Source organism: Massilicoli timonensis, assembly GCF_900199515.1.
Classification (GTDB): domain Bacteria; phylum Bacillota_I; class Bacilli_A; order Erysipelotrichales; family Erysipelotrichaceae; genus Massilicoli; species Massilicoli timonensis.
The window spans coordinates 1-57,671 of record NZ_LT963433.1 but is presented as its reverse complement, the minus strand read 5'-3'; the positions used below and the strand labels follow the sequence as shown (position 1 = coordinate 57,671).

The 57,671-nt window shown below is 37.7% G+C and carries 46 protein-coding genes, 17 tRNA genes and 1 other annotated feature; of the genes, 54 read left to right on the top strand and 9 right to left on the bottom strand.

Translation table 11 applies throughout. The features are described 5' to 3' along the window. Nucleotides 1-256: 256 nt before the first annotated feature. The 14 genes from C1712_RS00835 to pepT all read left to right on the top strand — a co-directional run bounded on the left by C1712_RS00835 (nt 257) and on the right by pepT (nt 5,266). Nucleotides 257-332, top strand: a tRNA-Val gene (locus C1712_RS00835). 7 nt (nt 333-339) lie between these two features. Next, a tRNA-Thr gene (locus C1712_RS00830) sits at nt 340-415 on the top strand. A gap of 16 nt (nt 416-431) precedes the next feature. Then, nucleotides 432-515: transfer RNA gene (locus C1712_RS00825), tRNA-Tyr, on the top strand. A 27-nt stretch (nt 516-542) separates the two neighbouring features. Continuing rightward, a tRNA-Gln gene (locus C1712_RS00820) sits at nt 543-618 on the top strand. 5 nt (nt 619-623) lie between these two features. Then, a tRNA-Gly gene (locus C1712_RS00815) sits at nt 624-697 on the top strand. A gap of 4 nt (nt 698-701) precedes the next feature. After that, a tRNA-Lys gene (locus tag C1712_RS00810) sits at nt 702-777 on the top strand. An 8-nt stretch (nt 778-785) separates the two neighbouring features. Next, a tRNA-Gly gene (locus C1712_RS00805) sits at nt 786-859 on the top strand. 19 nt (nt 860-878) lie between these two features. Further along, nucleotides 879-954, top strand: a tRNA-Val gene (locus C1712_RS00800). A gap of 7 nt (nt 955-961) precedes the next feature. Further along, nucleotides 962-1,037: transfer RNA gene (locus C1712_RS00795), tRNA-Thr, on the top strand. Nucleotides 1,038-1,049: 12 nt separating this feature from the next. Then, nucleotides 1,050-1,125 (top strand) — tRNA-Lys (locus C1712_RS00790). 214 nt (nt 1,126-1,339) lie between these two features. Beyond that, a complete protein-coding gene (locus C1712_RS12595; RefSeq protein ID WP_178200731.1) occupies nt 1,340-1,504 on the top strand; it encodes a hypothetical protein in 165 nt (54 codons plus the stop codon). A 370-nt stretch (nt 1,505-1,874) separates the two neighbouring features. Then, a complete protein-coding gene (locus C1712_RS00785; RefSeq protein ID WP_425435986.1) occupies nt 1,875-3,047 on the top strand; it encodes a M20 family metallopeptidase in 1,173 nt (390 codons plus the stop codon). A 489-nt stretch (nt 3,048-3,536) separates the two neighbouring features. After that, entirely contained in the window at nt 3,537-3,977 is a 441-nt protein-coding gene (locus tag C1712_RS00780) for a DUF2383 domain-containing protein (RefSeq protein WP_180963032.1), read from the top strand. 71 nt (nt 3,978-4,048) lie between these two features. Next, nucleotides 4,049-5,266: a peptidase T gene (pepT, locus tag C1712_RS00775; protein ID WP_102265936.1), complete on the top strand. Its 1,218-nt coding sequence runs from the start codon at nt 4,049-4,051 to the stop codon at nt 5,264-5,266. Between the two features lie 512 nt (nt 5,267-5,778). Here the strand turns inward: pepT and C1712_RS00770 are convergent. Beyond that, on the bottom strand, nt 5,779-6,414 hold the full coding sequence (locus C1712_RS00770) for a pentapeptide repeat-containing protein (protein WP_102265934.1): 636 nt from the start codon (nt 6,412-6,414) through the stop codon (nt 5,779-5,781). 226 nt (nt 6,415-6,640) lie between these two features. Between C1712_RS00770 and C1712_RS00765 the strand changes: the two genes are divergently transcribed. From C1712_RS00765 to C1712_RS00735, 7 genes are all read left to right on the top strand, one after another. After that, nucleotides 6,641-6,717: transfer RNA gene (locus C1712_RS00765), tRNA-Arg, on the top strand. A 5-nt stretch (nt 6,718-6,722) separates the two neighbouring features. Then, nucleotides 6,723-6,799 (top strand) — tRNA-Pro (locus tag C1712_RS00760). Nucleotides 6,800-6,806: 7 nt separating this feature from the next. Further along, nucleotides 6,807-6,883, top strand: a tRNA-Met gene (locus tag C1712_RS00755). A gap of 14 nt (nt 6,884-6,897) precedes the next feature. Further along, a tRNA-Ile gene (locus tag C1712_RS00750) sits at nt 6,898-6,974 on the top strand. A 13-nt stretch (nt 6,975-6,987) separates the two neighbouring features. Continuing rightward, nucleotides 6,988-7,078, top strand: a tRNA-Ser gene (locus C1712_RS00745). Between the two features lie 21 nt (nt 7,079-7,099). Further along, nucleotides 7,100-7,176: transfer RNA gene (locus tag C1712_RS00740), tRNA-Met, on the top strand. A gap of 3 nt (nt 7,177-7,179) precedes the next feature. Beyond that, a tRNA-Phe gene (locus C1712_RS00735) sits at nt 7,180-7,255 on the top strand. A gap of 340 nt (nt 7,256-7,595) precedes the next feature. Here C1712_RS00735 and C1712_RS00730 read toward each other — a convergent pair. Next, the gene (locus C1712_RS00730; RefSeq protein ID WP_245858021.1) at nt 7,596-7,880 is read right to left on the bottom strand and encodes a peptidoglycan-binding domain-containing protein; all 285 of its coding nucleotides are present in this window, start codon (nt 7,878-7,880) and stop codon (nt 7,596-7,598) included. 217 nt (nt 7,881-8,097) lie between these two features. On the opposite strand from C1712_RS00730, the gene C1712_RS00725 reads away from it, so the two are divergent. The 4 genes from C1712_RS00725 to C1712_RS00710 all read left to right on the top strand — a co-directional run bounded on the left by C1712_RS00725 (nt 8,098) and on the right by C1712_RS00710 (nt 14,421). After that, on the top strand, nt 8,098-9,897 hold the full coding sequence (locus C1712_RS00725; RefSeq protein ID WP_102265932.1) for a DUF4365 domain-containing protein: 1,800 nt from the start codon (nt 8,098-8,100) through the stop codon (nt 9,895-9,897). A 478-nt stretch (nt 9,898-10,375) separates the two neighbouring features. Continuing rightward, a complete protein-coding gene (locus C1712_RS00720; RefSeq protein WP_281254593.1) occupies nt 10,376-10,528 on the top strand; it encodes a helix-turn-helix domain-containing protein in 153 nt (50 codons plus the stop codon). Nucleotides 10,529-10,574: 46 nt separating this feature from the next. Next, entirely contained in the window at nt 10,575-12,491 is a 1,917-nt protein-coding gene (locus tag C1712_RS00715; protein WP_102265930.1) for an ATP-dependent nuclease, read from the top strand. Further along, nucleotides 12,481-14,421 carry a UvrD-helicase domain-containing protein gene (locus tag C1712_RS00710; RefSeq protein WP_180963031.1) on the top strand — a complete coding sequence of 647 codons (1,941 nt, stop codon included), beginning with the start codon at nt 12,481-12,483 and terminating at the stop codon, nt 14,419-14,421. The genes C1712_RS00715 and C1712_RS00710 overlap by 11 nt, the downstream gene beginning before the upstream one ends. Nucleotides 14,422-14,578: 157 nt before the next feature. On the opposite strand, the gene C1712_RS00705 is transcribed toward C1712_RS00710, so the two are convergent. Next, nucleotides 14,579-15,898, bottom strand: a complete 1,320-nt coding sequence (locus tag C1712_RS00705; protein WP_180963030.1) for an ISL3 family transposase — start codon at nt 15,896-15,898, stop codon at nt 14,579-14,581. Nucleotides 15,899-16,452: 554 nt separating this feature from the next. On the opposite strand from C1712_RS00705, the gene C1712_RS12590 reads away from it, so the two are divergent. The 4 genes from C1712_RS12590 to C1712_RS00695 all read left to right on the top strand — a co-directional run bounded on the left by C1712_RS12590 (nt 16,453) and on the right by C1712_RS00695 (nt 21,082). Next, on the top strand, nt 16,453-16,824 hold the full coding sequence (locus C1712_RS12590; protein ID WP_180963029.1) for a hypothetical protein: 372 nt from the start codon (nt 16,453-16,455) through the stop codon (nt 16,822-16,824). Between the two features lie 425 nt (nt 16,825-17,249). Further along, entirely contained in the window at nt 17,250-17,498 is a 249-nt protein-coding gene (locus C1712_RS12515) for a hypothetical protein (RefSeq protein ID WP_146003290.1), read from the top strand. 62 nt (nt 17,499-17,560) lie between these two features. Beyond that, the gene (locus C1712_RS00700; protein WP_102265924.1) at nt 17,561-19,402 is read left to right on the top strand and encodes a recombinase family protein; all 1,842 of its coding nucleotides are present in this window, start codon (nt 17,561-17,563) and stop codon (nt 19,400-19,402) included. A gap of 294 nt (nt 19,403-19,696) precedes the next feature. Next, nucleotides 19,697-21,082: an ATP-binding protein gene (locus tag C1712_RS00695; RefSeq protein WP_102265922.1), complete on the top strand. Its 1,386-nt coding sequence runs from the start codon at nt 19,697-19,699 to the stop codon at nt 21,080-21,082. Nucleotides 21,083-21,499: 417 nt separating this feature from the next. Here C1712_RS00695 and C1712_RS00690 read toward each other — a convergent pair whose 3' ends face one another. Continuing rightward, nucleotides 21,500-22,783 carry an IS30 family transposase gene (locus C1712_RS00690; protein WP_102265920.1) on the bottom strand — a complete coding sequence of 428 codons (1,284 nt, stop codon included), beginning with the start codon at nt 22,781-22,783 and terminating at the stop codon, nt 21,500-21,502. 327 nt (nt 22,784-23,110) lie between these two features. Between C1712_RS00690 and C1712_RS00685 the strand changes: the two genes are divergently transcribed. The 4 genes from C1712_RS00685 to C1712_RS00670 are packed head-to-tail and all read left to right on the top strand — an operon-like array spanning nt 23,111 to nt 30,184. After that, nucleotides 23,111-24,268, top strand: coding sequence for a hypothetical protein (locus tag C1712_RS00685; RefSeq protein WP_102265918.1), 1,158 nt, complete (start codon nt 23,111-23,113; stop codon nt 24,266-24,268). Continuing rightward, nucleotides 24,265-27,363 carry a DEAD/DEAH box helicase family protein gene (locus C1712_RS00680; protein WP_102265916.1) on the top strand — a complete coding sequence of 1,033 codons (3,099 nt, stop codon included), beginning with the start codon at nt 24,265-24,267 and terminating at the stop codon, nt 27,361-27,363. The genes C1712_RS00685 and C1712_RS00680 overlap by 4 nt, the downstream gene beginning before the upstream one ends. Next, entirely contained in the window at nt 27,364-29,985 is a 2,622-nt protein-coding gene (locus C1712_RS00675; RefSeq protein ID WP_102265914.1) for a pPIWI_RE module domain-containing protein, read from the top strand. It abuts the gene before it with no gap. Nucleotides 29,986-29,995: 10 nt separating this feature from the next. Beyond that, on the top strand, nt 29,996-30,184 hold the full coding sequence (locus C1712_RS00670) for a hypothetical protein (protein WP_102265912.1): 189 nt from the start codon (nt 29,996-29,998) through the stop codon (nt 30,182-30,184). 114 nt (nt 30,185-30,298) lie between these two features. On the opposite strand, the gene C1712_RS00665 is transcribed toward C1712_RS00670, so the two are convergent. Next, nucleotides 30,299-31,195: an IS3 family transposase gene (locus C1712_RS00665; protein WP_245858030.1), complete on the bottom strand. Its 897-nt coding sequence runs from the start codon at nt 31,193-31,195 to the stop codon at nt 30,299-30,301. Nucleotides 31,196-31,197: 2 nt separating this feature from the next. Beyond that, on the bottom strand, nt 31,198-31,914 hold the full coding sequence (locus C1712_RS00660) for a helix-turn-helix domain-containing protein (protein ID WP_102265908.1): 717 nt from the start codon (nt 31,912-31,914) through the stop codon (nt 31,198-31,200). A 69-nt stretch (nt 31,915-31,983) separates the two neighbouring features. On the opposite strand from C1712_RS00660, the gene C1712_RS12845 reads away from it, so the two are divergent. The 7 genes from C1712_RS12845 (at nt 31,984) to C1712_RS00640 (ending at nt 36,392) form a co-directional block, all read left to right on the top strand. Continuing rightward, on the top strand, nt 31,984-32,334 hold the full coding sequence (locus tag C1712_RS12845; RefSeq protein ID WP_219718819.1) for a hypothetical protein: 351 nt from the start codon (nt 31,984-31,986) through the stop codon (nt 32,332-32,334). Nucleotides 32,335-32,409: 75 nt separating this feature from the next. Further along, on the top strand, nt 32,410-33,150 hold the full coding sequence (locus C1712_RS12840; protein WP_219718818.1) for a DEAD/DEAH box helicase: 741 nt from the start codon (nt 32,410-32,412) through the stop codon (nt 33,148-33,150). Between the two features lie 12 nt (nt 33,151-33,162). Then, nucleotides 33,163-33,492, top strand: coding sequence for a phospholipase D-like domain-containing protein (locus C1712_RS12835; RefSeq protein ID WP_219718817.1), 330 nt, complete (start codon nt 33,163-33,165; stop codon nt 33,490-33,492). Between the two features lie 139 nt (nt 33,493-33,631). Then, complete coding sequence (locus C1712_RS12830; protein ID WP_219718816.1) at nt 33,632-33,805, top strand: phospholipase D-like domain-containing protein; 174 nt, start codon at nt 33,632-33,634, stop codon at nt 33,803-33,805. Nucleotides 33,806-33,949: 144 nt separating this feature from the next. Then, entirely contained in the window at nt 33,950-35,110 is a 1,161-nt protein-coding gene (locus C1712_RS00650) for a HipA domain-containing protein (protein WP_102265906.1), read from the top strand. Nucleotides 35,111-35,168: 58 nt separating this feature from the next. Beyond that, a complete protein-coding gene (locus tag C1712_RS00645) occupies nt 35,169-36,032 on the top strand; it encodes a metallophosphoesterase family protein (protein WP_102265904.1) in 864 nt (287 codons plus the stop codon). A 111-nt stretch (nt 36,033-36,143) separates the two neighbouring features. Beyond that, nucleotides 36,144-36,392, top strand: coding sequence for a multidrug transporter (locus tag C1712_RS00640; RefSeq protein ID WP_219718815.1), 249 nt, complete (start codon nt 36,144-36,146; stop codon nt 36,390-36,392). 151 nt (nt 36,393-36,543) lie between these two features. On the opposite strand, the gene C1712_RS00635 is transcribed toward C1712_RS00640, so the two are convergent. Continuing rightward, a complete protein-coding gene (locus tag C1712_RS00635) occupies nt 36,544-36,969 on the bottom strand; it encodes a hypothetical protein (protein WP_245858019.1) in 426 nt (141 codons plus the stop codon). Nucleotides 36,970-37,085: 116 nt separating this feature from the next. Here C1712_RS00635 and C1712_RS00630 point away from each other — a divergent pair, with 116 nt between their 5' ends. From C1712_RS00630 to C1712_RS00575, 12 genes are all read left to right on the top strand, one after another. Further along, entirely contained in the window at nt 37,086-37,289 is a 204-nt protein-coding gene (locus C1712_RS00630; RefSeq protein ID WP_102265902.1) for a DUF378 domain-containing protein, read from the top strand. 304 nt (nt 37,290-37,593) lie between these two features. Next, nucleotides 37,594-38,580, top strand: a complete 987-nt coding sequence (locus C1712_RS00625; protein WP_102265900.1) for a nucleoid-associated protein — start codon at nt 37,594-37,596, stop codon at nt 38,578-38,580. 177 nt (nt 38,581-38,757) lie between these two features. Further along, nucleotides 38,758-43,086 (top strand): PolC-type DNA polymerase III, encoded by a 4,329-nt coding sequence (locus C1712_RS00620; protein WP_102265898.1) that lies wholly within the window; start codon nt 38,758-38,760, stop codon nt 43,084-43,086. A gap of 196 nt (nt 43,087-43,282) precedes the next feature. Beyond that, nucleotides 43,283-43,711: a division/cell wall cluster transcriptional repressor MraZ gene (gene mraZ / locus C1712_RS00615; protein ID WP_102265896.1), complete on the top strand. Its 429-nt coding sequence runs from the start codon at nt 43,283-43,285 to the stop codon at nt 43,709-43,711. After that, nucleotides 43,708-44,643: a 16S rRNA (cytosine(1402)-N(4))-methyltransferase RsmH gene (rsmH, locus tag C1712_RS00610; protein ID WP_102265894.1), complete on the top strand. Its 936-nt coding sequence runs from the start codon at nt 43,708-43,710 to the stop codon at nt 44,641-44,643. The genes mraZ and rsmH overlap by 4 nt, the downstream gene beginning before the upstream one ends. A 1-nt stretch (nt 44,644) precedes the next feature. Continuing rightward, nucleotides 44,645-44,953 (top strand): cell division protein FtsL, encoded by a 309-nt coding sequence (locus tag C1712_RS00605; RefSeq protein ID WP_102265892.1) that lies wholly within the window; start codon nt 44,645-44,647, stop codon nt 44,951-44,953. A 126-nt stretch (nt 44,954-45,079) separates the two neighbouring features. After that, nucleotides 45,080-47,251 carry a penicillin-binding protein gene (locus C1712_RS00600; RefSeq protein ID WP_180963028.1) on the top strand — a complete coding sequence of 724 codons (2,172 nt, stop codon included), beginning with the start codon at nt 45,080-45,082 and terminating at the stop codon, nt 47,249-47,251. 181 nt (nt 47,252-47,432) lie between these two features. Next, on the top strand, nt 47,433-49,349 hold the full coding sequence (locus C1712_RS00595; RefSeq protein WP_102265888.1) for a penicillin-binding transpeptidase domain-containing protein: 1,917 nt from the start codon (nt 47,433-47,435) through the stop codon (nt 49,347-49,349). After that, nucleotides 49,327-50,811: a Mur ligase family protein gene (locus C1712_RS00590; protein ID WP_180963027.1), complete on the top strand. Its 1,485-nt coding sequence runs from the start codon at nt 49,327-49,329 to the stop codon at nt 50,809-50,811. Before C1712_RS00595 ends, C1712_RS00590 begins: the two co-directional genes overlap by 23 nt. Next, nucleotides 50,772-51,734 carry a phospho-N-acetylmuramoyl-pentapeptide-transferase gene (gene mraY, locus C1712_RS00585; protein ID WP_102265884.1) on the top strand — a complete coding sequence of 321 codons (963 nt, stop codon included), beginning with the start codon at nt 50,772-50,774 and terminating at the stop codon, nt 51,732-51,734. The genes C1712_RS00590 and mraY overlap by 40 nt, the downstream gene beginning before the upstream one ends. A gap of 1 nt (nt 51,735) precedes the next feature. Next, the gene (gene murD / locus C1712_RS00580; RefSeq protein ID WP_102265882.1) at nt 51,736-53,070 is read left to right on the top strand and encodes a UDP-N-acetylmuramoyl-L-alanine--D-glutamate ligase; all 1,335 of its coding nucleotides are present in this window, start codon (nt 51,736-51,738) and stop codon (nt 53,068-53,070) included. 94 nt (nt 53,071-53,164) lie between these two features. Continuing rightward, nucleotides 53,165-54,034, top strand: coding sequence for an undecaprenyl-diphosphate phosphatase (locus tag C1712_RS00575; RefSeq protein WP_102265880.1), 870 nt, complete (start codon nt 53,165-53,167; stop codon nt 54,032-54,034). 103 nt (nt 54,035-54,137) lie between these two features. Here C1712_RS00575 and trpS read toward each other — a convergent pair whose 3' ends face one another. Together trpS and C1712_RS00560 are read right to left on the bottom strand one after the other, a co-directional pair. Continuing rightward, nucleotides 54,138-55,124: a tryptophan--tRNA ligase gene (trpS, locus tag C1712_RS00570; RefSeq protein WP_102265878.1), complete on the bottom strand. Its 987-nt coding sequence runs from the start codon at nt 55,122-55,124 to the stop codon at nt 54,138-54,140. A 62-nt stretch (nt 55,125-55,186) separates the two neighbouring features. After that, nucleotides 55,187-55,380: a binding site (T-box leader), on the bottom strand. Between the two features lie 34 nt (nt 55,381-55,414). Further along, nucleotides 55,415-55,771 carry a DUF6483 family protein gene (locus C1712_RS00560; protein ID WP_102265874.1) on the bottom strand — a complete coding sequence of 119 codons (357 nt, stop codon included), beginning with the start codon at nt 55,769-55,771 and terminating at the stop codon, nt 55,415-55,417. A gap of 164 nt (nt 55,772-55,935) precedes the next feature. Here C1712_RS00560 and spx point away from each other — a divergent pair, with 164 nt between their 5' ends. Together spx and C1712_RS00550 are read left to right on the top strand one after the other, a co-directional pair. Next, on the top strand, nt 55,936-56,400 hold the full coding sequence (gene spx, locus C1712_RS00555) for a transcriptional regulator Spx (protein ID WP_102265872.1): 465 nt from the start codon (nt 55,936-55,938) through the stop codon (nt 56,398-56,400). A gap of 118 nt (nt 56,401-56,518) precedes the next feature. Beyond that, nucleotides 56,519-57,262 (top strand): metallophosphoesterase, encoded by a 744-nt coding sequence (locus C1712_RS00550; RefSeq protein ID WP_180963026.1) that lies wholly within the window; start codon nt 56,519-56,521, stop codon nt 57,260-57,262. The last annotated feature ends 409 nt before the right edge of the window (nt 57,263-57,671 follow it).

Below are 57,671 nucleotides of genomic sequence, written 5' to 3'. Positions count from 1 at the left end.
GGCATTAGGTGCACTGCTGATCTTGTTTTCTCTTTACACTTATTTCTGCCTGTTTTGCATATGAAATCGCTTGTTTACAGCACTTGGAAGCGAATGCGGATCGACAGGAAAAACATGAGTAAAAATGGGTAAAAACACACTAAAAATACGCTAAAATACAGTGGTTCAAAAAGTGGAAAAAAATAAAAAAAGTTATTGACACCATATAGGTGCCATGATATTATATATGAGCACCAAGCAAGGATGTTAAAAAGATGGAGGTTTAGCTCAGTTGGGAGAGCGTCTGCCTTACAAGCAGAGGGTCAGCGGTTCGAGCCCGTTAACCTCCACCATTTATTTGCCGACTTAGCTCAATTGGTAGAGCAACTGACTTGTAATCAGTAGGTTGTGGGTTCAATTCCTATAGTCGGCACCATTTATAAATCATACATGGGAGAGTAGCGAAGTGGCTAAACGCGGCTGACTGTAACTCAGTTCCTTTTGGTTCGGCAGTTCGAATCTGTCCTCTCCCACCATGATTTTATTTTATATTGGTAAGTAATTGGGGTATAGCCAAGCGGTAAGGCACAGGACTTTGACTCCTGCATTCCACTGGTTCGAATCCAGTTACCCCAGCCATGTATGCGGATGTAGTTCAATGGTAGAACTTCAGCCTTCCAAGCTGACTACGTGGGTTCGATTCCCATCATCCGCTCCATTATGACCCCTTAGCTCAGTTGGTAGAGCATTTGACTTTTAATCAAAGGGTCGGGCGTTCGAATCGCCCAGGGGTCACCATTTTTTATGCGGATGTAGTTCAATGGTAGAACTTCAGCCTTCCAAGCTGACTACGTGGGTTCGATTCCCATCATCCGCTCCATCAAGATCACTTTATATTTGGAGGTTTAGCTCAGTTGGGAGAGCGTCTGCCTTACAAGCAGAGGGTCAGCGGTTCGAGCCCGTTAACCTCCACCATTTATTTGCCGACTTAGCTCAATTGGTAGAGCAACTGACTTGTAATCAGTAGGTTGTGGGTTCAATTCCTATAGTCGGCACCATTTTTTTATTATGACCCCTTAGCTCAGTTGGTAGAGCATTTGACTTTTAATCAAAGGGTCGGGCGTTCGAATCGCCCAGGGGTCACCATCTGCTTATCGTGGAAGTCTTGCAAGTAGGAGATTTCCTTTTTTTTATCGGAAAGGGAAAGGGCAGATGGAAGGATACATTTGAATAAGAAATGTGAGGCATGTGAAGAAGGCAGTGGCAGGATCCTGTTTTTTACATATAGATAAATACATGGCAGTATGCATGAGCAAAGGAAGCATGCACCATCAAACAGGGAAAAAGGGGAGAGGTCAATATGCTGGAAGCACTGAAAAATCTGTTAAAGATCAAATCGATTATGACGTTAATTGCCGGATTTGTATTTGGATATATGGCAATCAGCGGGAAATTGCAGGCGGAAACTGCTGCCGGAATCATCACAATGGTGTTCACGTTCTATTTTACCAAAGAGACAAAATGAAACAAATATGGCATTGTGATGAAATGAGCGAATCGCATCTTAAAAATAAAGCGTAAATGAGATGAAAAAGGAAGCATGAAGAACGGTGGCGCGACTATCGTTCTTTTTTGTTTTCTGTCCTGTTTCTTTTTGGATATGAGGGACACGAATAGGGAAGCGGTTAGGATATTGAAAGCATAGAAAGATGCACAAAAGTTTCTATACGCTTTTTTTTGATCCAAATAAGAATGAAGGATTACGACTGTTTCAAAAAGAGGGGGAATTGCATCTTACATTATTTTCATCTTTTTCAGGATTTTTTGCTCAGCTGAGATGAAAGCAGAAGAAAAGCATGATACAATAGAACTATAAATCAAGTATAGGAGGGATCGTGTTGAGAGAGCAGATCATAAAAGAAATTGAGAGTCATTTAGAAACGTATATGTCTTATGTAAAACAGATGTATGCGCACCCGGAAGTGGGCAATGAGGAATTTGAATCTATGAAAATGCTGGCGCAGGGATTAAGAGAACAAGGATTTCAAACACAGGAAGGCTATATTGTTCCGACCGGCTTTATCGGCATTTATAAAGGGAAAAAGAAAGGACCGGTCATTGCCTATTTATGCGAGTATGATGCGCTTCCGGAAGTCGGGCATGGATGCGGACATAATTTGATCGGACCGATGTCATTGGCGGCCGGTGCGGCACTGAAAGATGCTGTCGATCAATTCGGCGGGGAAATTCGTGTCATCGGCACGCCTGCAGAAGAAAATTTCGGTGGAAAAGTATCCATGGCGCATGCACATGTTTTTGATGATGTGGATGTAGCGATGATGATTCACCCGGATACAGATGATCGATTGGGCGGCAGAACCCTGGCTTTGAATCCTTTGAAATTTGAATTTCATGGTGTGAATACGCATGGCTGTTCCCCGGAGAACGGCAAGAGTGCCTTGGATGCGGCGGTTTTGAGTTATTTGAACATCAACCTGCTAAGACAGTACGTATTGCCGCACACTTATATTCACGGTATTATCAGAGAAGGGGGAGAAGTGGCGAATGTAATTCCTGCCTATGCGTCATTGGAGTATTATTTCAGAGGCACGACAATGGCTTATGTGAAGGAATTATCGCAGCGGGCGATTGATTGTGTGGAAGGAGCCTGCAAGGCAAGCGGATGTACTTATGAGGTTTCCACTTATGAGTGTCCTTATGAGGATTGTCGGATCAATTATACATTATGCCGGTTATTAGAGGAAGAATATCATCAGGTTGGCAGAATGAATGTGGAGCCGGTGGAAGAAGAACCGTTTGGATCAAGTGATATTGGAATCGTAAGCTATATCTGTCCGGCTTTGCATGGCTATGTAAAGATCGCGGAACACGGTGTAAACGGTCATTCTAAGGAAATGGCAAGCGCAACGATCAGTGAAGCAGGAAAAAAGGGACTGCGGGATGGTGCGATCGCTTTGGCGATGATCGGTTATCGACTGCTTTCGGAGCAGGGTCTGTTAGAGGAAGTCAAGGCTGAATTTCAGCAGCAAAAAGAAGCGGGGTGCTAAAAGATTTGCGAAATAGGAAAAGGGATCGCTGCAAATGACTAGATGTTAAATAAAATAGATGATAATCAAATAGCACAGATAATCAAGATAACATGGATAATCAAATAGCATAGGTGATCCATGAGATAAAATAATAAATAAAGGGAAAGCAGATAGAGACAAAAGGGGTCATAGCAAGGACGCCCTTTTGTTTTTTATGCTTAGCTGATAAATGGATTGATGTAGTAGTGATGAACAGGGTAGAAAGAACAATGTATGAATCAATAGGAGAGAAAGCGGTGTGAAATCGAAAAGGCTGGGGGGGGATAAAAGCGCATGCTATAAAAAAGAGATCATACGAACAAGAATATAACTGATTAAGAGCGCATCATCGAGTGGTTGATTTGGAAAGGTATAAGGGAAGTGGGAAAAACCATCAAAACGTATTTTGGAACTTTGCGGATTGACTTGTCGCTTATGACGCATACTACAAGCAAAGGAGTGAAAATGATGGATAAGAAAATGAAAGATGAGCTGGAAAAACTGCTGAAAGGAACACATATGGGGATTTTTACGTTCGATGACCTTCTGGAAAAAGCGGATTGCAAAGAACTGCGGGATCTGATGCGTGAAGCAATCGCATTGTTTCATAGACATGAGGAACATCTGATCCGCTATTTGCATGATCTAGGAGAGGAAACACCGAATGAAAAAGGTATGGACGAACGATTTGCGGATCTTATGACGATGGTAAAACATCTGGTTGTGAACAATGACCGCGAAATTGCCGATGAGGCATTAAAAGCGATCGACATGGGAAAAAAGGCACTTCATGATTTCAAGGAACGCTATCAAGTACCGATGGCATTGCAAAAGCTACTGCAAGTAATGGGTGATGATTATGAAACGATCTATCATAGGCTGCATCGCATCGTTTTGACAAATGAATAGGATCTGCATCTGCTTTCTTTTTGTGCAATCACATCGGAAATGATATAATAGCAGCAAATGGAGGTAGAAATATGACGGTAACGGAACGATTTTTAGATTATGTCGCATATGACACACAGTCTGATGGAAAATCAAATACTGTGCCCAGCAGCGAAAAGCAGTTGGCATTAGGCAAACATCTAGTGGAAGAACTGCATGCGCTCGGCATTGAAAATGCGCATTTAGATGAATACGGCATCGTGTATGCCTGGCTTAAGGGAAATGTAGAAGGTGTGGAAACGATCGGTTGGATCGCACATATGGATACAGCTTCGGAGATGTCTGGCAAGAACGTAAAGGCAAGAGTTGTGCGAGATTATGACGGCAAAGATATCCTATTGAATGAAAAGGAACAGATCGTTATGAAAACAAGCGAATTTCCTTTTCTGAAGGAATATGTCAATGAGGATTTGATCGTAACCGATGGTACGACGCTGTTGGGCGGTGATGATAAGGCCGGCATCGCGATCATTATGGAAGCGCTGGATTATCTGGTGCATCATCCTAGTGTTTTGCATGGACGCATTGCGATCGCTTTTACACCGGATGAAGAGATCGGACGCGGCACCGATCATTTTGATATTCAGAAATTCGGGGCTAAATTTGCTTATACAGTGGATGGAGGACCAATCCAAACGATCAGCTATGAGACTTTTCACGCAGCATCGGCATTGGTGGAAATTCACGGCAGCAGCATTCATCCCGGCAGTGCAAAGGGAAAGATGATCAATGCGGCTTTGGTAGCGATGGAGCTGCATCAACTGCTTCCGGCTTTGGAAACGCCGGCTGCCACCGATGGTTATGAGGGCTTTTTCCATCTTTGTGAACTGCATGGAGCAGTGGAAGAAGCACGGATGGAGTACATTATCCGCGATCATGACAGAGAGAAGTTTGAGCGAAAAAAAGCGCTGATGGCAGCGGCAGTTGGCTTTATCAATACTAAATACGGTACGGATTGTGCGGTGCTGACAATGGAAGACTCTTATTACAATATGCGTGAAAAAATAGAAGAGGATATGAGCTGTGTGGATTTGTTGGAAAAGGCATATGCGTCGCTTGGTATTGCCTTTGAAGTGGAAGCGATTCGCGGAGGAACGGATGGCGCACGTTTGACATATGAAGGCCTACCATGTCCCAATATTGGAACAGGCGATCATAATTGCCATGGAAAGTATGAATTTGTAGTAGTTTCGCAGATGGAAACCGGTGTGAAGTTATTAGTTGAAATGGCTAAATTGCAGACTGAATAAAATGGGCAGTAAGGAAGGATGAATGCTAATTAACACTTATAGTATGAATAATTGCCGGATGGCGGTGATCGTGTGAAATGAAATGATGTTATATTTTTATGATAGGATGCAACAGATTTGATGAGTGAACAGTAGGAAGCGCCTAAAAGGGCGTCGCTTTGATTGCTTGACTATGTGGGAATAAACACTTATTTTGTGAAAAAAGAGCATCCTGTGGCATAGAAAGCAGGATAAAAGCAAAAACAGAAGAGCCGATCTGAGTTAGGAGATGCGTATAGGGGCATTGAGATGGTGGCGCATTGATCGATCAGATCGGTTTATTGATGGTTCTTGATAAGACGATTGATGTCGGGAAATGAAATAAGTGATGAGCGATATGGATACTTTTCATTTATGACTGGCTGTATATTAGGGAAAGGGGATTTTTGGTGATGCGGTTGATGGCGCAAATTGATCGCGCTGCTCATACTGATGATCAATGCCGATATAGCAGGATAGTGGGGCGCATGATGTTAAACAATTTCGATGCCGAGCAAAGCGACCAATGAGATCGCCTGTTCCTGATTGACTTTCATTCCTTTGATGGTATCCAGTGAAAGGAGAATTCCTTCGATGGTACTGGTAGAAAGATCGACACAATTCATTTTTGTATGATGAAATTCACACTGATTCAAATTGCATTCCTGAAAGATGAGATGCTGCTGCTCACAATCGTTAAAAGAGCTGTTGGATAAATCGCATTGAATAAAAGCACATTGCTTGAAGGATGAGCAGGCGCCGTTGAAGTAGGCTGCGCTGCAATTTTGAAAGGTCGTATTGCGAAAAGTGGTATTGGTGAAATCGGCGCCAGTCAAGCGACAGTCGATGAAGATGCAGCGATGAAAAACAGCGTGGGATAAATCGAGATTGGAAAGATCGCAGTGGTCAAATAGGAGATCCATACCGTCAAAGCGTTCTAAATTGCACTTGGAAAAGATGCAGTGATCAAATTTGCATGATGAAAGATGCAGGCGTTCTCCACATTGTTCGATGTGCAGATGATCAAAGCATGTTTGTTCGTAGTAGCTGTCTGTCAATCGGTTCTTTTGGTATGGAATCAGCTGATCGTTTGAGAGCTTCGGCATTTCAATGACAGTTGTTTTTTTCATGGCAGTCCTCTTTTCTTTAGGGAGATGTGCACTGTTATTATAAAAGGAGAATGTGGAAAAGGAAAGAGGGGATGATGGGAAAAGCGACGGAAAGTGATGAGCAAGAGTGGCTTAAGGAGCGGAGAAAGGAAATCGATTGGAAAATATAAAAAAGTTGAAAAAAAGGGTTGCGTTAGCGAAAGATATTTGGTATTATATACAAGCCTGATAACTGGCTGATAAATGTGCGCCCATAGCTCAACTGGATAGAGCGTTTGACTACGGATCAAAAGGTTGCGGGTTCGATTCCTACTGGGCGCGCCATACTGCGGGATGTAGCACAGCTTGGTAGTGCACTTGATTTGGGATCAAGGGGTCGCAGGTTCGAATCCTGTCATCCCGACCATTTAGATGGCTAGGTAGCTTAGTTGGCTAGAGCATCCGGTTCATACCCGGAAGGCCGTGGGTTCGAGTCCCACCCTAGCCACCATTTTGATAAAAAATGGACCCTTAGCTCAGTTGGTCAGAGCATCCGGCTCATAACCGGTGGGTCGTAGGTTCGAGTCCTACAGGGTCCACCAGTAGAAAACATCTGGAGGAATACCCAAGTGGCTGAAGGGTCCGGTCTTGAAAACCGGTAGGTCGGGAAACTGGCGCCTGGGTTCGAATCCCAGTTCCTCCGCCATTTTTGAAAATCTTTATACATCGCGGGATGGAGCAGTCTGGTAGCTCGTCGGGCTCATAACCCGAAGGTCGTTGGTTCAAATCCTTCTCCCGCAACCAAATGGTCTCGTAGCTCAGTCGGTAGAGCAAAGGACTGAAAATCCTTGTGTCGTTGGTTCGATTCCGACCGGGACCACCATTTTGTAGATGAATGAGTTTGGCAGTGAAATGTCAAGCTCATTTTTCGTTTTTATGAAAATTGTTTGTTGGGAAGTGTAATAAAACACGGTCTATTTCCTGAGTGTTTCAGGGGATGTTCCGTGTTTTTATTGGTTATATCACACTTATTGTGTGTTATGCTGTTAAGTGAATGTGCTAATGTTTATTTATTGTTGCAGATCCGATAAAGCTTTTCAGCATGTGCATTCTTTGCGTTGGAAAAGCAAATGGTATCATTTGTTTTATCGCATAGATCACAATGATAACACTTATAGTATTCAAATATAGCATTCAAAAAGATAAAGATAAGAATAAGATTTTTATGGATCAATAACGGTGTCTGTTCTTCCGATACCGACTGCTTCTGCTACTAGTCTGGTCCATGTTGCACAACCGCATATGCCATCTGCACTTAAGTTGTTATTGCGCTGGAATGCCATCAAAGCATTGCGGGTGTTGGCACCAAAAGCACCGTCTAAAGTTCTCGTCGAATAGCCTAAGGCGTTTAATGCATCTTGTAAGACTAATACGTAGACACCGCGGCTGCCGCTTTTAAGCAATGGATAGCCGGCTCGACAGGCAGGCGTGCCATAGCGTTTGTCCATGTGAACCCATATTGGATTGAAGTTAAGGGAATGGATTTCTATATAAAATTCAGAAAAATATGCTGTTTTTAAGGAAAATCTTTGTGCATTTACAGAAAATCTCTGTTCATTAGTTTACATTACTTGTATAATGGATATAGTTGAGAAAAAAGAGGGTTTTAAAGAGTTCTTTGAATTAATACAGAAAATAGAAAGTAAAAAAAGGAGTTGATGAAATATGGCAAAGTTTAATAGCAAGACAATAGAAACTTTATCTGTAAATGCTGTTCGAAACAGTATAACAGTTTGTCCTCTTTTAGATGAATTTGTTGCAGATAATGACAAAGAACCATCATGGGATGGAAATATATATATTTATGATAACAAAAAGAAAACCAAAGACACATTAAAGGGAAGAATACCAATTCAAGTAAAAGGCAAATTTGCTAATAATTTTTCAAATAAAGAAATAAAATATTCTATGAATGTTATTGACTTAAAAAATTATTTAAAAGATGGTGGTGCAATTCTTTTTGTTGTGTATGTAAATGAAAAATCAGAAACAAAAATATATTATAGAGAATTGACACCAATGAGACTTAATTTTTTGCTAAATGATATAAAAGGAAAGAAAACAAAATCTGTTACTTTATATGAATTTCCAAAGGACAAGAGTTCTAAAACTACGATCTTTCTTAATTGTTTACAAAATTGTAGAAAGCAAGCAAGTTTTGTAGATACAAAATTAGAATCTTTGGAAGAATTAGAAAAAAAAGGATTATTAGAAGGAATAACCATTCCTTTCTCAGGAATAGGAATAAATGATCCTCAAGAAGCATTATTAAAAAACGATGTTTATTTATATGCCAAAATAAAAGGATGTAATATTCTTCAGCCTATTGAAATAATTCCTCAAGAGAGATTTACGCATCACGAAATACACAAAGAAATAACGATTAATAACAAAGTGTTTTATAACTCCTATTTTGTTACTGAATCATTAATAGAAACAACTATAAAGCTTGGAGATAGTTTTAAGATTATTATTACAAAAGGAAGTAATACATGTAGAATAAAATATAAGGATTCATCTTTTATGAGAATTCTAAATAGAGATTTAGATTTTATGCTTTCATTTATTGAAAATGGATATTTTCAAATTGAAGATACAAAATTCCCATTTGATGAGAATAATGCAGATTTTTCAAATTTTAATATAAAAGATCAAAGACAACGTTTAGATTATATTCGTAGAGGGGTTCGTGTTTTTGATATTTTAAAATGTAATTCGGACTTAGATTTATCTACATTGACAGATGAACAAGCTAGAAATCTCTTTCGCCTATCTGTGGCATTGCTAGATAATAAACCTGTTTATGGTTTGAGAGAAGATCTTCCTATAATTACTTTGTTCCCTATTGGGAACCTGAATTTTCTTATAGTTTTACAAAGAGATAAATCAAAAGAAAGAATTGAACATATGCTATTTGATTTTTTTGATAAAGATATGCAGGTTGGGTTTACTGATGAAAATGAACAACAAATTTTAGTTTCAAAATATGAGTTATTAATTGATAGAAATTTATTAGAAATTTCTAATCTTCGTACAGAAAATTTTCTAATTGATTTTCAAAAATACCAAAAAGATACAAATTTTGAAAGACCTATACGATTTTTACTTACTTTGCTAAACTCCTATGATTTATCTAATGATAAAAGAAAAGATTTGTTAAATACATCATTTAATTTTGCTACTTGGATAAAAAATAGCGCTATAGAAACAGATTATGCTATAAATGAAATAAATTATTTGCAAGTGATTAAGAGAATGCGTTCTTTAAATGAAGATGAACAACTATGCCTATGGAATATTATAGAAAACAAAACTACTAATGATATGTGTAAATTAGGTGCATATTTGTTATTAGATCAACATGTTCAAGCTAGAAGGTATTTTAACAAATTAAAATCTAATCAAAAAGAGGAATTTACTAAATATCCAATTTATCGTTTTTGGAAAACGAAGGAAAATAAATAAGAAATAGAAATTCTAATATCAAATTAAATAGATATACATATTTAAAAAAACGAATAAAGATGCTTCCTAATACTGTGATAGAGATAAACGGTAAGAATGAAAAAACATACGCTATTGACAAGGATGCTCTTATGCTAGAAATCTATTGCAAGATTGTTAATAACAATAATGAACTTTTTAATTTACTTGCATGACAAAAGAAATCAATTATTCTAACAATAGTTATTCAGCGTAAGATGGAATCTAAAGGAAGGCAGAGATAAAACGTCAGTATGACAATCATGAATTATATTAGATATATTATCAATTACTAAATTTAATTAATCAATATCAAGTAAATCTTTCTATTTTTACAGAAAAACTTGTTATTTAGTTAATATTGCCTATATAATAAATATAAGTAAAGAAAAGAGGAATTTATGATGGATGTTTGTTACAACAAATTATTTAAACTTTTAATTGATAAAGATGGAAGAAAATGGAATTTGCAGAAAAAGCAGGAATCAGTCAAAATACGATGGCTAAGATTTCTAAGAATCAATATGTATCAATGGAAGTATTAGTAAAGATGTATAGAACATTAGAATGTAGTGTTGATGATATTTTAGATATACGACCAGAGAAAAATTAAATAAATAATTATAAATCTCAAATGTTTTGAATTAAGGAGGTTAACGATGATAGTATCTAAATTAGAACTCTATAATTTTAGACAATTTAAGTCCAATGGAGATTTACCGGGATTATCAATTAGCTTTCATAAAGGTTTAAATGCACTTATTGGAGAGAATGATTCTGGAAAAACTGCGATTATTGATGCTTTAAAAATAGTTCTTCTTACGCAAAGTAACGAGTATGTACGACCAACAGATGAAGATTTTTATACTGATGAAGATGGAAACGTGGTAAAAGAATTTTGTATAAAATGCACTATTAATGATTTTACACAGAATGAAGCTAAAAACTTTGTTGAATATTTATGCTTTGAAAAAAATGGTGATACAATCAAATATTCTATGAATCTACATTATCGTGCTTGGAAAGATAAGAACAGAATATATTCCGAATTGAGAGTCGGTAACATAGATGACAATATTATCTTGGATGGCAAGGCAAAAGAACTTTTAAGAACAGTATATCTAAAACCACTTAGAGATGCTGAACGAGAAATGAGTTCAGGTAGAAATTCAAGATTAGCACAAATCTTATCAGGTCACTCTTTGTTTGTGAATAAAGAAGAACATAGACTGAAGGAAATATTGTCAAAAGCAAATGAAGATATTGAAAAATATTTTACCGAAGAAGAAGGAAAAGAAGTATTAGAAACAATCAGAAACAATTTATCTGCGTTTAATGTTTCTAATACTTCATCTGAAGCACAGTTAAAAGTTGCTGATATTCAGTTGAAAAAGATATTAGAGAGCTTATCTCTAAGAGTTTCTGAAGTAAATCCGGGATTGGGAGAGCTGAATTTATTATTTATTGCAGCTGAATTATTGCTATTAAATGCTGATTCATCTGGAGGGTTGAGACTTGCATTGATAGAGGAATTAGAGGCACATTTACATCCTCAAGCTCAGCTTCGATTGATTGATTATTTACAAAAAGAATATGATAATTCAGGTACTCAAATAATCATATCTACGCATAGTACGATTTTGGCTTCAAAGGTGAATTTAAAGAATATAGTTTTATTAAAAAATGGAATTGGCTATGATATGACATATGGAAATACTGAGCTAGAAAAAGGAGATTATTTATTTCTTCAAAGATTTTTAGACGCAACCAAGGCTAATTTGTTCTTTGCAAGAGGTGTGTTAATGGTTGAAGGGGATGCGGAGAATCTTTTATTGCCTGTTTTGGCAGAGGTTTTAGATTATCCACTTGAAAAGTATGGAGTATCTATTGTTAATGTTGGAAGTACTGCTTTTTTAAGATATTCCAGAATATTTGTTCGTAAAAATGGAGATAAAATAGATATTCCTGTTTCTGTTGTTACAGATTGTGATGTAAAACCATATGATATTGATCCAATAACAAAAGAAAAAAAGTTTAATGAAAAAGTAAATGAATCCGAACTGGTAGAAAAAGAAAAAAACAAAAAATACACAAGTGGTTCGGTTTGTGGTTTTACTTCACCAAGATGGACATTGGAATATTGTATTGCTTTAAGTTGTCTTCAGGAGAAATTTCATAAAGCAATTCGCTATGGTAAGAAAATAAAAAATAGCGATAAATATGCACTTACAGAAGATAAAATAGAAGAAGTTAAAAAAGAAATAACGGAGGACAATGATAAATGGAAAGGATTATCTCATTCGGAAAAAGCATTTGAAATGTATCGACTGATGCTGAATGAATCAGATAAAAGCGGTCTTAAGGCAATTGTTGCTCAGTGTTTAGTTGCTCTAATTAAGTTAGATATTTCAATACTTCCTGAAGGATTTACAGAAGTAGATATGTTTGACCTTGATTTGTATCAATCTAATATTGATGAAACTAAGAAAAAAGAATTAAGTGATAATATTTTAACCGATCCTTATCTTAAGTATTTAGTAGATGCTATAAAATATTCAGTGAATTTTGAAAATTAGCGAAAGGACTGATAATTTAATGAGTGAGATACATATTAATGATGAAGAAATAGAAGAAGTTGAGAAACTACTTTTACCTGATTTTTGTCATTTTCCCGATGATGCAAAAAAAGTCATCTGTTGTTGGAAATCATCAGATGTTGCTGCTTGTCCTGGAAGTGGTAAAACTACGGTATTACTTGCAAAATTAAAATTATTAGCTGAAAGAATGCCTCTTCCTGATGGAGCTGGAGTATGTGTTTTATCACATACGAATGTTGCTGTTAATGAAATAAAAATAAAATTAAATGAATATGCAGATAGACTTATAAATTATCCAAATTATGTTGGAACAATACAATCATTTGTTGACAAGTTTGTAACAATGCCTTATTTACGCAATATTTCAGGTCGTAATATTCAAGTAGTTGATAATCGTACATATGCAAATCATATGTTGATTAAAATGAAGAGCAGGTCAAAGTATAGGGCGTTGAAATTTGTGGTAGAAAAAAATTTTGAAACGGGTAATCAGTTCACCGATCAACTTGAACATATAGAGGCACTACATATACGTGATAATGGGACTTTATGCATAGGAAATCAGAAAAGAGCACTAGCAGGTGCGGATAAGCCATCAACGGAACAATTTAAAAACTTAATTTCAAATTTGTTAAAAGAAGAGGGTATGATTCGATACAAAGATGCTTATTCATATGCTAAGGAAGCTATGGATAATTTATCTGAAGCATATACGGAACTCTTTTCAATGCGATTTAAATATGTATTTATTGATGAATATCAAGACTGTGATTTAATACAAAGACAAGTTCTAAATAAAATTTTTGATAAAAACAAAACTTGCGTATTTCATATTGGCGATCCAGATCAAGCTATATATGATTCTGAGAAAGCTCAAGAAACTGAGTGGTTACTAAATGAGGAATGCATGGAAATGGCTTCTTCTAATCGGTATGGACAGGAGGTTGCTGATGTTTTGGTGAATTTAAGAACCGAAAAGAGAAAAATTATCTCGTCTAAAGGATATTTATCTTATGTTCCAACTTTGATTGTTTTTAATGAAGATACAAGAGATAGAGTGGTTGATGCATTTATTACTGCGTTAAATCAAAATGAATTATATGATTCTAAGGGAATTTATAAAATGATTGGACTAGTAAAACGAGAAGAATTAGCTGGATTAAAAATTGGTGATTACTGGGATAAATTTAATCCTAATATTAATGTAAAAAATCCAAATAGATACTGGAATTATATTGATAAAATAGCAAAGGATTTACAACAAGGAAAACTATATTCAGTAGAAAATGAAGTGAGACGGCTTTTATGTAAATTATTTGGTTATACGGGGAGTATTGATTCTGCAACTGGCAATAAATATACAGTGCATTCTATAAAAAGTATTTTATCTGAAAAATATTTTGATGTATATACTGATGGATTTCTTCGATTATCTTCATTGCAGAGTTATACTATTGAAAATGTGAATGCAGTTATTAGAGAAATAGCGAATAATATTGTCGGTGCAGAATGCAATGAAACAGATGCATTTTTGAAAGTTCCACTATATTTTATGGATGAAACAAAATTAATCGATTCAAGTAAATCGGGTTTGAATATTTATTTTGATGAAACGCATAATAGAAAAATTATTTTTGATACAGTGCATGGTGTTAAAGGCGAAACACACGATGCTACGTTATATTTGGAAACTGAAAATAAAAATTCTTCTGACATAAAACGCATCTTACCTTATTTAGGAGTTGGCAAGTTAGGGAGCAGCAAGGAAGTTGAACAAAGTAGAAAATGTGTTTATGTAGGTATGAGTAGACCAAATAAGCTACTTTGCTTAGCGATACAAGAAAGTACCTACATAAAGTCAAAATGTGTTTTTTCAGATTGGAATTTAATTGATTGCAGAAGTGGATGATTTTATTTAAAAATTGTAATGTAAACTGGTGCGTGGTTTTGGGAAATGACGCTATAAACTAGTGCGTTGGTAATAAGAAGAAAAGCAAATGAAAAATAAGATAAAAAATCTTATAAAAACATTTGCTTTTTATATGCCGAGAATATAGGTAAGATGATTATAATGAATGATTTTTCTTAGAATTTTTATCAGACTTTAAGTGATCATTAATAGAATAGAAAACTTTTTTATTAAGAGCTAAAAGACATCTTTTTCTAAATCTAGTGAAATTAGTAACACCATTAGAAATCGCCAGATAAGTACGTATCTGACCATTGATGTTTTCAGAAAGAGAGTTACTAAGCTTTCTATTATCAAAAGGTCTTTTGAATGAATTGAGTATTTCAATTTTCCAATTGTTAAGGAGAATAATAAACTCATGATATTCAGGAATCTGTGCCTCTATAAAAGCCTCATAAATAGAATTAAACCATTGTTCACAATTTTCTTCAGTTGCTTTCTGATTAAAGAGTAAATACATCTCTTTCAAACGATATGCAAGAGCTAAGTTTTCACTAATATCCAATATCATATCAAGCAGATCTCTTTTGTTCAACTTTCTATTAAATCGTTTGTTGTAGACAGGTTTATTATCTAAATAAACATCTTTTTCGATCAAATCTTTCCAAGTTTTTAAGAGATAATAACTATTACTGTTGTATTCCACTTGATAAAGGATATTAAGACGAATGCGAGTGAAACAATCCATGAGGTGTTTTACAACATGGAAAGGATCAACAGCGATAATAGCGTTCCTTAAATAAGTAGCAGCGATATCTTTATAAGGCAACCACATATCAATCGTTACGTATTTCACGTTATTTCTCTCTGCAAGAGGTATTTTATCGAAATAGCGTTTTAATTCAGCCTTAGAACGAGAAGGAAGAATTTCAAATAAGGATCTATTTACATTATCTACCATAATGCATAAATAAGCAGAATCTCTACGATTTGCCATCTTAGAATGGATTTCATCGATACCAATTGATTCAGGAAGATGAATTCTAGGGATATTGACAAAGCTGTCAAAGTAACGCTGTACTTGCGTAATGGAGATGTGATTGAGTTGAGCTACCATAGAATAAGTATAGTTGAGATTGGAAAGAGATTTCATAATGTTATTCAAAGCAAGGTAAGAGTTTTTGAAGGTAGAGAAAGTAAAAGGATTCTTACCGGAGAAAGTACGAAGACATTCGTTGCATTGATAACGATTATTTTTGAAAACGATGACACACTTACGATCAGTAAGTTTAGGGTGATTGATATATTTAGGACGATGATAACCATTGGAGTGGAAAATACCACTACAGTAAGGACAAGGAGGATTAGTGGGTTTAAGAGCAATAAAAAGTTGGGTTAGATCAGGAGAAGATTTGATATCAGAAAATTGAATCAAATTTTTGTCGATATTGAATAGATCTGTGATAAAATCATACATAGGTTGATACCTCCTTCGTGTTAAAGTTTCACGGCAAAGAAAAAGTAACATGAAGGTTATTTTTTTCATAGTAAAAGTGGACACCCACGCAAGGTGTTAAAGGGTATCCACGCATGAAGTTAAATAGGTTTGAAAATAGCCACGAAAAAAGTTAAAGGTCCTCCACACCTACGCATCAATTTAAAGCGCCTTTAAAATAGCTACGCAAAAAGTTAAAGCGCCCTTTTTTTATTAAGAATGGAGGATGATTTGAATAAAGAGAAGCAAGGAAAATTACGTAATGGATATATAATAATCTTTGATAAATTATTTGATTATGAGAATGCTGATTTTAAAATATCTAATTTATTTGGATTGTTATATCGTCTATCAAGAAAGCATGGATGTATCGGCTAGCACTATTGTTCGATCTTTGAAAATATTGAAGTGAGATTATTTGATTTCCGTTGAAAAAATTCCAAGTGAGAACGGAACTTATTCACAACGAAGAATTTATGTTCATACCAATTTCAAAAAAGAAACAGATGATTCTATTTGCATATCTTCCCTAGTCAGTGAGTGATGCTTCACATAATAATATAAAAGAAAAATACAAGGATTATGTAGGTCATACAGTATCATTAGGATTTGAGAATAGAGTATCACTTCCCTTAATCCAGTTATATGGGTTATGTGAAGAATTTGGAAATGAAGTAATCTGCATAATGATCTATTATATTTCTGAAACTTTATGTGCAAGTGGTAAAGTGTATAATGATTATTATCATCTTATTCGAAGTAAGATGAATGATAATCCTAAGAAACATTTAAATCCAAATAGTGATTGGTATCGTCATCAAAAACGCCAATATCAACGATATTTTGATGAATTTAATCGAAAAGTTAGCGGTATAGTGCACGAAGAATTTGATCTTGAAACAAATTAGATTTTAATTGAAAAGTGTTAGAAGATTTTTAGTGAAATTTGTGTCGTGAATCTATATCCTGAAAAGGTTTACGATACTCAATTCCTTATGTCGTGCAAAATGCAATACAAATGAAATTGTTTTGTGTCAATGACACTAGTTGTTTGTGTCATAAGATGAGTTATTTTGTATCAAACGACTATATTGTAATAATTGCAATACAACATAAAATCATATGGAATAAACGCATTACTAAATCAAATGGTTGATGACATTCATGATACATGACACAAAAGTCTAATATATGCTTTGAACAAAGCTTAAAACTAACTTCTAGTAAGTTGTTCAAGAGGAGAATGAGTGTATCATTGCACTACATTCTCTTATCCTGCTAAATTTCAAATATTGAAATTTTAGATAAAATATCAGAGAAGAATGGAGGGATTTTGCAATTATGTAATCAAAATAAAACTTTGAATTTAAAGGATTCTCATAGAATGAGAAAACAACACACTACTGATTCATATGATACTGTAGGAGATGTATCTATGCGATCAGATAAGCCAAAGTCAGTTGTTTCAAATACAAATGGTAAACACACTTATGAAGTTCATTTTATAAATGGAACAGTGGATATGAAGGAGTTATTAAAAGAACTGATTGCTTGTAGGATGGATAAAAAATATGAGCATTAGGGCGCTGTCAAATAAAGGAAAGCACGACATAATAGTGATACAGAAAGGCAGGTATCATTATTATGATTGATTTTATGGTAGAGACAAAAGATCGTGATGTTGTTCTTTATTTAAGATTATCAAGAGATGATCGAAACAAAGGCCTTTCTATATCCATTGAAAACCAAGATAAGATATTAACACGATTTGCGAAAGAAAATCATTATGCGATTAGCGAACGGTATATTGATGATGGAGAAAGTGGTTATTCATTTGAACGTCCAGAATTTGATCGTTTGAATAAAGATATCGCATCTGGTAAAGTGAAACGATTGTTAATTAAAGATATGTCAAGATTAGGAAGACATAATGCTCGTGCCCTTCTGTTTATGGAAGATGCAAGGGATTATGGTTGTGAAGTCATTGCATTAGATGATGGATATTCTAATTTTCAAGATAATGATTCTACGATTGGTATTAAAACATGGCACAATGAACTGTATGTCAAAGAAGCAAGTAAGAAAGTAAAGAATGTCATTCACATGAAACAAGATGATGGAGAATGGATGACAACTCCACCTTTTGGATATCGTAAAGTGAGTAAGAAAAGTGCTCAGTTAGTAGTTGATCCAGTGAATGCTAATGTAGTAAAACGTATCTTTCAAATGTATGGGGATGGTTATGGTATCTTACAAATTGCTCGTACACTAACAAGAGAACATATTCCAACACCATCTCGTTCTTTACATGAATTTCGTTTAAAAAATGGAGTAGATGATAAGAGTAAATATACTGATGTTTGGAATGATTCTTGTGTGCGTAGGATTTTAATGAATGAAACGTATCTAGGAACTTTAATTCTTCATAAAGGAGAATGTGTGAAGATTAGAGGAAAATATCAAAAACTTCCTAAAGAGAAATGGAAAATCTTTCAACATCATCATGAAGCAATTATTGATGAAAAGTTGTTTTGTATTTGTCAAGAAAAGTTAGAAAGTAAGAAAGTACGGTCTAAAAGAAAACGAAAAATTCATGAGAATGTATTTCATGGTTTATTATATTGTGCAGACTGTGGCAGTCTATTAAAGCCCTCTAGAACAATAAAAGATATTCGAGAAGGAAATACTCACTATTACTGTTCAACTTATCTTAAACAAGGCAAAACAGCGTGTAGTTCAAAGTCTGTAACTGAACATGAACTAAAAAAAGCAGTTACGATATTCTTGCAGCGATGCAGAGATGTATATAAAGATTTTTTAGAAGAACAGATTCATGCTGATACAAAAGATGAAGATATAAAGCGTATTTCTAAAAAGATTACTTCTCATAAAACAAAAGTTACTCAGTTAAAGTTAGAAGTCAAACAGTTGATTGAAAATAAGATGAGAGAAAGTATGACTGAACCTGAGAATTATGAAATTATACAAGAATCTTATCAATCTTTGATTGATGAAAAAGCAAAAATGATGAAAGAGTGTGAAGAGAATATATCGTTATTAGAAAAAGAAATAGAGAGTTACTCTTTGCATGAAGAACGATTTACAACAGCACTAGATGTGATAGATGAAATGATTCATAAACAGGATTATAGTAAGAAAGAACTACAAATACTATTTCATAAAATTGTTGTGCATGATAATCGAATTGTATTTCACTTCAAGGGATATTTTTCGTATAAAATTGATGCGAATGTTATGATAGTTGATGAAGAAAAAGAAACATATCGTAAAGCAATCATTGAGGAGATTGGAAAACAAGTGGTAGATCAAATGTTTTCTTTGAAAAGTGTTCATCAAGCTTTACTCGATCAAGGTTATACGTATTCCTATAAAGGTATTTTTATGAAACAGATCAAGCAGTTAGAAGTTGAAGGTGTGATAAAAAGACCTCATAAAAATAAGAAGGCAATTTATCTAAGGGAGTAGAACCTATTATTGTTTAATGTTTTCAATACTAAATCGTGATTGGATATTTTTGTGCATTCAAAAAATCTTACGATAAAAATGAAAATCATTATTTTTAGAAAAATGTGTAAAACGAATGCTAAAAAATACGGAAAAATGTGCGAAATTCATCTGAAAACTCAGAAAAATGTGTTTTTCTTATTAAATGGCTTATATGTACACTCGAGTGGATTATAAAAATAGGAGGATTATTGATATTTTTTATACTTTAGAGTATAATACTTTTGCGTATATAAATACGAACGGAGGAATCATATGTTAGGAAGAGTAGAAGAATTAACTTATTTAAATGAATTATACGAAAGTAGTAAGTTTGAATTTCTAGTAATGTATGGTAGAAGAAGAGTAGGGAAAACAACATTACTACAAGAATTCTCAAAGAATACAAATACAATCTTTTTTCCAGCACGTGAAAAAAACGATGCCTTAAATTTAGAAGACTTTTCAAAAACAATACAACTTCACTTCAACAAGCAATTTATTTCATCATTTAAAAGTTGGGAAGATGCTTTTTCTTATATCGGTAATAAGATACAGGATAGAACTGCACTTGTTATTGATGAATTTCCATATATCATTGAAGAAAATCCTTCTGTAAAATCACTCCTACAACACGCAATTGACCATAGCTGGAAGAATGAAAATATCTTTTTAATTCTTTGTGGCTCTTCAGTAAGTGTGATGGAAAATGAAATCATGGGAAGAAAAAGTCCATTACATGATCGTCAAACTGCTACTCTAGAAATCACACCTTTTGACTATTTAGAAAGTAGTAACTTCTTTCCTAACTATAGTAATGAAGATAAGCTAATTGCTTATGGCATTTTAGGTGGTATTCCAAGATATTTAGAAGCTTTTGATGCGAACAAATCAATTGAAGAAAATATAACATCTAAGATTATTCGAAATGGTGCTTATTTGCATGAAGAACCTGATAATTTATTAAAGGCAGAATTACGAGAAACAAATACGTATAATTCCATTCTTTCTGCAATATCAAACGGCAGAAATAGAATCATTGAAATTGCAGATTATATTCATGAGGATCAAACAAAAGTATCTAAATACTTATCCATACTTCAAACTTTACGTTTGATTGAAAAAAGGGTTCCATGTGGTGAAAGTGAAAAATCTAAAAAATCAATTTATGTCATCAAAGATAACTTCTTAAAGTTTTGGTTTCGATATGAATTTACAAATAATGCTTATTATGCAATGTTAGGACCAAAAGATGCTGCTAGTGAGATTATGAGCGATCTATCAAATTTAATGGGAGATGTTTTTGAAGGTATTTGCAAAGAATATCTAATTCACCAGGCAAAGAAAAGAAAACTTCCTTTTATTCCATTCTCTATAGGAAAATGGTGGGGAAACAATCCTGTAATAAAAGCACAAGATGATGTTGATGTCTTAGCAATTGATCGTAGTGGTAAAAAGGCAATTTTTATGGAGTGTAAGTTCACATCTAGCCCAATGCCTCTTGAAGAATATAACGACCTTGTAAATGCAACAAAAGCATTTCCTGATATTGAAGAAAAATATTTGTATTTTGTAAGCAAGTCAGGATATACAGAACCGGTGAAAAGGCAAGCTGAAATAGATGGCGCGGTTCTGTTAATAATTGATGATTTATTTTTATAAAGCTATAATTCTATTTTTAAATAATATCAAGTCATGTATTAAATATGCACAAGGTCTATTTACAAAATAAAGATAATAGTTATTATGGAAAAATATGATTATTAAAGTATTATTTTGTCGAGAAAATATTATTGCTGAAGTGAAAAGTTTATTTCCACTTTGAAAGAGCGGAAAAAATAAGTGGCAATTACTCTTACAAAACGAAGAAATTGCTACTTTTTTGTTCATTTAAGTAGAATTTAGTATTACAATAACAAAGGAAACAACAGGTTTATGGCATTGAATACTAATTTTTGGGCATAACGAAAAGAAGTGAATTTTAGTCGTTTTTTTAGGGAGTAAGACTAACTTCCACTTGAGATGTTGATATGGAAATCCGCTCAGCCGCCTGTTGTTTCTTTTAATTTTGTTGCTTACTTATTTGTTTTTTAATAAATACGGTTTTAAGATCACCTGATCCTTTGGGATCTGCTGAATACCAAAAGCACATAGCTTTTTATAAAGATCCGGATACAGAAACGCTGTCAGTTCAAGAGGACTTCTTCCGCCTAGGGATTCTTCAGGAGAAGAATCCACATGACAGAGGACCTTGTTCAATGAAGTCTGTCCGGTCAGCCCCAAGGCTTTCAAGTCTGTTCCTTTTGGGAGGATATAGCGCAGCTCGATATGTTTGTTTTCCAGCGTTCCTTTCTGTCCGGACTGCATAGGGTCACAATAATATACCCGTGTTCTCCTGGTCCCGTTAGCTCCGTTTTCCATGGCTTCGGCTGCTGAGAATTCGGATCCTCTGTCTGTGAGAATGATCTGGACATATTTTCGAAACAGTTCTTCCCCAAGGATAGACTCAAGCAGATTCACGCCTTTTAACATGGAGCGAGCAGTTTTTTCCTCATGATAGAGCGCAAAAAGAAGTCCTGTCTTTACAAACTTAAAAGTTTGGAGGAAAGGTCCGCTTTTTTCATCGTTATAGACAGTGTCCATCTGCACGATGAAGGCATCCGGATATTCAGAAAGGAAAGCCTTATAATCTTTATAGGTTCTTCCTGCCAGATATTTTCTATCAGTTCGTTTCTTGTAGCCCTTTGCTTTCTTTCTAGGGAGCTTTCGGGATACCTGTCGTCGCAGATCCATGACAGTAATACCGGCAACTTCATGGAAAACATCCTGTTCGATGTAATTGTAAAGGGTCTTTTCAGAAATCCCCAGTTCAGGATGGTTGGTGATGATCTGATAGGGGGAGTGACCCTGTTTCAGCAGGGGAGCGATGATGGCAGCCATAGTTTTGGCTTCCTGTACTGTCAGATTTACCCCTTCCCGGGAGCCAGACAAAGTGGCTCGGTAATCATGATGTGCTTGTTCCGGAGAATACCTATACTTGTCGAATCGGCAATGGGACCAGTTGGAGCAGCCATTACAGGCACCGGGGGAGCAATCTCGTCTGGAACAGCGGAAGGGGCCGTAATCGGGACAGTCGAGAGTACATTGTCTGCCGTGGAGACATTTACGGTAATGAATGCATTCCAGAGGGAGAGTGCATTTATAGGAGAGGATCCGATGAAGTTTGATCTCTTTAGCGACAGTGGACTTGTCTTTACCGATGGTCTGAGCAATGGCAGATTTGGAAGAGCCGTTAGTGATGCCGGTGAGGATGATGCGTCGTTCATCCAAAGTCAAATGTGAAAAAGCATTAGAATTTTTCATGATGGATACCAGCCTTTCCGGCGACTGTCGAACAGGATAAGTGTAAGACTAAATGAAACGGTTAGGGAAGTGGAAATAAGTGAAAGACTAAAATCTACTTTTCACTGCTCAAAGTGGAAATAAACTTTTCACTTCAGGGAAAATATTATTTTTCGAAAAAATGTTGACAATTCTTTAATATAACACTAAAATGAAAGCGTATTCGAAAAATTATATCAGCATTATAAAACACTGGTAGTTATATTGTTATTGTTTTTTTGTGAAACCATAAATTTGCTCGATATATTTTTCAGATATATTGAGCTTTTTCTTTTAAGGAGGATTCACATGAGCGATTTTACAGACAAATTTAGCGATATGATTTTTTTGGGAATCATCGGACTTCATCAAAGGCTTTTTTCAAACGAAGAGTGTGTTGATTTGAATGAGGATATTCCTGCACTGCGTAGGGCGTGTGCGAATGGTGCGTTTTTGAATTGTAAATTTGGTTTATATCAAAATGGTCAACACATACTACCTCAAACAGAATGGGAATTGTTTAATATATTTGAAATACCATTAGCTGAACTTATTGATCAATTACCTACTGAATATTCAAAAGAAATAAAAGAAGAAACAAAACTCTATTTCATCGAGGCTTTGGTCGAATGTATCGATACAGAGAAATGTAGGTTTGCTATTACAGATCAGGGATACTTTGTTATGTCTAATAATATCAAAATACGCAAATCTGTTAAAAATAAGAACCCATTAAGAGAGTATCATTCACAAAAAATAATCGAAAATATGTTTGAACAAGATTATGTTACTAAAAGACTTTTTCTTATAAATGAAGCAAATGTTTATATTCCTTGTAACAAAATTGACCAGACGGAAGAGCAAAAGAAGTTTATAGATTCATATGAAGATCTAGTTAAACTTTGCTATACAAAAAATAGCAGCAATAAAAATAAAATATATCTATGTAAGAATTGTGGAATGGTTCTTAAACAAGATGAATCAGGAAACTTTAAATGTATTACTAAAGAGTGTAATAAAAAGATTGATGAAAGAGAAGAAATAAATATATCTCAAGCTTTGATCATGAATGATTTTGTCGCAAAATGCATCTATCAACCGGGAATTTTAGAAAATAATATCAGAAATATATTAGATAAATTAAAAAAATCAAGTATTGTATTAGATTATGATATATATCCTGGAGAAAATCAATCTACTTATGATACATGGGATTTCAGAGTTAAGTTAGTAAATGAGAAGGTCTATTTAATTGATGCCAAAGATCATGAAAATGTTAATTATATCATTCATGATCGTATTCCTCATATGGAAGAAGGCTCTAAGTTACTATATGTTGTTCCAAATAAAAAACCCAAAAACTATTTAAAGAGAATTAATGAGCATTTTATTAAAAGAAAAGAAAATATAATATGTATAAGGTTGAATGAATTAGAAAAAGTATTACGAAAGGATATAGATATATGAGAAGTATAAAAGAAACAGCTAGAATAGTTAAGAATTCGATGGATCATCTATCATTGAGTCCGGAAAATTTCGTCAAAATTGAGATATTGTTCCGATTATGTGAAATAATAGGAATCAATGAACGCGTGAACCTTTTTTACACTCTTCTACAACAAAAAGATATAATTGTAGAAAATAATTATGATCGAAATAATTTTTTACTTTCAAATGCTAAAATTTTATTGAATTATCTCTCATATAGTAAAAACTATCATGATATATTAAAAGAATATACAATAAAAAGTAATCTTGAATATTGTTTATACAAAATTGAAGACAATAAAATTTTTCGTAATCCAACTCCACCAACTGTATATACTGAAAGAGTAAAAGATTATGATAAATTACTTAATACTAAAACAAATACTGATAGAACTCCTAAGCCAAAAGCCGATTACAACAATAACTATATAGTCAGTTATGACAGGAAATCGATCCCTTTACCAAAACTTGAAAAATTGAATAAAAAAGAAAATAAAATCACAGAACGAGAAAGAAAAAGAAGAAATATAGAAATTACAAAAGAAGAGTTATTATGCGCGGCAGATAAACTAGATGTTTTTGAGCACAAAAATTATAGAAGAAAAATTTTAGAAGATAATATATACTATACTCGAAAAGGAGAAAAACAAGCTATTGACTCCTATACTATAGATGGTGTTATTAATATGGCTGGTCAAGTAGGTTCTGGAAAATCAACTTTTGCAGATGCACTATCTGTTGCGATGATGGATAAAGAATTTCGTATCGTCATGATTCAACCAACGATCAATCAAGTTCTAGAAAAAGCAGAATTGTTTTCCTCAATGGGATATAATTGTATCCCTCTAATTGGAAATTCTAGTAAAAAAGACCATATAAATCATCAAATGAATGGAAAGGATTATTTACCTGAATATCAATCTTTCGTTTTGCAACAACCTTGTTTATTGAACGCATTACTTCCCAATGACAGTGTAACCTTTCAATATGGAAAAGAACCATGCTTTTCATTTACCAAAGCAAATGAAAAATACGAAAACATGGACGAAAAAAGGAATGTCAATAAAAAATATTATCTTTGCCCTTATTACGATATTTGTCCTAGAAACGAACAAGATAGAGAAATTAAAGCAGCAGATATTGTTATCACAACTTTAGAGGGTTTTTCCATGATTCGTTTTAGTGATAGTCGTGAAATTTTTATGAGTTATGCAATTAGAAATTTTGATTTAGTCATTATTGACGAAGTCGATAATGCTCTGTGTAAATTAGATTCTATTTTTTCTCCGGTATTGAAGGCAAATGAATATTTCACAAATAATACGAAAGAATATCGTGAAAAATTTGAACAAGGCTCTTTAAAATCGAAGATTGAAATTGACAATAATCAAAAAGAATTATATTGGAATCTCTACAGATTTCAAATTTTAATGGTTTCAATTGGTACAGATTTAAACGAAAATCTAACCGGTTGGTCAGACTCTACAATAAAAAGTTTTTCCGGATTTAGTTTATTACAAAAGCTAAAACGAGAAGAAAGAAAAAAAGATAAAAACACTTTATCAGATATATTTTGGGATTCATTATCTTCTTTCTTCAAATTTGCAGATCGTAATACAAGTTTATATCAATTATTGAAGACAGTAGAAAATTCAGATGTTAAGTTCTCCGATATTGAGAAAAATTTAGTGGATGCGATTGTTGAAAATAGTTTTACAACAAATAAAACGGAAAAACTCTCGCGAGAACAAATAGAAAATGAGATTAAAACAGAAATTGAAGATTTTAGTAATGAAATGAGAAAAAGATTACTTTTCTTATTAAAGGTAATCGCTTTTGAACAAGTGTATCATACTATTTCAATTTCTGTTGGAGAAATAAATGATCTTCCAATGGATTTACGAGAAATATTAAATCGTTCCTTTGTACAACAACAAAAGATTTTGCCTAGTTCGCCAATAGGAAATACATTATCTATTGAGTATAAAAGAGACGATGACTTATATATTAAAAAACAATTTGCTTTTGGACGCGCACTTGCTATGAAAATGCCTTATTTGGTTTTAGATGATGATGGTTCTTCTTTAGGTGCCAATGTTCTATTGCTGTCAGGAACCGGGTTTATCCCCGGATCTAATAAATTTCATGTGAGCGATACTGTTGATTACATTATTGAAGCAGAGCAAATAAAACGCGATTTTATCGCAAACTCTGAAATTATCAATTTAAGGAGCGAAACAAGAGTTTCAGGAATCTTTGATGATAAGAAAAAAGAGGATAATTTAAAAAAACTAATTAAAGAAAAATCAAATACATTCATAAAATGTGTAAGAAATGAGGAGAATATTCTTGTTATTGTTAATAGTTACGAGCAATGCAAAATAGCACAAGAAGAAATATCTAAAATTTTAAAAAATGAGCAGCCAAATTGTCATGTTTATCGCTTAAATCCGGATAGTGCAGAAATAGAAGATGAAGCACAAGCAGTAATTCAAAGAAGAGACATCACTTCTTTTAAAGAAGGTATTTTAGTCGCCCCTGCCTGTGTAATTGAAAGAGGCTTTAATATTGTTGATCCCCTAGGAAATGCAACATTTGATACTGTATTCTTTCTTGTCCGTCCGTTAAATGATCCAAGTGATTTTCAAATTCATGTGCAAAGAGTCAATGGATATATTATGAATAAGTTTTCTTCCAAAGGATATGAAAATTTAATAAATATCATTGAAGATATGAGAAAAGAAGCTTATGGAAAATATTCATTATTAAACTATCCTTCCTATAGTCTTTCAACATTACTAGATGAGGATAAAAAAGATATTGTTGCAAGTTTATTTGTTACAATCCAACAGATATTCGGTCGCTTGTGTAGGATTGGAGCTACACTGAAAAATAAGTATCCTAAAATATATTTTGTAGATGGAGCATTTAATGCTCCTGATCCAAATAGTTTTGACACTTTGAAAGAACTGGAAAAATATCTGGAAGAAATAATGGATGATGATAAAAATGGAATTGTTGCTAGAACATTATATGAGCCATTTTACGAAGCTCTGAAGAAAGGAGAAAAATAAATGCAAACACAAAAGAATTACATTATTCCGCTTGTAATAAAATTAGATAAAAAAATTCAAGCTGAAGTTTATTATTTAAAGCTGCCAAGTTCTATAAAAGAAAAATTGATCCATCTTGAAGAATTGTCTAAAAATGGAAATGGATTTTCTGGAAGATTTATAAAAGAATTTCACAATTTGCCTCTAAATTCTTTAAAGAATTTATTTATTTCATATTTTCCCGGAGTAGTAAATATGAAGCCTGTTAGATGGGGAGTAGATGATTCTCGTTGGATTGTTTCAACTCAAGAAATTGCTATAAATCTCGTTTGTAAAATTATAAAAGAATGGATTTCTGCATTTTATATTGAAGAGACAGAACTTGAACAAAAAAGGAATAACTCTGACAATGTCAAAAAATATGCTCAAAAAATCATAGATGAAATTAATCAAAAAGATTTTGAAAACTGTTCTTATAAAGAAACAGTTATCCTTTTTGATGAGGAAAAAGTTTGTGATAATGACGCATATTCCTTATTACCATTATTAGCAGTCAATCAATTGCGTAATACAGAGGTAATTGTTAATAACGAAAAATTACAATGGTTGTACTCCGGTAAAAACGAAATCGTAACTGATCCATGTATACATACTGAAAATGGTATAGAAATAAAGCCCTTCTCATTTGTTGCTAATTTTAGCGTTCAAACAATACCGCCTTCCAATGAACTATTTTTAAACATAAATTTATCCTCTCGAAGATGGATTACCGAAAACAAAAGTAAAAATACCCCGTATATTCCTGATAAAAAAAGTGTCTATTTGCGTACTATTGGTAATAAACTTCTACCATTGAGAGTAAAATATCAGTCTTCAAAAAGATGCGTAGACTGGCTTTATGCAGATAAAAATCGCTATAAAATTATATATGGGGAATTACACAAGGATCACAATTTTGAAAACATCATTACAGATCCCCAAAAATTTATGAGAGGTGTAGAAGGTTATGACGCTTATGTACCGTTTGAATACGGCATGAATGATGGAACTTCCAAAATGCATAATATGGACGCTGGAATCACCCATAATGATCGTTTACAACTATTCGAAGACATAAAAGAGAAATTAAGCTTATATTCAACAAAGAAAGAAAAATTACAGGCAGATAAGGTAGATAATAATTCTACCTATTGCAATTTGTATTTTGATGGTAATTTTGATATTTCAGATGAAGAAATGATTAGAGAAGAATTCATAAGTAATATAAAAGCTATACAGAATGATCGCAATCTATCATTTGAAGTATGGTATTCTTCTGGTTTAGAAATATTAAATGAGGAAATAGTAAATATATTAAAAAATCATTTCAAATATAGTGATGTTTTAATTCAATCTCATAGTTTAAATAATTTAGGAGATGCATTGGAATGCAGAAATCCTAAAAAAAATGACAATTTGGAAGGTTATAGTAGAAGGGTGAATGAAATACAAGAGCAAATTTCCATTTCTAAAAATGTTACCATGTCTATTATAATTATTCATAATCAAGACTTCTATAAAGATGAAGAGAACAATATCACTGCTACAAAGTTAGATCCGAAGAATGCATTAAGGACAGGCTTTGCATTGACAGGAAGGCTTACTCAATTTATCACTAAAGAATCATATGATGCAGTGGAGAAAAAGAAGGGAGAAAGATGTAATTTTGCTGTAAAAGGAGCTATTTTAGATGCTTATCGTCAATTAGGATTTTTAAATCCAATAAAACCTAAAATATCTAAATATAAACCATTGCCGTTATTAGTGGGTATTCATGTAATTAATTATAAAAAATTATTAAAAGGAATCAACACCCTGCCTTTTCCAATTATTCTTTCATGCGATCTTCAAAAAAAAGAAATCTATGTTGAAACGCAGATTATCTTAGTTCATAAATCAACAAAAGAAGAAAAAGTAGAAATGTTTAACTGCCCTTATTATGAGTTTCCTTTGAAACTAGTTCAACTTCTAAAGGAAGAAAGAAATCTAACAATAAAGCCTGATGATAAATTTATTATGAATTGGTTTGAAAATTTGGATTCAAAATGTTTGTATCATGTTTTCATTGAAGCTAATGGTACTACTAGAAAAATTATAAATGGTATTTCAAATAGAAACATTGAAAAAATGAACAAAACAGCTACTGAAGAAAAAAAAGAATTTATTATCAATGAAAAATTAAATTATACAATTAACTTAAGAAATCATAACAATATTAATCTTATCCGTATTCGAACAAATGATGAGGTCCCTGATTATGTTCCTATGTTTAGTCTAAATAAAAAAGAAAAAAAACGATTCAAAAGTGAACATGGTGCATTTAGGTTTGAAAGTGTTTTTTACTCATTAGCCGAAAAACCTTCGGGAGATGATAAATCGTTTTTATTAGAAAATAGTAAGCTTAATAGCAATGATGCTTTTTTGCATCGAAACATTATTGAAATTTATCCGATTCATAGAGCAAATCAATATTCAGAAAAAGAAAAAGACTGTGTATTAGATACTCATAATCTAAGAAAGATTTCCATTCAATATGAGAATAAAGAGACAATTCTTCCAATGATTTTGCATATTGCAAAAAAATTAGAAGAGTATTTGATTTGAGAGGTATAAAATGATATGGTTTTTAATTGATTATGAAAACATAAATGAAGCCGGATTAGTGGGAATAGAATTATTAAAAGATGATGATCAAATCATCGTATTCCATAATCCCAGCCAAAAGAAAAACATAGAAGAAGGCGTATTAAAGCAAGCGATAAATAAAAATATCGAAGTACAATTTGTAGAACTCATGAACTGATCCGGTCCCTGTCAAGAGGACACACAAAATAAATAAAATTTTTAGCCCAATTGGTATTATGCTGATTGGGCTTTTAACTTGTTCAGTGATTCCTTATACTTCGCTATTCTTGGATTAAATGCAATCGGATATAATCGGATATTGTTTAGGCTTTGTCATGTTCATGGCTTCCGCTCTTACTTCCATCGGTGTTTTTGAATGATAACGCGCCTGATAACGCTGCTGATTATAAAAATTGATATAGCTCCTAATCGCTTCTATTAAGATCCCTTTATCATATATCTCATACATTTGATACATCTCTGTCTTGATGATTCCCCATAATCCTTCTGTCACTCCATTATCTATGCAGCTCGCCACTCTTGACATCGATTGCTTCATTCCATATTCCTTTAGTTTATTTCGAAACATAGGACTTGTATATTGATATCCTCGATCTGAATGAAAGAGAGGATGTGCATCCGGATTTTGCAGAATCGCTTTATGAAAGGTATCTTGTACTAGTCTATTGTCCTTATGATTGCTAATAGCCCATGCGATAATGGTACGATCATACAAATCCAAAAAGGCACAAAGATATATCTTTTCTGTTGAATGAGGTACTTTGAATTCTGTTACATCTGTCGTCCTTTTTTCATTCGGTGCTGATGCTTCAAAATTGCGATGCAATAGATTTTCCACTTTCTGATCTGCCTTATTCGATACGGTACAACCAATTCTGATTCTTCTTATCTTTGCGTGAATACCAAGAATATTCATGATCCTATGAATATGTTTTATATTATAGTTCTTATTGCAGTTACGGTTGATGAACATACGCATTCTTCTATATCCTAGGATCCCTCCATACTTCTGATGGTACTTCTTTATGATTCCTGCTAATTCCATATCTTCCTGTTCATTCTCAGGAATCGTTCGATTTATCCATTTATAGTAGGCAGAACATAAAACACCCAATTGCTTGCACATCCACTGGATACTATAATTCCTTTCCTCATGAAGTTCTTTAATTGCTAAGTATTTTGCTTCGTTTTTTGTTTTGGAGAATACCGCCTCCTTTCGATTTCCTGTACTTTTTTTAATAGTTCATTCTCCATTTCCTTTTCTTTCAATTGCTTTTCAAGTATCTTTACTTTGCGTTGTAGAATTTCCGTTTCACTTAATTGTTCCTCACTCTTGCGTATTCTGCGTTTGTCGATCAGTCCTTCTTTTCCTGTATCTAAATACTTGTTTACCCATTGATACACCTGTGTATAGGATACATCAAATATTTCTGCTGTTCCTTTGTAATTCTTATTGTGGGCTAAGCAATGATCCACAATTTCCATTCGTTCTTCATAAGTTGTTTTTCTACTGTGTTTTTTCATATAAAACTCCGGCTTAGGATCATAGTCCTTAAGTTCTTCAAGGTTATTATACTTGATTATCCAATTTCGCACAGTAGAATATGCAGGTATATTGTATTTAACGGAAAGCGATTCTGGTGTTCCTTCTCCTCGCAAATAGGCTTCGACTACTTCTTGTTTGAATTGCTTTGTATATTTTTGGTTATGTGCTTTTGGTTGAAAAACGATTGATCTATATCTTTGATACTTGTTTATCCATCTTCTTATCGTTTCTTTACTGATTCCACTTTCACTTACGAGTTCCCTCATGCTTTTTGTTCGGCTTAAATATTGTTCACATATATTCACTTTTTCTTCTACTGATATTTTTGGTTTCCTTCTCATAGAAAATCCCACCTCCATAGACACGCTTTTGTTTTATTTGTGTGTCTACTTTAGTGGGATCATATCGAAATGGCTGCCTTCAGCAACCCCATCTTCTATAAAAATCAAGCTATGGGACTCTCCAATTTTGATCAGGCCCGTTATATTTATCTTGGTAAAGATATGAATGGATATATCCGTATTCCCAGAGGATTGTTTGATGATCTAATGAGTCGTTGCCATAGTGAAAACATAAAAATAGATCTTCAAGACAAACGCTGCCAAGGAAGGCAAATACGCGTAACCTTTAAAGGCCAATTAAAATCTTCACAAGTTTCCGCCATCGAAGTAATGGAGAAAAAAGACAACGGTATCCTTCATGCTGCCACGGCTTTTGGGAAAACAGTTGTTTGCTGCGATATGATTACCAGAAAAAAGTGAATACGCTTATACTCATACAATCTTCCGCGCTTATCGAGCAATGGGAAAATGCCTTAACCCGCTTTTTAAGTATTGATGAAGCACTCACAACCTACACAACACCTTCATGAAGAAATAAAGACAAGGAAAAGTTTAATTGGTAAAATACATGGCTCTCATGATTCTTCCACCGGCATTATTGATATTGCCATGGCTGGTTCATTATGCAAAAAGGGAGAATTTCACCCAAAATTGAAAGAATATGGAATGGTTATTTTAGATGAATGTCATCACGCAGCTTCCAATACTATTGTTGATATTCTTGAAAAAGTAAAAGCACGATATGTATATGGTGTTACAGCAACCCCTTTCCGCGGAGATGGCTTAGAAAAAATCTACTTTATGCTGTTAGGACCTATTCGCTATAAATACACCTCCAAAGAAAGAGCTAAGGAGCAAGGTATCGCCCATTGGATTTATCCAAGATTTACAAGATCCGTAGCACCTAGATTTAATCATGAGAAGATGCACCCTAATGAAGCCTATGCTATTTTAAGAGAGAATCCTGATCGTGATGATATGATCGTTAAAGATGTAAAGCGATGTATCGATTCGGGTCACCCTCCGGTTATTCTCTCCAAATATGTTGATCACTCTCAAAAACTCTTTCATCGCTTAAAAGGCTATGCCGATCATATATTCTTATTATCCGGAAAAAATTCTAAAAAGGAACATAAAGAAATCCTCAAACAAATGAATCAGATTTCTAAAGAGGAAAGTATGATTTTAGTTGCGACTGGAAGTTTAATTGGTGAAGGCATCGACTTTTCACGATAAGATACGCTAATCATGGCAACTCCGGTGGCATGGAAAAGTGTTGTCGAGCAATACGCGGGACGCTTGAATCGCGATTATGAAGGAAAAGAAGATGTAATTATTTATGATTATGTGGACGGTCATATTCCAATGTTTGAAAATATGTACCATAAACGATTGAAGGCATATAAACAAATCGGTTACGCCATTTGCACAGAAGAAAACTACTCTCAAATGAATAGTCCTCTTAATTCTATTTATGATATTGACCAATACTTCGATGTTTATCAAAACGACTCGCTTACAGCTAAAAACGAAGTAATTATATCCCAGCCCAAGAATCAGCACTCAAAAAGTAAATGATCTTATTCACCTACTTAGTGAAAAGCAAGCCGAAGGATTAAAGGTTGTAATCGTTACATGGAAGCCTGATGAATATCATTTTGGTGATACGTCCTATTGGCTCCAGCTTCATGAGCGAATGCGTAATGCCGGTTTTCACATGAATTTAATGGAGGATTATTGTGAACGCTATTGTATCATTGATAGAAATATTGTGTGGTATGGCAGTACAAATTTATTGGAAAAAGAAGATGCTGAGGATAATCTCATGCGTGTGTGCAGTGAAAGTATTGCCGCGGAGCTATTAGAATTAACCTTCGGTAAAGAGAATTAAGCCAAGGGTGTGGAAATCTAAAAAAAAACATCTTTTGCAGTAGCTTTCTGATATATTCCTATTTATATCTCTCATTTGTGATCATGATGAAAGAATATCAAAGATATGTTATAATGATGCCATAAGTAGAAAGGAGCAGGTAAAATGAACTATATTCTTATGAACAAAAACATTGAAGTTTTAGAGTTTTCATACGATAACGAAACACATACAGTTGCAAAAATCAATCGTGTCATTCATCCTGACTATGCTCCTTTAGGAATCATTGAATACAAAACAGGTATCACTAGAAAAGCATTGAATAACTGGTGGAAAGATCGTTCCATCCCTGCCTCTAGAAGCAGATTTAATGAAGTAATGGCAGAAATGGATATTCATTCTTCTGTAGAATTGCTTGAAAGATGCTTTGGTCTTAGTTTAAGTGATCAATATTGGATTAAAGAAGAAAATTCTAAAATTGAGTGGAATGATATTAATTTTTTTGAAAATGATTTTAGTGAAGATATGGGAAAACTGTTAATGGGACAGATTCATTATTCTGATGATTTAGATATTTTTAGCCCAGATAACTCTAGTGATGGAAACTTGAAAAAGAAATGGAAAATCATAAACAATACTCGTTATCTTATCAAAGGTGGAAATAGTTTCAATAATCAAGAACCTTTTAACGAAATCATCGCAACAAAGCTATATAAAAGAATACTTAAGAACGAAGACTATGTTCCTTATGAATTAATTCAAGAAAATGGTATGTATTATTCTGCTTGCCCTACGATGGTAAATACAAATGAAGAGCTAGTATCTGCTTATTATATTGATCGTATTATCAAGCAAAGAGGAAACGATTCTTTATACATTCATTTTTTAGAAGCATGTAACTCTCTTAATATACCAAATGCCAAGTTACAAATTGATAAAATGATTGTATGTGACTATATTATTGCAAATTATGATCGTCATTATCGTAACTTTGGGGCAATCAGAAATGTGGACACACTGGAATGGATTGGAATTGCCCCTATATTTGACAGTGGAAGTTGTTTATGGGCTACACAGCCAACAACTGCAATTGGAAGTATATACAAATCTAAACCATTTAAACCTTATCCAGATGAACAGTTAGAATTAGTGGATGATTTGTCTTGGCTGGACGCATCAAAACTTGAAGGATTTGAAAAAGAAGTAGAAGAAATACTTAAAATAAATCCACTAATGGATGAGACAAGAATTCAAGAAATTGTTCAACAAATCAATCTAAGAATTGGTAAAGTTATTGATAGAAAAAAGCAATTGGAGAAATGCTAAAAATTTGGGAGGATTCAAGTCCTTCCTTTTATTAAAATGAGGAAAGGAGTAACTGAAAATGAAAATTTTATATGTTACAGATTTACATGGAGATAAAGATAAATATAAAAAAATATTAGAAGTTGCAATAAATAAAGACATTCATGTTATTGTTAATGGCGGAGATATGCTTCCAAAGCAATGTAATAGACATGAAGAACAACCATTATTTATCAAAGGTTTTTTAAATGATTATTTCAAAGAACTGAAAGACCATCAAATTAGTTATCTTTGTATGCTTGGTAATGATGACTTGCAAGCTTTAGATGAGATGTTTGATAGTGTATGTGGAAAATATGATAATATTTATAACATAGCTGGTAAAAAAGTGATAATTAATGATTATGAATTTATTGGTATGAACTATATTTTAGATCACCCATTTGGATGCAAAGACAGAGTAATCACAGAGAAAGATTATATTCCTCAACAACAGTTAAGTCCTGTGGTAGGAATATCTAATATGTATGGATATAATAAAATTTATGATTGGTTAGTATATTCTCTAGCAGAATTACCACATATGAGTGATGTTTTAAATAACCTACCCACATCTATAAATCCAAGAAAAACTGTTTATGTAATGCACATGCCTCCAGCAAATTTACAATTAGGACAATTGTTATATCAAGATTTGGATATTGGTTCAGTTGATATTTATAATTTCTTAAAAGAAAAACAACCACTGTTGTCCTTACATGGACATATTCATGAATGCCCTGATACACAAAAGGGTAAATGGATGAATTATATTGATGAGACGACATGTGTCCAGCCAGGACAAACAGAACTTTATGATATGTTAATGACTTATGTGGAAATAGACTTATTGAATAAAGAATACGAACGCAACGTTATTTTGATAAAAGAATTGGATGAATAAAATAATAAAATCAAAATTATTTGTAGGAAAGGGAAATGAAATTATGTATGAAGTAAATGAGAAAGATTGGAAAATTCTTAGAAAAAAGTACCGGTTTGGCAAGAAAATTATATGGCAAAATTAAATAAGGAATATATCGAAATACTTCAAAGAGATGAATCGGCAGCTAGAAATTTCTGGGATCTGGAAAATAGAATCTTCAAAGATAGAATAAAAATTGGTGTAGTGATTGATATGCGAAGATCTAGAATGATAGTAAACATTTTAGAATTATTACATGATAAAGTCATTGAGTTGAATGATTTAGATGAATTTAGCGATGAGTTAAAAGAAACCATTAAATGTTTTATTTCAAAATAATAATTTAGATTTACAGCACTTTCATAATTAAAATGTGCTGTTTTTATTCTCACTTTTTATATTTCTTCAAAAAGTGGAATAGATTTATATGGATCACTCTAATTTATAAAAAAATTTCTGATAGAGGCCCCAAAATCTCTACTTTATTATTTTAAGTAGAACTCCGTTTCCTTAACAGTAGATGGTACCACGTTGGTGTTAAACTCTGCGGTTCCACATAGCTCCACACCCCTAAGTTATAAGCCGTCTGCCATAAACGATTGCGCTGCGTGCTTGACAAAGCCTGTCCGGCATCAAATGCCAATCCCGCATAATGCTGCGACTGCTGCCCATGGCCGCCTTCCCAAATCCGCTTAAACGCATAGCGCATCGGGATCGGCGCATTAAACGATCGTCTGGTCGCATTCCAGCTTTCCATCGCCGCATTCGTCGTCCACAAGACATTGCTCTTAGATGAACCTCTAAATTCACGCACCAGCAGCGTTCGATTATACGCATAAGGCATCGGTTCATTTTCTCCACGGTCATAAATCTCCAGTACCTGCGTATAAACATTGTAAACAATGATTTTTGCCATGTGATTTCTCCTTTCCCTGTATCCTATGCCTGCTATAAAACGCTCGCCGGGCTTTTACCTATGATCGATGAATAAATTTCCATCATTGTCCCATACTAGAAGCAGGAGGGCAGAATATGAAAGTTATCAATGGCATTGCACTGTTGCTTGCGTCAGTCGGCGCAATTAACTGGGGCCTGATCGGCATATTTGACTTTAATCTAGTCACATTTCTGTTCGGCAGCGGCAGCTTCTTGACAACAGTAACCTATGTGCTGATCGGTATTTGCGGCATCTACAGCTTATGCTTAATTCCACAAGTAACCCACAGTGACTATTAACATCAGTTCCTCACAACTGATGTTTTTTATTGCAAAAGGAAGCGATTAACGATCACTGCCGCCATAAATAACACACAATAAGTGTAATAAGAGCCATAATTTATGAAATTGATAGTCTTTTTTATCATTTTACACCAATTTGATCAAATAGATCCGATGACGAATAAAATAGAAAATAAGAGCATGCAATCACATAGCGGACAGAAAAAACGGATCTGCTTTTATGGACATAGAGACAAGAAAACACTGGCAAAAGTAACCCAAACCTGATAAGATGGAAAAATGAAAAAACAGGAGGGATTTCATGCAGATCGAACACAGCATGTTGCATCTATTAAATACCGCTTCACAAACACTTGTCTGTGCCCAAGCACCGCTGCCCATCAAAGAAGAAAAGACCGCTGCCTTCCTTGAACGGAAATTAAGCAAAGCGCTCGGTGCCCGCAAACGCAAGCAGGGCAGCTTCCAAGAAAACTCGCTTTTTTTAGAGAGGCTGCGGCAGTATCGTGATAAGACAATTTCCTTTGATGCGTTTTCCACATGGATGGCAGAACACTTATATGCGGAAAAATCAGAATGTGCCCGCTATGAAGACAGTGCCTTTCTGATTTCGGAAATCGTAGAAGAAGGCCGTCGTTATTTGATCGGAATCGACCAAAACTATCAGTCGGCGATGACCTGCTATCCGGATCAAGAGCAGAACAACGTATTGTATGAAACAACGGTACTGCCAAACGGAATCTTGAAAACTGACTTTGTTTTTGTAATAGAATTATCTGATTTCACACTATATGTGTTAGAAGAAAAAAGCGAATGGCAAGGGAAGGAAACGACACTGCTGGCATCACGCTATTTACAAGCCACAACTGCCCCTTCATTTGAAGAAACGCAGAAAGTGATGGAAACCGTCGGTAAAACGATGAGCGAAAAATATGATATGGATGTTGTCAAAGTATTGCCGAAGATGAAGCAGATGATGAAAGAAGCAGTGGAAGCACAAAGCGAGATCGCCGTTGCCGAGGTTGCGGAAGTCCTTTTTCAGGAAGTGCCTTATGCCAAAGATTTATTTGTCGAAGAAGTAAAAAATGCTGGGATCGCCGCTAAGGTATCAACCGCGCATTGCCGCTTGGCAAAAAGCAATAAAGTCCAGAAACTGCTTGCCGATGCGGAAATTGAAATTACCTTGCCGTTGGAATACCTTTCCCAGCCGGCTAAGTTTGAGATCATTGAAGCTGCCGATGGCACCTATTCCATTCAGATCAAAAATATCACAAACCTAAAAAGTAAATAACACCGCGCTTCTATCCCGAAATACGTTCCCAGCGATCCAACCGAAGCATCTGCTCCATTTTTGAATGGAACTTCCCCTTATATACACGAGCAGCATCAGCCGTAAATTCTTTTTCCTTTTGCTTTTTTTATACTCAAAAAAATGGTAGAATAAACATACTTGGAAATGAGGCGTGTTATGGAACTGAAAGCAACCGAAATCTTACAAAAGATCGATCCGCAGCTTGCGGCATATCCGGGCTTTGAAGAAGCCGTTTTTACGATGAATCCGATCTTGAAGCATAAAAGCAAAGTGCTGGAACTCAACATGAAACTAAAACATGTGCTCCCTTTTTCCCTGTATGAATCGCTGCTTCACAAACTGCGCTTAGCAACGCGCTGTCAGATCGACTTGACCCTGACCTGTGAGGAAGGGATCTGCACCTTGCTGGAATTAAAAGAGTATATCGGATATTTTGTATCCTTACATCCACAGTACCGCATCTTTGATGAAGTGCTGCCGGCAGTCGAAGAACGCTTTATCGTATATCGTATCGCGGATGCGCAGAAGCGTGATCAAGCGGTGCTGAATCGCCACCACCTAGATGCGTTTTTGAAAAAATGCGGGATCCAGATGGAAAGCGCGATCGAAGAATTAAAATTACATATGGAAGTCATGACCGTAAAAGGAAAGACGGAAGCCCCAAAGCCGGCACCGGTCATGGAAAGTAAGCCGAAATACTACAAGCCGAAGGGGAAACGGGCGTTAGACCAATATACTCCTTATCAAATTGCGGAAATCAAAGAAGCGGGAAACGGGATCCGGATCCGCGGAAAAGTTTTCGACAGTGAGATCAGAGAACTGCGCAGCGGCAAGTGCATTCAGACGCTTTGGGTCGGCGATGACAGCGATGCGATCGTTGTAAAGCGATTTGAACGCGGTTCTTTGACCCGTGAAGAACTGGAAAAGATCAAGACCGGCAGTTATATTGATGTGTATGGCAGAGCGGAATATGACACCTTTGCCCGAGAACTCGTCATGACGCCGGATGCGATCATGGAAATCGAAGAAGTGAAGCGGCAGGATCAGGCGAAAGAAAAACGCGTTGAACTGCATGTGCATACCAAGCTTTCCGAAATGGACGGCGTCTGCAACATCGAAGAATTTATCAAACAGGCCGATGCCTGGGGAATGGATGCGATCGCCTGTACCGATCATATGGTCGTTCAGGCATTTCCAAAGGCTCAGCATTGCGTGAGCGCCATCAACAAAGGCAGAGAAAAGCCGTTCAAGATGATTTACGGCATTGAGATGAATATGGTCGATCCCCAGTTACAAATCGTGCGCAATGCCGATGACACCGAACTGGAAAAAGGGGAATACTGTGTCTTTGACTTGGAAACGACCGGTTTGTCATCTCGCTATGATCATATCATTGAATTTGGCGGACAGATCGTAAAAGATCGCACGATCGTCAAAGAACTGCAGCTGTTCATCAAACCGCCGCAGCGCTTATCCGCTTTTACGATTTCACTGACCAATATTACCGAGGAAGACGTGAAAGATGCGCCTTCTATCGAAGCGGCGATCGATCAGATACTGGACTTTATCGGCGACCGCATTTTAGTGGCGCACAATGCGGGTTTCGACGTGAATTTCCTCAATGATGCGCTCATTCGCATGGGACGGGAGCCATTACAAAATCCGGTCATCGATACGCTGGATCTGGCGCGTTCTTTGCAAAGTGATCGGCGCGGTTATCGGCTGGGACAGATCGCACATGGCTATGGGATCCGTTATGATGAAGATGTCGCCCATCGTGCCGACTATGATGCACAGGTATTGGCACAAGTATATCTGCATATGTTGAATGATCTGAAAGAGATCAAGACCTTAAAGGATCTGCAGAATATGCAAAGTGAACAGTGTTTTAATAAAGTGCGTAAAAAGCATGTAACGATTTTGGCAAAAAACGCCGCAGGCTTAAAAGAACTGTTTGAACTGGTCACTTTGTCTCACTGCAACTATCTGGCTTATAACGGTAAAAATGTCGATAATGTGGTGGCAGAGCCGCGCATCCCGCGCTTTGAAATTGAAAAGCGCCGCCGCAATGGGAATCTTTTGATCGGTACCAGCTGTTTGAACGGGGAAATATTTGATCTGGCTACAACGCGAGAACTTCCCCAGTTAAAAGAAGCGATGCAATTTTACGATTATGTAGAGATTCAGCCAATCGACTGCTATAAGCATTTGGTGGAAACCAATAAGATGGCCGATATGGATCGTCTTTATGCGATGCTGCGGGATATCATCGACTGTGCCGATGCGCTGGGAAAAACGCTGGTGGCAACCGGTGATGCGCATTATGTGCATCCAAGTGAAAAAATGATCCGCGATATCTATATTTCATCACAGGCAATCGGCGGCGCCCGCCATCCGCTTTACATCTACAATACAGAAAAAAGGCGGAAGCTGGAAACGCCTAAGCAGCACTTTTTAACCACGGATGAGATGTTGAAAGCTTTTGCGTGGGTAGGAGAAACGAAGGCCTACGAGATGGTCGTGACCAATACCCGCAAGATTGCCGATCAGATCGAAATGATCTATCCGGTGAAAGATCGCCTGTATCCTCCTGATATGGAAGGATCCGATGAAAAGCTGAAAAAACTATGCTATGAAAACGCTTATCGCATTTACGGCGACCCATTGCCGGAAATCGTCGAAAAACGTCTGGAAAAGGAATTAAAGAGCATCATCGGGCATGGCTTTTATGTCGTTTACTACATTTCACATTTATTGGTGAAAAAATCATTAAATGACGGTTATTTGGTAGGGAGCAGAGGATCGGTAGGATCTTCTTTCGTCGCAACGATGGCAGAGATCACCGAAGTCAATCCGCTGCCGCCGCACTATGTCTGTCCACACTGTCATTATTCGGAGTTTTTTACCGATGGCAGCGTTGCTTCCGGTTTTGATCTGCCGGATAAAAAATGTCCTGTTTGCGGTGCTACCATTCGCGGTGATGGGCAGGATATTCCATTTGAGACCTTCTTAGGTTTTGAAGGCGACAAAGTACCGGATATCGATTTGAATTTCTCCGGCGATTATCAGCCGTATGCACATGCTTATACGAAAGAAGTATTTGGTGAGGATCATGTATTTCGCGCCGGCACGATCGGTACGGTCGCCCAGCAGACGGCGTTTGGCTATGTCAAGCGTTATGAAGAGGAAATGGGCAAAGAAGGAATGCTGAGAAGAGCCCAAGAGCTGCGTCTGGCGAAGGGCTGTGAAGGGGTGAAGCGTACGACCGGGCAGCATCCCGGCGGCATCATCGTGATTCCGCTTGATATGGATGTGCACGATTTTACTCCGGTCCAGTATCCCGCCAACAACCCGTTTGCGGAATGGAAAACGACTCACTTTGAATTCCATGACATTCATGACAATGTTTTGAAATTCGATATTTTAGGGCATGTCGATCCAACCGCGATGAAATTGCTGGAGCGCATGAGCGGGGTAGATCCAAAGAGCATTCCGATGAATGATCCGGAAACGATGAGCATCTTTTCCGGAGTAGAAGCCTTAAAGATGGATACTTCTAAAACAAACGAAGTAACCGGAGCAGCCGGCTTGCCGGAATTTGGAACGCCGTTTGTCCGCGGTATTTTGGAATTGACTCGTCCGACGACCTTTGAAGAATTGGTAAAACTATCCGGTTTGTCACATGGGACAGATGTTTGGTTGGGCAACGCCAAGGATTTGATCGACAGCGGTACCTGCACGTTAAAAAGTGTGATTGGCTGTCGTGATGACATCATGGTTTATCTGCTTCATAAAGGATTGGCGCCAAAGCTCGCTTTTACGATCATGGAAAGCGTGCGTAAGGGAAAAGGCTTAAAAGAGGAATGGATCCCGGAAATGAAGGCGTGCGGCGTAGAGGATTGGTACATTGATTCCTGTTTGAAGATCAAGTACATGTTCCCGAAAGGACATGCGGTCGCCTATGTCATGATGGCAGTGCGGATCGCTTGGTTCAAGGTGCATAAGCCGCAGTATTACTACTGCATGTTTTTCTCGATCCGCTGTGATGCCTATGAGATTGAAACGATGATCAAGGGCGAAGCGGCCATTCGTTCACGTATGGAAGAAATCACGGCAAAGCTGAATTCAGAATACAAAAATGAAGTAACCAAGAAAGAAAAAGATATCTATACTTGTTTAGAGCTGGCATTGGAAATGGTGCTGCGCGGGTATCGCTTCGGCAATATCTCGCTTGAAAAGTCAGAGGCAACGACGTTCGTGGTCGATCCGGCTGATCAAAATGTCATCATTCCTTCCTTTACTAGCATTGATGGACTTGGCGAAAGCGTTGCCTTGAGCATCGTGGAAGCGCGTCAGAAAGGTGCGTTCTTGTCAAAGCAGGATTTAATGGACCGCACTTTGTTAAACGGTACGCTGGCGAAAAAGATGGAAGCGATGGGTGTATTAAGCGGTTTACAGGAAGAAAATCAGATGAGTTTGTTTTAATTAAAAGCGATGTTTATCGGCAGAAGGGCACAGTTCCTTCTGCTTTTTGTTTTAATTTTACAATTTATGGAAAAAGTAATACAAAAAATGTCGAAAAAAGAAAAGGAAATTCTGTTTCCCCCCTATACAAATAACAGGAAATCAGTTATAATTGTGGTACGAAGTAGTAGAAAGTGGTAGAAAGTGGAGGGATTAGATGCTCATTGGTGAATATGGACACAACATCGATGCCAAAGGGCGTTTGATCATCCCCGCTAAGTTTCGTGAAGATCTGGGCGATACGATGATGGTAACGCGTGGCTTAGACGGCTGCCTTTGTGTTTATACGATGGAACAGTGGAAGCTGCTTTACGAAAAACTGATGCTTTTGCCTACGACGAAAAAAGAAGCGCGTATGTACGTGCGTATGGTAACCAGCAAAGCGGCACAGTGCGAACTGGATGCACAGGGCCGGATCTTGATCCCCGCATCGTTGATCCAGATTGCCCATCTGGAAAAGGAGTGTATCATCACCGGAACCGGAAATCGGGTCGAAATCTGGGCGAAGAACGTATGGGAACAGTTGAATGCGGACAATGCCGATAACTTTGAAGAAATGGCGGAAAGCCTGACGGAGTTCCTATGACAAAGCACATATCGGTTTTATTAAACGCCTGCATGGAACAGCTGCAGATCAAAGCTGACGGCATTTATGTGGACGGTACGCTGGGGCGCGGCGGACACAGCAGTGAGATCTTGAAACGGATCCCGCAAGGACATCTTTACGCGATCGATCGTGATCAAAGCGCGATTATCGAAAGTGAAGCGCGGTTAGCGGCGATCGGCAGTAACTTTACGCTGATCCATGCGACTTTTGCACAGGTAAAAGAAGTGCTGGCGGAAAACGGTGTCACGCAGATCGACGGCATGTTATTGGATCTTGGTGTCAGCTCGCCGCAATTTGATGAAGCAAAACGCGGTTTTTCCTATCGTTTTGACGCGCCTTTGGACATGCGTATGGATCAAAGCCAGTCATTTTGTGCATATGATGTCGTCAATACCTATCCATATGAAGAGCTGGTACGTATTTTTTATCGCTATGGTGAAGAACCGTTTGCCAAGGTGATTGCGAAAAGAATCGAAAAACAAAGAGAACAAAAAGCGATCGAAACAACCTTTGAATTAGTGGAAGTCATAAAATCCGCTCTGCCAGCCAAAGTGCTGAATAAGAAAGGGCATCCTGCAAAACGGATCTTTCAGGCGATCCGCATCGAAGTAAATGATGAGTTGAAGCAGCTGGAAGAAGGACTGCATGCGGCGCTTTCTCTGCTGGCACCCGGCGGCAGATTGGCGGTCATCACCTTTCATTCCTTGGAAGATCGCATCGTCAAAGAAACATTTAAGCGTTATGGAGCGGCCGACAAGGTCGATAAACGTATCCCGCTTCTTCCTGCGCAAATAGAAGCAAAGCCTTATCGGCTCGTTACCCGCAAGCCGATCACTCCCGATTTGCAGGAACAAGAGGCAAATAATCGGGCGCATTCCGCAAAACTGCGGGTAATAGAAAGGATCAAATAAGATGGCAAAGATTGTAAAGAAAAACAAAAACAGAAGAAAATTAAAATTCGAATCGATGGCGACCCTGTTATTCATGGTTTCGCTGTTGCTTTATCTAGGCTCATCGATCTTTTTGAAATCCTATAACGTCAATCTTGGTAAAACAGCCGCAGATTATGAAAAAGAAATCAGCGATGTAAAAGAAGAAAAAGAAGCGCTGCGGGTAGAAGTGGAACAGCTGCGGGCACGTGATCGCATCTTGGCACAAGCCAAGGATCAGGGTTTACAGACCAACCAGGACAATGTCGTGATCATCGGCAGCGAAGAATAACAAATTACTGAAAAAATATGTGATAAACAATACTTGTACATAGCAAAGAAGCATTGTAAAATAATCAAAAAGGAAAGGATGTACATCTTTTCCTTTCTCATTTTCCATTGCCAAGGAGGTAGACAAATGAAACGTGCAAATCGAAAAATCGTCTGGATCATGTCAGTCATTGCGATCGCTTGTTCATTGGTCGTTGGCAATGCGATCTATACGATGGCGACCGGGACGCATCTGCGCAGCGGCGTCAATATCAAAGAAAGCTGGACCGGTGCAGAAAATCAGATCAATGAAGTAGTGGCGGACCGCGGTAAGATCAAAGATCGAAATGGCAATACCATTGCCGAGGATCTGGAAACATACTCCATCTATGCCATAGTCAGCTCCAGCCGCAAAAGCGGTGATGAAATTCAGTATGTGAAAAATGTTGATAAAACCGCCAAACAGCTGGCGCCTTATTTGAATATGGAAGAAACGGAGATCGCCTCGATCCTGCAAAGGGCGATCGATCATGATCAGTATCAGACGGAATTCGGCGCGCGCGGGCGTAATTTGAAATCAGCGGTCAAAGAGGAAATCGAATCACTGGAGCTGCCGGGCATCGAGTTTTCCAAATCAAGTGTTCGCTATTATCCAAGCGGCAAGTTCGCATCGACGCTGATCGGCTTTGCGACCTATGATGAAAATGAAAACCGACAGGTCGGACAAATGGGCTTAGAGGCTTTTATGGATCAGAAATTAAAAGGTGTCAACGGTATTGAACGATATAAACAGACGATCAGCGGCGCTCAGCTCGGCAGTAAATATGTGGAAAAGCAAGCGGTAGATGGCAATGATGTCAATCTGACACTGGATAAAAATGTCCAGTTGGCGCTAGAGAGTGCATTGGCACAGACGATGACCGACTTTAACTGTAAACGGGCATGGGCGATCATTATGGAATGCGAGACCGGACGGATCTTAGGCTGGAGCGGTTATCCGACGTTTGATCTGAATGAGAAAGAAGACATTGAAAGCTATCTGGATCTGCCAAGCAGCTTCAATTTTGAACCGGGATCGGTCATGAAGGCGTTTACTTATGCCGCGGCGATCAATGAGGGCGTATATGACGGTGATGCTTTGGTGCAGACCGGTACTTTTAACTGGTATTATGATGCGGAGAACGATGATATCGTTCGTACGAATGAAGCGCAGCCCGGCTATTGGTCCATTCATGACGCGCTGGGAAAAAACTGGGGCATGATCAGTTTTGACAAGGCGCTGACTTATTCCGCAAATACGGCTATTTGTCAGCTGCTTGCGGATTATCTGGATCCGGATGTGTTTGAAAGCTATTTGGATCGTTTCGGCTTTTTCAAAGAAGTCGGTGTTTACGGTGTATCTGAGGGAACCGGAGAAAAGAACTTTACCTATCCGGTAGAAAAATTGACGACCGGATTTGGACAAGGTTCATCAGTTACCGCCTTACAGCTGATGCAGGCATATTCCGCTATTTTTAATGAAGGAAAAATGGTAAAGCCTTACTATATCGACAGTGTAGTGAATCCTTATAACGGCGAAGTGCTGTATAAAGGAAAAACGGAAATAACCGGAGAACCGATCACCGCCGATACAGCGGCACAGATGGTAGAACTGCTGGATGCGGTCGTCAATTCAGAGGATGGAACCGGCCGTAAATATGCGATGGATGATGTGCGGGTAATTGCGAAAACCGGAACAGCGGAAATTGCGGAGAACGGCAAGTATAACGCGAGCGTTTATATCAATTCCGTCATGGCGGCGGCGCCGAAAGATGATCCGAAGATCATGATGTATTACGCTTTTGAAAGCGATCAGTATTTGACTTATACCGGCGATAATTTCAAACAGGCATTTCGTGAAGCGTTAGTAGCGGTCAATGCGATGGGTGGTGTGACCCATGATGAATCCGATAACAGTTATACGAATTGGCAAGAGTACAGCATGCCTGCAATCGTCAATCATTCTCTTGACTATGCCAATCAAAAACTAGAGGGAATGGATGTAAACATCGTGATGATCGGTAATGGCAGCAGTGTGGTAAAACAGTATCCGAAAGCGCAGGAAGCGATCATCACCAAACAAAATATTTTTGTGGTTACCGAAGGTGATAATATCGTTATGCCGAATATGAACGGCTGGACATTGAAGGATGTGATGACCTTCCAAGAATTGACCGGCATCGAAATCAAGGTGTCGGGCAGCGGATCGGTAACGGCGCAAAGTGTAGCGCAGGGCGCTACCATCAATTCGGAAAGTGATATTTCGGTTACCTTAAATTAGTCGTATGGAATTGATAGAAAAAGCGGAGGTTTCCGCTTTTTTCTATTTAGAGAGATCATCGTTTTTAAGAGGAAATCATGACAGATAAGCATGATGAAGCTGATAGAAGAATGACAGAATTGAAATGATCTATGGTTTCTAAATAACAACTGTTGTTCATATAGTAACTATGAGGTGGAGCATGATCGCAAACCGTATCGAAAAAAGAATTCATATCATCTTTATCTGTGCTTGTCTGATCTTTGGGGCCATTTTATTGAAGCTAGGCTATGAACAGATCGTTCATCAGGATTTTACGATGGAAAAAGCGATGAATTTATGGCAGAGAGATTTTCCGGTTGCGGGACGACGCGGTGCTATTTTAGATCGCAATGGGACGGCATTGGCTTATGATATTCCTTCTACCAGTGTCATGGTCGTACCGGCTCAGATCAAAGAGCCGAAGCAAACAGCTGCCGTTTTGGCGGATATCTTAGAGGCAGATGCGGATGCGATCTATGAAAAGATCACCAACCATGTCTCCACGCAGAAATTACAGCCGGAAGGCAGGCTCATCAGCGATGAAGCCGCAGTGAAGCTGGAAAATGCGGATCTAGACGGTGTTTATTTGATTCAAGACAGCCAGCGCTATTACCCCAATCACAGCTATCTGGCACAGGTACTGGGCTTTACCGGGATCGATAATCAAGGCTTAGCCGGTTTAGAATTACAGTATGAGGAGATACTGGGTGCGAAAAAAGGCGCTTTGCAAATTCCTTTTGATGCCAAAGGGAATCAGGTCGATCTTTATGATGAAACCTATGAAGCATCGGGAAAGGGGATGGATGTCGTTTTGACGATCGATGCGAATATCCAAGATATCGTCGAGCGGGAAATGAATAATTTGATGAAGCGTTATCATCCCAAAGAAGCGTTGGCAATCGCGATGGATCCCAATAACGGTGAAATATTGGCAATGGTATCCAAGCCTGATTTTGACCCGAATGATTATCAGAATTACGAGAATACGATCATCAATCGCAATCTGCCGATCTGGAAAAGCTTTGAACCCGGTTCCACATTTAAGTCAGTTACATTTGCGAGCGCGCTGGACCTAAAATTGTTCGATATGTTTCAGGATACCTATTACGACCGTGGTTATGAAATGGTCGGCGGTGCCCGGATCAAGAGCTGGAAAGCCGGCGGTCATGGATTACAGACCTTTTTACAAGTGCTGGAGAATTCATCGAATCCGGGCTTTGTAGAAATATCGCGGCGCATGGGACTGGATCACCTTTACGAATATGTAATGAAATTTGGTTTTGGTAACAAGACAAATGTCGATTTACCGGGAGAGAGCACCGGGATCATGTTTGAAAAAGAAGCGATGGGCGAAGTCGAGCAGGCAACCGTAGCGTTCGGACAGGGCATTTCGGTAACACCGATCCAGTTGGTGCGCGCCTTCAGTGCGATCGTAAACGGCGGAACGTTATATGAACCGCATATTACCAAAGCCATACAAGATCCTGCTACCGGAGAGATCATTGAGGAAATCAAGCCGAAAGCTGTCGATCAGGTTATTTCTAAAGAAACCAGTGATCTGATGCGCTATGCGCTGGAAAGCGTCGTTGCAAATGGGGGAGGAAAACCGTCCTATATCAAGGGCTATCAGATCGGCGGGAAAACCGGAACGGCACAAAAGGCGGAAAACGGCGTTTATATGGCCAATGAATATATCTTATCTTTTCTTTCTGCGGCGCCGATGAACGATCCGAAGATCGTTTTATATGTTGCGGTCGATGCGCCGGATAACGATGTGCAATATGGAGGTACTGTGGTAGCGCCGGTGGTCAAAGCCTGCTATGAAGATATTTTGCCTTATCTGGAAGTGGAAAAAGTAAGCGAGCAGATTCCGAAGAAGAAGATCTGGCTGGATCCAGTCGAGATCGAAGTGCCAAATCTCATCGGAAAAAAGAAAGAAGAGATCAAACAGGAAGGACTGGTACTGGAATGGATCGGTGAAGGAGATACGGTCATCGCCCAGCTGCCGCAAGCCGGAACGACACTGAATGAAGGGGGAAAGGTGTGGTTATATCTTGAAGAAGATTCATTTTCATGAACTGATGAAACATCTCAATTTATCAGGCGGTGATGAAACAAAGATCCAAGGTGTTACCCAGTCACATCGGGAAGTGAAGTCGGGATGGCTTTTTCTGGCAAAGGCAGGCGCTCATGTACACGGCGGTGTATTTATGGAAGAAGTGCTGCGGCAGGGCGGTGTGGTTCTCTGTGAGAAGCGGGAAATCCTCGGAAAAGATGCTTTGGATCATAAAAAAGTCGTGTACTGTGATCGAATCGATCACTATGAAGCAGCGATCCTGTTAGCACTTTATGGCAAAGTATGGGAACAGGTCACATTAGTCGGGGTCAGTGGCACCAACGGGAAAAGCAGTGTTTCCCATTTGATCGCCCAGCTCTGGAAAGAGAATCAAGTGCCGTATTTGTGGATCGGCACAGATGGTATTTCTTTTAATGGAAAACAGTATCCAAGCGAGCGCACCACGCCCTGTGCCAGCAAGCTGTTTTCACTGCTGGATGAAGCGTTAGAACAAAAGATCACGCATGTGGTGATGGAGGTTTCTTCTCAGGCGATCATGCAGAGAAGATGCGCTTTGCTTCGCTTTGATACCGTGCTGTTAAATTCTATTACAAGTGATCATTTAGATGATCATATTACGAAAGTGCAGTATCGATATACGAAGTTTTCACTGCGCTGGTATTTGAAAGAGCAGGGAACGATGATCGTATTCCATGACAGCGAGGAGATGAAAGAAATTGATCAATTTAAGATTCCTCATTTGATAACGGTCGGCGAACATGGGGCACATATGCAGATCACGCCCCTTTCCTGTACCTTAAAGGGGAGCCGTTTTCGACTGAACGGTTATTTGTTTCAAACGCCGCTGATCGGTGCTTTTCAAATTCATAATTTGGCAATGGTCATCGCTTATGGCAGAAGCATACGCTTATCCTATCGGCAATTACAAAAGCAGATTCCTCTGTTGCAGGGAAAAGAGGGAAGAATGGAACTGTTTAGGGCTGATGAAAAAATGATCCTCATCGACTATGCCCATACAAGCAGTGCTTTGGCTTCCTTGCTTCATGATGTAAAAGCGCTCAAAGAAGCAAAGCAGCGCATGATTACCGTATTTGGCTGCGGTGGGGAGCGTGATACCGGCAAGCGGCGGGAAATGACACAGATCGCCTGTGCTTTTAGTGATGTTGTGATTGCCACCAGTGATAATCCAAGAGGAGAAGCGCCTTGGCAAATTCTCATGGAAATGATCGCTTTTCCATCCTTTCGCGGCGTCGTCATTGAAAATCGTCAATTTGCCATCAAATATGCCCTTACAAATGCTAAGAAAAATGATATAATACTAATCTGTGGTAGAGGCAGTGAAAAAGTACAGTTGGTAAAACAGGAACGGCTGCCCTATTGTGATAAGGAAACAGTGCTGCGGATCTTGGAAGGAGGATTTCCATGTTTATCAAATATGCTTTATCATTCGGAATCAGTTTAGCGGCGACTTTATGTGTTATGCCGATCTTGATTCCTTTTCTACATAAGATCAAATTCGGTCAAAGCATTCGCAAAGAAGGACCGCAATCCCATATGAAGAAAACCGGGACCCCGACCATGGGGGGAATCGTGTTTGTGATCGTGCCGCTGTTGATAATGGCGATACTGGATCATCAGGCGTTTTTCTCTTTGGATGTGCTGATCGTGATGCTTGCTTATCTTGGATATGCGCTGATCGGTTTTATCGACGATTATCTGATCGTTGTACAGAAGAAGAACGACGGCTTAAAACCGGCGGTAAAATTTGCGATGCAGAGCGTGCTGGCTGTTTTGTTTTATTTCATTTACCAGGGCATGGCATCGACTGCCATTGATTTACCGTTTATAAAAGAACCGCTGGAGCTGGGCATTTTCTATTTTGCTTTGGTATTTATCATGTTTACTGCAGAAAGCAATGCGGTTAATCTCACCGATGGGTTAGATGGATTGTGTGCCGGATGCAGCGTGATCGCGATCGCACCGTATATCGTATTTGCGCTGGTACAGAAAAACAGTGATTTGGCGCTGCTGCTGCTTGCGGTAGCGGGAGCGCTGCTTGGATATTTGAAGTTTAATTTACATCCGGCTAAAATTTTTATGGGGGATACCGGCAGTTTGGCTTTAGGCGGACTTTTGGCTGCCAGTGCAATGGTATTGAAAAAAGAATTGCTGCTGCTGATCATCGGGGCGGTATTCTTGATTGAGACACTGTCAGTGGTCATTCAGGTTACCAGTTATAAATTGACACGGAAAAGAGTATTTAAGATGGCGCCGATCCATCATCATTTTGAGTTGAGCGGTTTTAAGGAAACGCAGGTCGTTCTGTTGTTTTGGTCGTTTGGCTTGATCTGTGCCGTGATCGGATGCTGGTTTGGAGTGATGTAAGATGAAAGAAGAAAAAGCAAAGGTACTGGTGGTCGGCTGTGGAAAAAGCGGGGACGCGGTCGCGCGCCTTTTAATACAAAAGGGCGCAGCGGTAACGATCACCGATCAAAAGCCGATCCCGCAAAAAGCACAGCTGGAGCAGTTGGGCATTACGGTATTAGATGGCGGTCATCCGGAAAGCTTAAAGCAAATCGACTGGGACTATCTTGTAAAAAATCCCGGGATTCCCTATCATAATCCATTCATTGCTTACTTTCTCGAAAAAAAGGTTCCCATCTATACCGAGGTAGAGATCGCTTATCATTATGCAAAGGGATTTACATACGGTGCTGTTACCGGCACCAATGGCAAGACGACGATCACTTCCTTGCTTTATGCACTGCTGAAGCGTAAAAAGGATCATGCGCTGGTGGCCGGTAATATCGGTTATGCGCTAAGTGAAGTCGTATTGGCGCATGGCGAAGAAACAGCTGATGTCGCAATAGAATTAAGCAACTTTCAGCTGTTAGGCATCAAAGATTTTCATCCGCTTGTGTCGGTCGTATGCAATCTGGCACCGGATCACCTTGACTATATGAAAAGTGAAGAAGCCTATTATGCGTCAAAAATGAAAATTATGCAGAATCAAAGCGGCGATGACTGGTTCCTGCGCAATGTCGATGATGCGACGCTGATGCGCTATGCCAAAGCGATTCCCTGTAAGATCATTGATTTTTCTTTGGAGCGGCAAGACGTCGATCTGTATGTCAAAGAGGGTGCGGTTTATTTATGGGATCAGTTGTTGTTTTCAATCGATTCTCTGCAAATTGTCGGCAAGCATAATTTGGCGAATGCAATGGTTGCCGCATGTATGGCATATAAGATGGGAGTACCGCTTGTGGAAATCAGAAACGGAATTGCGGCTTTTGAAGGTGTTGAGCATCGCTTGGAATTTTGCGGAGAGCGAAACGGCGTCCGTTTTTACAATGATTCCAAAGCGACCAATACCGATGCATGTGAAACAGCGCTGTCTTCCTTTGATGGCAATGTGATCTTGTTGGCGGGCGGCTACGATAAAGGCATTTCCTACGATTCTTTGCGCAAGTACGATGCCAAAGTAAAAAAATGTTTTGCCTATGGCATGATCAAAGATCAGTTTGTGCCAATCTTTACCCATGTGGAAACGGTAACTGATCTGAAAGCAGCTTTTGATCAGGCTGTTGCCTTGGCGCAAAGCGGCGATGTGATCCTGCTTGCACCGGCAACTTCCAGTTATGATCAGTTCGCCAACTACGAAGAACGCGGACGTGTTTTCAAAGACTATGTTGCCGAATATTTGAAACAAGGGCAGCGTTGAGAGAATTTTACCTTTTGACAAGATACAGGCAAGGCATAGATTCTCGTCTGTCGGTATGGTACAATAAGCAATGATAAGATAAAGAGGTATGGTTATGATAGTTGAATTGATAAAAACAGTGCTGATCGGGATCATTCAGGGCATTACCGAATGGCTGCCGATCAGTTCGACCGGTCATATGATCTTGTTCAACAGTATATGGCCGATGGAACTATCACTGGAAAACCCGCGCTTTTGGGGGTTGTTTCTGGTAGTGATCCAGTTTGGATCGATCTTGGCGGTGGTTTTGCTTTATTTTCATAAGCTGAATCCTTTTTCTCGCCGTAAAAGCATCAGTGAACGACGTGCGACATGGACGCTTTGGGAAAAGGTGCTGATCGCATCCTTGCCGGCGGCGGTATTGGGACTGCTTTTGAATGACTGGATCGAAAGCAAGATGCAGAATGCCTTGGTGGTTGCGATCATGCTGATCGTATATGGCGTGTTGTTTTTGGTCATGGAAAGCAAAAAACGCCATGCTGTGATTCGGCGTTTATCGGAAATTGATGTAAAAACATCTTTGGGAATCGGCTTTTTTCAGGTGTTGGCGATGATTCCGGGTACTTCTCGTTCCGGTGCGACCATCTTAGGGGCGTCATTGCTTGGCACCGATCGCAAGATCGCTTCAGAATTTTCCTTCTTTTGTGCCATTCCGGTCATGCTGGGTGCCAGCGGCTTAAAGATCTTCAAATATGTGTGGGATGGAAATCCGATCCCAAGCGGAGAAGAGATGACGATCTTGCTTGTGGCAATGGCGGTTTCCTTCATCGTATCTGTATTTGCCATTCGTATGCTTTTGAGTTATATCCGCCGTCATGATTTCAAGATATTTGGCTATTACCGCATTATTTTAGGCGTGGCAATTTTATTGTTTGCCTATGTGTTGGCGCCGATGATGGGAATTTCCATCAATCTCAACGTGTAAAAAAGCAGTGTTTTCAAGCATTTCATTTAATAAGAAAAGGAACGATGCAGTCAGATTGTGGCTTCGTTCCTTTTTATGTGATCTGATCGGAAACGATCGATCGTCAAAACAGAGAAAGTCCGACTTTGCGATGTACTTTTGCCACTTTCTTGTTGGCGATCAAGCTGGCCTTTTGCGCGCCTTCTTTAAGGATGTCCTCGATGATATTGCTATCCATGATAGCGCGATAGCGTGCCTGCAGCTGTTCTAAGAATGTATAAACGGTATCGCCGACTTCTTTTTTCAGTTCACCATAGCCTTTTCCTTCATAGCGCTTTACAATTTCCTCGATCGGTTCTTGGCTCAAACAAGATAAGATCTGAATCAGGTTGGATAAACCCGGTTGTTTCTGCGGATCATAGGCGATACATGCAAAAGAATCAGTGACTGCCGACATGATCTTTTTGCGGGCAACCGCCGGTTCATCTAGCAAAGCGATCGTACCTTTTGGATCTTCTTCAGATTTTGACATTTTCTTCAGTGGATTTTGCAGGGAATAAATCTTGGCGCCTATTTTTGGGGTAAGGGGTGTCGGTACGACAAAAGTAGGCGAATAGCGGTTGTTAAAACGTTCGGCTAAATTACGCGCCAGCTCCACATGCTGCTTCTGATCAACACCGACCGGTACATAGTCCGCATCATACAATAAAATATCCGCAGCCATCAGCGATGGATAAGTATAAAGACCGGCAGTCAGATTCACTTCACCTTTTGCACTTTTATCTTTGAATTGCGTCATGCGGTTTAATTCACCAATATAAGAATTGCAGGTCATGACCCAGCCTAAAGTAGTATGTGCCGGTACATCTGATTGCAAAAACATCGTTACCTTTTTGGGATCCAATCCACATGCCAAATACAAAGCGATCAGATTTTTCGTATTCTGCCGCAGTTCTTTTGCATCCTGCGCAACAGTGATCGCATGCTGATTGGCGATAAAGATAAACATTTCATATTCATCTTGATATTGGATGAATTGAGAGATTGCCCCAATATAATTGCCTAAGGTCAGCTTTCCGGTCGGCTTGATGCCGCTTACCATGCGTTTCATAAAATTCCTCCTTTATTGATCGCAAACAAGACAGCGCCTGAAAAAATAAAAAGCGCCCCATACGAAGGGACGCATGTGCGTGGTACCACCCAACTTGCGGCAAAACTGCCGCCACTTTTCAAGATAACGGTTGCCCGCGACGTCTGTCGATTCTCCAAAGCCCCACTTCGTATTGTTGCCTCACGCTGATTTACACCGACCATCAGCTCTCTTTGCTTATAACAACAACCTACTTTTGCTTCTTCTGCGAATAATTAGCTATATTATAGCATTAAATTTTGAAAAGAAAACTAGAAAAAGAAATTTGTATAAATTTTTTCCAGTTCCTGCACAGCGCCGTATAAACGATTGTGTGAAAATGCTCCTTTTTCTAATTCTTCATCAGATAATCGATTGAACCGATCATAAATGTGCAGGGCGAGCTTTAACGTTTCTTTGCTGCGTGTTTCGGCCTTTTCTAAAAGCAGCTGGTTGAGCTGCTGATAGGCTTGCTTTTCCATAAGCGCCATGACTTCCTGATAAAGGTTTCGTTTTTCAGATTCGTCTAAGCAAGCGATCGCCTTACTGTCTTGAAAATATAATTGGGCCAGCAGTTTGATGATCGTATCGATTTGTCCTGTCAGCCAGTCATCTTGATTTCGTATCATAGCATCATCTCCTATCGTGTATATTATAAAGCAAAAAAGCCAAACGAAAACAGAAAAATGACGCAGGAGAGAAATTATCGATAATTATGCTTTTATTAAAATGATAAATAGAATATAATAGAGACTGTAATAAAAGATTACGATCAGAACAGGAGGATGTGCAAATGATATTGTTATATACATCGCCCGGTTGTGCAAGCTGTCGGAAGGCAAAACAATGGCTGAAAGACAACGATCTTCCTTTTGTCGAAAAAAATATCTTTACGACCTTGTTGAAAGAGGATGAGATCAAATATATCTTGAGCAGATGCGAGAATGGAACCGAGGATATTATTTCGACCAGAAGTAAGCCGTTTCAGGCATTGAAGATGAATATAGATGATTTATCGACCAAAGAATTGATCGCTTTTATTCAGAAAAATCCTTCCGTGATGAAACGACCGATCATACTGGATGAGCGCACGTTTGTGGTTGGATATGACGATGATGAGATCACTTCGCTGATTCCCGCTAAGCTGCGGGCGATCAGCAGCGAGGCCTGCAATGAGAAATGTCCGAATTATCCGATTTGCGGGAAAACGCGGAAGGAAACGGCCGATGTCGGCAAAGTGGGCCATTTAGGCGTATAACGAAAAGCAAGATTTTGATGAAAGTCTTGCTTTTATCCTATTATTGAGAAAAGCAAGCAGGAAAGAAAGGAAAGCATCGCAGATTCATATTAGGAAGATGCTTGATGGAAATCATACAATGGGTACATATGTAGTCAGTGATATACATGGACTGTACGATAAATTCAAAAAGGCATGTGAAGCCCTTGATCTTGTAAACGGTACAGATCATCTTTATATATTAGGTGATGTGATCGATCGAGGAAAAGAGGGGATCCGGATTTTGGAAGAAATCATGGAGAACCCTCATGTTACACTGATCATGGGCAATCATGAGCATATGATGGTCGAATATCTGTCATATGCCGAGGAGCACTACGGTTATTTCAAAGATATTCGCGCGTGTAATCGGATAAAAGCGGTAGAGAGGTGGAATCGCAATGGAAATGTGCCGACTTTGCATGCTTTTTATCAGTTAAGCGATGAAAGGCAAAAGCAGCTGTATTTGTATTTGCGCGAGTTACCGCTGGCGATCACAAATTTAACGGTAAAGGAACAGCGGTATTATCTTGTACATGCATGTCCTTTGCCAAACCGACAGGAAGAAGTGTTGTATTTATCAAACTGCGAAGAAGTGGAAGCAGTGCATTTGGTATGGGAGCGTTATGAGGAAACGACAGATTTTTTTGAAGATCGCTGCGTGATTCACGGACATACGCCGACGCTTTATCTGCAAAAAGGGAAGCCTTATCGGATTTGGGCGAATCGAAAAGATCTGATGCAGGCAGGGATCATCGATATTGACTGCGGCTGCGCTTTAGGAAGCGAAAGCGGTAGACTGGCATTGTTTTGTCTGGATGATCGCAGTGTTCGTTATATCTGAAGCAAGCGCAGGCATGATCGATCTAAGCACGATGAAGAGTGCGTGTTTGGATCGGCAAAAAACTAACATAGAAAGAATATCGAAAAGATTTACGATAGGATAGTATTGCATGAGCGATAAAAAGCATTTATCGGCTAACATAGAGAATTCCCTTGCAACACATTGAAAAATATGGAGAAAAGTGAAGGGAAAGAAGGCAAAAAAAGACAAGGGAAGGGAGAAGGAGAAGGGAGGGAAGAAAAAGGGGAATAAAAAGGAAAAAAGTAGTTGACAGCAGAGTAGGAATTTGATATTATAAGCGAGCACCGAAAAGGGGTGCGAGAAGTCGGTCTTTGAAAACTAAACAGGAAAACGTCAATTCAAACCCGAATCGAAATGATTCAAGAAAAAGGAAAAGGACGCTAGAAAG

Excerpts from the sequence above, each read along its gene's own strand:
- trpS (WP_102265878.1), bottom strand. The coding sequence starts at position 55,124 with ATGAAACGCATGGTAAGCGGCATCAAGCCGACCGGAAAGCTGACCTTA.
- C1712_RS00715 (WP_102265930.1), top strand. The coding sequence starts at position 10,575 with ATGATAGTATCTAAATTAGAACTCTATAATTTTAGACAATTTAAGTCC.
- C1712_RS00605 (WP_102265892.1), top strand. The coding sequence starts at position 44,645 with ATGGCAAAGATTGTAAAGAAAAACAAAAACAGAAGAAAATTAAAATTC.
- spx (WP_102265872.1), top strand. The coding sequence starts at position 55,936 with ATGATATTGTTATATACATCGCCCGGTTGTGCAAGCTGTCGGAAGGCA.
- C1712_RS00600 (WP_180963028.1), top strand. The coding sequence starts at position 45,080 with ATGAAACGTGCAAATCGAAAAATCGTCTGGATCATGTCAGTCATTGCG.
- C1712_RS00695 (WP_102265922.1), top strand. The coding sequence starts at position 19,697 with ATGTTAGGAAGAGTAGAAGAATTAACTTATTTAAATGAATTATACGAA.
- C1712_RS00635 (WP_245858019.1), bottom strand. The coding sequence starts at position 36,969 with ATGGCAAAAATCATTGTTTACAATGTTTATACGCAGGTACTGGAGATT.
- C1712_RS00625 (WP_102265900.1), top strand. The coding sequence starts at position 37,594 with ATGCAGATCGAACACAGCATGTTGCATCTATTAAATACCGCTTCACAA.
- mraY (WP_102265884.1), top strand. The coding sequence starts at position 50,772 with ATGTTTATCAAATATGCTTTATCATTCGGAATCAGTTTAGCGGCGACT.
- C1712_RS12835 (WP_219718817.1), top strand. The coding sequence starts at position 33,163 with ATGGCAACTCCGGTGGCATGGAAAAGTGTTGTCGAGCAATACGCGGGA.
- C1712_RS00680 (WP_102265916.1), top strand. The coding sequence starts at position 24,265 with ATGAGAAGTATAAAAGAAACAGCTAGAATAGTTAAGAATTCGATGGAT.
- C1712_RS00620 (WP_102265898.1), top strand. The coding sequence starts at position 38,758 with ATGGAACTGAAAGCAACCGAAATCTTACAAAAGATCGATCCGCAGCTT.
- C1712_RS00720 (WP_281254593.1), top strand. The coding sequence starts at position 10,376 with ATGGAATTTGCAGAAAAAGCAGGAATCAGTCAAAATACGATGGCTAAG.
- rsmH (WP_102265894.1), top strand. The coding sequence starts at position 43,708 with ATGACAAAGCACATATCGGTTTTATTAAACGCCTGCATGGAACAGCTG.
- C1712_RS00630 (WP_102265902.1), top strand. The coding sequence starts at position 37,086 with ATGAAAGTTATCAATGGCATTGCACTGTTGCTTGCGTCAGTCGGCGCA.
- C1712_RS00550 (WP_180963026.1), top strand. The coding sequence starts at position 56,519 with ATGGGTACATATGTAGTCAGTGATATACATGGACTGTACGATAAATTC.
- C1712_RS00670 (WP_102265912.1), top strand. The coding sequence starts at position 29,996 with ATGATATGGTTTTTAATTGATTATGAAAACATAAATGAAGCCGGATTA.
- C1712_RS12845 (WP_219718819.1), top strand. The coding sequence starts at position 31,984 with ATGGCTGCCTTCAGCAACCCCATCTTCTATAAAAATCAAGCTATGGGA.
- C1712_RS00675 (WP_102265914.1), top strand. The coding sequence starts at position 27,364 with ATGCAAACACAAAAGAATTACATTATTCCGCTTGTAATAAAATTAGAT.
- C1712_RS00770 (WP_102265934.1), bottom strand. The coding sequence starts at position 6,414 with ATGAAAAAAACAACTGTCATTGAAATGCCGAAGCTCTCAAACGATCAG.
- C1712_RS00560 (WP_102265874.1), bottom strand. The coding sequence starts at position 55,771 with ATGATACGAAATCAAGATGACTGGCTGACAGGACAAATCGATACGATC.
- C1712_RS12595 (WP_178200731.1), top strand. The coding sequence starts at position 1,340 with ATGCTGGAAGCACTGAAAAATCTGTTAAAGATCAAATCGATTATGACG.
- C1712_RS00780 (WP_180963032.1), top strand. The coding sequence starts at position 3,537 with ATGGATAAGAAAATGAAAGATGAGCTGGAAAAACTGCTGAAAGGAACA.
- pepT (WP_102265936.1), top strand. The coding sequence starts at position 4,049 with ATGACGGTAACGGAACGATTTTTAGATTATGTCGCATATGACACACAG.
- C1712_RS00575 (WP_102265880.1), top strand. The coding sequence starts at position 53,165 with ATGATAGTTGAATTGATAAAAACAGTGCTGATCGGGATCATTCAGGGC.
- C1712_RS00660 (WP_102265908.1), bottom strand. The coding sequence starts at position 31,914 with ATGAGAAGGAAACCAAAAATATCAGTAGAAGAAAAAGTGAATATATGT.
- C1712_RS00685 (WP_102265918.1), top strand. The coding sequence starts at position 23,111 with ATGAGCGATTTTACAGACAAATTTAGCGATATGATTTTTTTGGGAATC.
- C1712_RS00640 (WP_219718815.1), top strand. The coding sequence starts at position 36,144 with ATGGCAAAATTAAATAAGGAATATATCGAAATACTTCAAAGAGATGAA.
- mraZ (WP_102265896.1), top strand. The coding sequence starts at position 43,283 with ATGCTCATTGGTGAATATGGACACAACATCGATGCCAAAGGGCGTTTG.
- C1712_RS12840 (WP_219718818.1), top strand. The coding sequence starts at position 32,410 with ATGAAGCACTCACAACCTACACAACACCTTCATGAAGAAATAAAGACA.
- C1712_RS12830 (WP_219718816.1), top strand. The coding sequence starts at position 33,632 with ATGAATTTAATGGAGGATTATTGTGAACGCTATTGTATCATTGATAGA.
- C1712_RS00730 (WP_245858021.1), bottom strand. The coding sequence starts at position 7,880 with ATGGACAAACGCTATGGCACGCCTGCCTGTCGAGCCGGCTATCCATTG.
- murD (WP_102265882.1), top strand. The coding sequence starts at position 51,736 with ATGAAAGAAGAAAAAGCAAAGGTACTGGTGGTCGGCTGTGGAAAAAGC.
- C1712_RS00690 (WP_102265920.1), bottom strand. The coding sequence starts at position 22,783 with ATGAAAAATTCTAATGCTTTTTCACATTTGACTTTGGATGAACGACGC.
- C1712_RS00725 (WP_102265932.1), top strand. The coding sequence starts at position 8,098 with ATGGCAAAGTTTAATAGCAAGACAATAGAAACTTTATCTGTAAATGCT.
- C1712_RS00650 (WP_102265906.1), top strand. The coding sequence starts at position 33,950 with ATGAACTATATTCTTATGAACAAAAACATTGAAGTTTTAGAGTTTTCA.
- C1712_RS00595 (WP_102265888.1), top strand. The coding sequence starts at position 47,433 with ATGATCGCAAACCGTATCGAAAAAAGAATTCATATCATCTTTATCTGT.
- C1712_RS00700 (WP_102265924.1), top strand. The coding sequence starts at position 17,561 with ATGATTGATTTTATGGTAGAGACAAAAGATCGTGATGTTGTTCTTTAT.
- C1712_RS00705 (WP_180963030.1), bottom strand. The coding sequence starts at position 15,898 with ATGTATGATTTTATCACAGATCTATTCAATATCGACAAAAATTTGATT.
- C1712_RS00645 (WP_102265904.1), top strand. The coding sequence starts at position 35,169 with ATGAAAATTTTATATGTTACAGATTTACATGGAGATAAAGATAAATAT.